The organism is Bradyrhizobium sp. 21 (genome assembly GCF_023073335.1).
GTDB lineage: Bacteria > Pseudomonadota > Alphaproteobacteria > Rhizobiales > Xanthobacteraceae > Bradyrhizobium.
The window spans coordinates 44,572-85,271 of record NZ_JADPJG010000014.1 but is presented as its reverse complement, the minus strand read 5'-3'; the positions used below and the strand labels follow the sequence as shown (position 1 = coordinate 85,271).

The 40,700-nt window shown below is 63.4% G+C and carries 38 protein-coding genes; 17 read left to right on the top strand and 21 right to left on the bottom strand.

Going from position 1 to position 40,700, the window contains the following annotated elements:
• Window positions 1–546 precede the first annotated feature (546 nt).
• The 4 genes from IVB31_RS16140 (at window position 547) to IVB31_RS16125 (ending at window position 4,924) form a co-directional block, all read left to right on the top strand.
• On the top strand, window positions 547–954 hold the full coding sequence (locus IVB31_RS16140; RefSeq protein ID WP_247323909.1) for a hypothetical protein: 408 nt from the start codon (window positions 547–549) through the stop codon (window positions 952–954).
• Window positions 951–1,712: a hypothetical protein gene (locus IVB31_RS16135; protein WP_247323907.1), complete on the top strand. Its 762-nt coding sequence runs from the start codon at window positions 951–953 to the stop codon at window positions 1,710–1,712. Before IVB31_RS16140 ends, IVB31_RS16135 begins: the two co-directional genes overlap by 4 nt.
• A gap of 571 nt (window positions 1,713–2,283) precedes the next feature.
• Window positions 2,284–3,357: a TauD/TfdA family dioxygenase gene (locus tag IVB31_RS16130; RefSeq protein WP_247323905.1), complete on the top strand. Its 1,074-nt coding sequence runs from the start codon at window positions 2,284–2,286 to the stop codon at window positions 3,355–3,357.
• A 436-nt stretch (window positions 3,358–3,793) separates the two neighbouring features.
• Entirely contained in the window at window positions 3,794–4,924 is a 1,131-nt protein-coding gene (locus IVB31_RS16125) for a LuxR C-terminal-related transcriptional regulator (RefSeq protein ID WP_247323903.1), read from the top strand.
• Window positions 4,925–5,162: 238 nt separating this feature from the next.
• Here the strand turns inward: IVB31_RS16125 and IVB31_RS16120 are convergent, their stop codons facing one another.
• The 6 genes from IVB31_RS16120 to IVB31_RS16095 form a co-directional block, all read right to left on the bottom strand.
• Window positions 5,163–5,372 carry a DUF2158 domain-containing protein gene (locus IVB31_RS16120; protein ID WP_247323901.1) on the bottom strand — a complete coding sequence of 70 codons (210 nt, stop codon included), beginning with the start codon at window positions 5,370–5,372 and terminating at the stop codon, window positions 5,163–5,165.
• A 354-nt stretch (window positions 5,373–5,726) separates the two neighbouring features.
• Window positions 5,727–6,470, bottom strand: a complete 744-nt coding sequence (locus IVB31_RS16115) for an HAD family hydrolase (protein ID WP_247323900.1) — start codon at window positions 6,468–6,470, stop codon at window positions 5,727–5,729.
• Entirely contained in the window at window positions 6,461–7,360 is a 900-nt protein-coding gene (gene hemF / locus IVB31_RS16110; RefSeq protein ID WP_247323896.1) for an oxygen-dependent coproporphyrinogen oxidase, read from the bottom strand. Before hemF ends, IVB31_RS16115 begins: the two co-directional genes overlap by 10 nt.
• A 16-nt stretch (window positions 7,361–7,376) precedes the next feature.
• Entirely contained in the window at window positions 7,377–7,742 is a 366-nt protein-coding gene (locus tag IVB31_RS16105; protein WP_247323913.1) for a 6-carboxytetrahydropterin synthase, read from the bottom strand.
• Window positions 7,743–7,759: 17 nt separating this feature from the next.
• Window positions 7,760–8,392, bottom strand: coding sequence for a 7-carboxy-7-deazaguanine synthase (queE, locus tag IVB31_RS16100; protein WP_247323893.1), 633 nt, complete (start codon window positions 8,390–8,392; stop codon window positions 7,760–7,762).
• 19 nt (window positions 8,393–8,411) lie between these two features.
• Entirely contained in the window at window positions 8,412–8,870 is a 459-nt protein-coding gene (locus IVB31_RS16095) for a tRNA (cytidine(34)-2'-O)-methyltransferase (protein WP_247323911.1), read from the bottom strand.
• Window positions 8,871–9,147: 277 nt separating this feature from the next.
• On the opposite strand from IVB31_RS16095, the gene petA reads away from it, so the two are divergent.
• The 6 genes from petA to IVB31_RS16065 all read left to right on the top strand — a co-directional run bounded on the left by petA (window position 9,148) and on the right by IVB31_RS16065 (window position 16,867).
• Window positions 9,148–9,678: a ubiquinol-cytochrome c reductase iron-sulfur subunit gene (petA, locus tag IVB31_RS16090; RefSeq protein WP_247323891.1), complete on the top strand. Its 531-nt coding sequence runs from the start codon at window positions 9,148–9,150 to the stop codon at window positions 9,676–9,678.
• A 61-nt stretch (window positions 9,679–9,739) separates the two neighbouring features.
• Window positions 9,740–11,812, top strand: a complete 2,073-nt coding sequence (fbcH, locus tag IVB31_RS16085) for a cytochrome b/c1 (protein WP_247323889.1) — start codon at window positions 9,740–9,742, stop codon at window positions 11,810–11,812.
• A 148-nt stretch (window positions 11,813–11,960) separates the two neighbouring features.
• Window positions 11,961–12,635 (top strand): dienelactone hydrolase family protein, encoded by a 675-nt coding sequence (locus IVB31_RS16080; RefSeq protein ID WP_015687965.1) that lies wholly within the window; start codon window positions 11,961–11,963, stop codon window positions 12,633–12,635.
• Window positions 12,636–12,750: 115 nt separating this feature from the next.
• Window positions 12,751–13,902, top strand: a complete 1,152-nt coding sequence (locus tag IVB31_RS16075) for a DUF4375 domain-containing protein (protein ID WP_247323887.1) — start codon at window positions 12,751–12,753, stop codon at window positions 13,900–13,902.
• Window positions 13,903–14,152: 250 nt separating this feature from the next.
• Window positions 14,153–16,318 (top strand): anthranilate synthase component I, encoded by a 2,166-nt coding sequence (locus tag IVB31_RS16070; RefSeq protein ID WP_247323885.1) that lies wholly within the window; start codon window positions 14,153–14,155, stop codon window positions 16,316–16,318.
• A gap of 9 nt (window positions 16,319–16,327) precedes the next feature.
• Window positions 16,328–16,867, top strand: coding sequence for an adenine phosphoribosyltransferase (locus IVB31_RS16065; protein WP_247323883.1), 540 nt, complete (start codon window positions 16,328–16,330; stop codon window positions 16,865–16,867).
• A gap of 38 nt (window positions 16,868–16,905) precedes the next feature.
• Here IVB31_RS16065 and IVB31_RS16060 read toward each other — a convergent pair whose 3' ends face one another.
• From IVB31_RS16060 to IVB31_RS16020, 9 genes are all read right to left on the bottom strand, one after another.
• Window positions 16,906–17,574: a hypothetical protein gene (locus tag IVB31_RS16060; protein ID WP_247323882.1), complete on the bottom strand. Its 669-nt coding sequence runs from the start codon at window positions 17,572–17,574 to the stop codon at window positions 16,906–16,908.
• A 62-nt stretch (window positions 17,575–17,636) separates the two neighbouring features.
• Window positions 17,637–18,389: a hypothetical protein gene (locus IVB31_RS16055; RefSeq protein ID WP_247323875.1), complete on the bottom strand. Its 753-nt coding sequence runs from the start codon at window positions 18,387–18,389 to the stop codon at window positions 17,637–17,639.
• Window positions 18,390–18,597: 208 nt separating this feature from the next.
• Window positions 18,598–19,833, bottom strand: coding sequence for a M48 family metallopeptidase (locus IVB31_RS16050; RefSeq protein ID WP_247323874.1), 1,236 nt, complete (start codon window positions 19,831–19,833; stop codon window positions 18,598–18,600).
• A gap of 32 nt (window positions 19,834–19,865) precedes the next feature.
• The gene (locus tag IVB31_RS16045; protein ID WP_247323873.1) at window positions 19,866–20,426 is read right to left on the bottom strand and encodes a LemA family protein; all 561 of its coding nucleotides are present in this window, start codon (window positions 20,424–20,426) and stop codon (window positions 19,866–19,868) included.
• 171 nt (window positions 20,427–20,597) lie between these two features.
• Complete coding sequence (locus tag IVB31_RS16040) at window positions 20,598–21,068, bottom strand: hypothetical protein (protein ID WP_247323871.1); 471 nt, start codon at window positions 21,066–21,068, stop codon at window positions 20,598–20,600.
• Between the two features lie 14 nt (window positions 21,069–21,082).
• A complete protein-coding gene (locus IVB31_RS16035) occupies window positions 21,083–22,054 on the bottom strand; it encodes a small ribosomal subunit Rsm22 family protein (protein WP_247323870.1) in 972 nt (323 codons plus the stop codon).
• Window positions 22,055–22,114: 60 nt separating this feature from the next.
• Complete coding sequence (smc, locus tag IVB31_RS16030; protein ID WP_247323869.1) at window positions 22,115–25,579, bottom strand: chromosome segregation protein SMC; 3,465 nt, start codon at window positions 25,577–25,579, stop codon at window positions 22,115–22,117.
• A 217-nt stretch (window positions 25,580–25,796) separates the two neighbouring features.
• The gene (locus IVB31_RS16025) at window positions 25,797–26,453 is read right to left on the bottom strand and encodes a DsbA family protein (protein ID WP_247323867.1); all 657 of its coding nucleotides are present in this window, start codon (window positions 26,451–26,453) and stop codon (window positions 25,797–25,799) included.
• Between the two features lie 138 nt (window positions 26,454–26,591).
• The gene (locus IVB31_RS16020; RefSeq protein ID WP_247323865.1) at window positions 26,592–27,083 is read right to left on the bottom strand and encodes a DciA family protein; all 492 of its coding nucleotides are present in this window, start codon (window positions 27,081–27,083) and stop codon (window positions 26,592–26,594) included.
• 122 nt (window positions 27,084–27,205) lie between these two features.
• Here IVB31_RS16020 and mutY point away from each other — a divergent pair, with 122 nt between their 5' ends.
• Window positions 27,206–28,345, top strand: coding sequence for an A/G-specific adenine glycosylase (gene mutY, locus IVB31_RS16015; RefSeq protein WP_247323864.1), 1,140 nt, complete (start codon window positions 27,206–27,208; stop codon window positions 28,343–28,345).
• Window positions 28,346–28,397: 52 nt separating this feature from the next.
• Window positions 28,398–28,817: a PaaI family thioesterase gene (locus IVB31_RS16010; protein ID WP_247323863.1), complete on the top strand. Its 420-nt coding sequence runs from the start codon at window positions 28,398–28,400 to the stop codon at window positions 28,815–28,817.
• Between the two features lie 78 nt (window positions 28,818–28,895).
• On the opposite strand, the gene IVB31_RS16005 is transcribed toward IVB31_RS16010, so the two are convergent.
• Window positions 28,896–30,176, bottom strand: coding sequence for a flavin-dependent oxidoreductase (locus IVB31_RS16005; RefSeq protein ID WP_247323862.1), 1,281 nt, complete (start codon window positions 30,174–30,176; stop codon window positions 28,896–28,898).
• Between the two features lie 138 nt (window positions 30,177–30,314).
• On the opposite strand from IVB31_RS16005, the gene IVB31_RS16000 reads away from it, so the two are divergent.
• Complete coding sequence (locus IVB31_RS16000) at window positions 30,315–30,935, top strand: glutathione S-transferase family protein (protein ID WP_247323861.1); 621 nt, start codon at window positions 30,315–30,317, stop codon at window positions 30,933–30,935.
• Window positions 30,936–31,096: 161 nt separating this feature from the next.
• Here the strand turns inward: IVB31_RS16000 and IVB31_RS15995 are convergent, their stop codons facing one another.
• Complete coding sequence (locus IVB31_RS15995; protein WP_247323860.1) at window positions 31,097–32,020, bottom strand: LysR family transcriptional regulator; 924 nt, start codon at window positions 32,018–32,020, stop codon at window positions 31,097–31,099.
• Window positions 32,021–32,111: 91 nt separating this feature from the next.
• Here IVB31_RS15995 and IVB31_RS15990 point away from each other — a divergent pair, with 91 nt between their 5' ends.
• Together IVB31_RS15990 and IVB31_RS15985 are read left to right on the top strand one after the other, a co-directional pair.
• Window positions 32,112–32,555, top strand: a complete 444-nt coding sequence (locus IVB31_RS15990) for a nuclear transport factor 2 family protein (RefSeq protein WP_247323859.1) — start codon at window positions 32,112–32,114, stop codon at window positions 32,553–32,555.
• A 352-nt stretch (window positions 32,556–32,907) separates the two neighbouring features.
• Window positions 32,908–34,917, top strand: coding sequence for a methyl-accepting chemotaxis protein (locus IVB31_RS15985; RefSeq protein WP_247323858.1), 2,010 nt, complete (start codon window positions 32,908–32,910; stop codon window positions 34,915–34,917).
• Between the two features lie 51 nt (window positions 34,918–34,968).
• Here IVB31_RS15985 and IVB31_RS15980 read toward each other — a convergent pair whose 3' ends face one another.
• From IVB31_RS15980 to IVB31_RS15970, 3 genes are all read right to left on the bottom strand, one after another.
• Window positions 34,969–35,655 (bottom strand): glutathione S-transferase family protein, encoded by a 687-nt coding sequence (locus tag IVB31_RS15980; protein ID WP_247323857.1) that lies wholly within the window; start codon window positions 35,653–35,655, stop codon window positions 34,969–34,971.
• A 142-nt stretch (window positions 35,656–35,797) separates the two neighbouring features.
• Window positions 35,798–36,124, bottom strand: coding sequence for a hypothetical protein (locus IVB31_RS15975; protein ID WP_247323854.1), 327 nt, complete (start codon window positions 36,122–36,124; stop codon window positions 35,798–35,800).
• 176 nt (window positions 36,125–36,300) lie between these two features.
• On the bottom strand, window positions 36,301–37,431 hold the full coding sequence (locus IVB31_RS15970; RefSeq protein WP_276576610.1) for a site-specific DNA-methyltransferase: 1,131 nt from the start codon (window positions 37,429–37,431) through the stop codon (window positions 36,301–36,303).
• 413 nt (window positions 37,432–37,844) lie between these two features.
• On the opposite strand from IVB31_RS15970, the gene IVB31_RS15965 reads away from it, so the two are divergent.
• Window positions 37,845–38,783 (top strand): neutral zinc metallopeptidase, encoded by a 939-nt coding sequence (locus IVB31_RS15965; protein ID WP_247323849.1) that lies wholly within the window; start codon window positions 37,845–37,847, stop codon window positions 38,781–38,783.
• A gap of 162 nt (window positions 38,784–38,945) precedes the next feature.
• Entirely contained in the window at window positions 38,946–39,509 is a 564-nt protein-coding gene (moaB, locus tag IVB31_RS15960; protein ID WP_247323847.1) for a molybdenum cofactor biosynthesis protein B, read from the top strand.
• Window positions 39,510–39,673: 164 nt separating this feature from the next.
• On the opposite strand, the gene IVB31_RS15955 is transcribed toward moaB, so the two are convergent.
• Entirely contained in the window at window positions 39,674–40,603 is a 930-nt protein-coding gene (locus tag IVB31_RS15955; RefSeq protein ID WP_247323845.1) for a helix-turn-helix domain-containing GNAT family N-acetyltransferase, read from the bottom strand.
• Window positions 40,604–40,700: the final 97 nt, after the last annotated feature.

The following is a 40,700-nucleotide window of genomic DNA, read 5'->3' as shown; positions in this document are numbered from 1 at the left end:
TGCGAACTCACTTTAGCTCCACCACCCCCGCGGTCGCGGAGGCCGGCTAGATGATCTTCAGTGCACATAATCATCACAGCCAGACAGCGCTTGCTTCGGTCCGCGCTCGCTGGGTTTGAAGCGGAGCGGGTTCAATTGAGTGCACCGTCACCGTAATCGCGGTGCGGGCGCGGCTCGTCGAACGAGGCCGCGACTGGCGCTGGTCTAGCGTCCGCGCCCATGTCGGCGGCCGCGGCGACGCTATCACCGCAAACGCGCCGATCCGCGAATGCTATCTGGACTTTTCGAGCTTTCTGTCCGAGGAGCGACCCCGGCATGATCGAGCGGCTACGCGGCGCCGAGACCCATAGGCCGCCCCCTCGGCAATCCAAAATTCTTCTCAAGCCGGCCAAGCGCCGGCCGAAGCCGAGCGGGGCGCGCGAGGAAAGTTGAGTGCAACAGTCACCGTAATCCCAGCCTATCCTAGCTTTAGGTTGCTCTTGTCTAACGAAAGTCCCTGTGTGAAGTTGGAATAACAACCTAAAGTTCAAGCAAGGGGTGGTGGGCATGTCACGTGAAATCAAAAAAACGGATAATAATCTAGATCGACTCTACAAGCTGTTACCGGCCGAAATTACGGGGGCATATATCGCGATTCGAACTCTCATAACTCCCGAAAACAATTCCCAAGATGGCTTTCTCCTTTTCTTTGCAATTGTAATTTTGGTGATCGCCCCTTTTTTCTATTACCGAGTCCTTGGCGTTAGAAACCTATTGCAGGTCGTCTTCTTGACCTTTTCTTATGTCGTTTGGGCAGCCAATATCGATATCGTGAAAATCGTCGCGCTCAAGGACACGACCGATAGCGCCGCATTGAAGTTCATTTTCGATCCAACCTTTATCAAAGGTATTCTCGTCATATGGGTCATGCTGCTTGTTCCGGCAGTCCTGAAATCGGGAGACAAAAATCCATGAGGCATATTTCCTTGTTTGTTTGCACCGTCATTGCAGCTTTGACGAATTGTTCTTCTGTGCAAGCCGACGATTGCCACAGCCCAACTGAAACGTCGTTCACTCCCGGTAAGCTCACGTCCAGTCTAGACTGGGCTGGTCAGCTTTACTGGCTTCCAAACGGTCTCGAAGGCGCGTCACTTCTTCCCCTCTATGGCTGCGTGCGAATCCCGTTTGACAGGTCAAGGCTAGTTTTCGCGATAGGCAATGCAATAGTCCCGATAACCGACTCTGAGCAAAGGACCTTTGTTTCTATACAGGTAGCGAAGTTGCAAGATAGTAAGCAAGACACACGCCTGAAAATCTCACGCTTCGGAGAGTGGATGCGGGGTAGCGATGTCCTTCCGACTATCGACGATCAAAAGATCAATATTTCCGTTTCAAGTTTCTTTTTGATTCATGAAGGAATGACTGTCGAAAAGCCTAGCGACGACGATATCAAGTACATTGGCAAACACTGGCATGGCCTCCCAACTAACGGGGTATATCCATCCTTTGGTTTTGGTCCACAATTTTCGTCGCAGGATATCAAGACGTTCGCAAACAATGAAAATGTAATTCTCTCAAATCGCCTCCAGGAAATGGTTACTAGTCCGAAGAATCGAAAGCTATTGTGGTTCAACGTTGGTACCGACGGAACCAAGGCCATACTCATCCGGACGTTTTCGCCGAACAGATCACCTTTCGAGCAAGCCGTTCGCGTCGTGCCCGCGCTTCCCTGATTGCGGGGTGTAGTCCGGCACTGTCGCTGCGATTCGGCCTGTCAGGACACTTGCTCTCAAGTCTCTTGGCGTAGCCCTGGGTGTGAAGCCACGCGATCTTGCGGTCACCGTTGATCCAGCCGTCGGCATCCGCCTTGCTGGCAAATGCGATAATTTCACGTTGCTCGCTGTCCAGATACTCGGCGAGTATCTTCCGGTCGCCCTCTGCGACACGTAGGATTCTGAATGTCACTTTTTAGCCATATCGCACTATGCACCGGTTGGCTCGCAATGGGAATTACGCGACAGGGCACTTAATCATCACCGTCAGACCGTGCTGGCCGGATTCGGTCCGCGCTTGCCGGGCTTAAAGCGGAACGAGGCAATTTAAGTGCACTGTCACCGTGATACGTAATATCGCGAGTCATCAGTTTGCGTTGCGGCGTAAGTTTCGATCTTCAACGTTACGTGCGACGGTTACCTCTCGTGATCAGGGCAGTTACCCTGGCCAAGTTGAAAACAAGCGGTCCGCACAATACCCTCGAGCCTCCGCCCCTTTTCTGACGACCAATCCTCTCCAGGAGCCAACACTATGAACGCGATCTCAGCGCCCGGCGGGATCAATCGCCCTCCAGGGAAGATCGACATCCCGTCCGCCTGGCAAGGCGCTGAGATGAAGGCCAATCCTGATCGATGGCTGATATCGCTTGGGGCCAGCGAGATCGCGGAACTCGAGAACGCGGCCGAATCCTATCTCGGCCGGAGCAAGACCATCGCTGAGATCACGAAGGAGAGCTTTTCGCTTCCTCGCTTCGGCGTGCACCTGGAGGAGCTCAAGAGAAATCTGCTGGTCGGCCTGGGCTTCGAAGTCATACGGGGCCTGCCGGTGGAAAAATACAGCCAGGAGTTTGCCGCTACGATATTTTGCGGAGTGGGCGCGCATCTGGGATCGGCGCGGTCGCAAAATGCAGCGGGGCACATTCTCGGTCACGTCCGTGACACAGGCGCCGATGCGAAGGATCCGAACACCCGGATTTACCAAACGTCGGAACGACAAACATTTCACACGGATTCCTCCGACGTGGTCGGACTGCTATGCATTCGCGAGGCGATGGAGGGAGGGGATTCTCTCCTTGTCAGTACGACGACCATCTACAACCAGATGTTTGACAGACGTCCCGACCTCGCCGCTCTCTTGTTTGATCCGATCGCGACGGACCGGCGCGGCGAGGTGCCGGAGAACGAAAAGCCATATCTTGAGATCCCGGTGCTGAATTGGCATGCGCGGTTCCTGACCGGGTTCTATCAGCGCCAGTATATCGATAGTGCGCAGCGCTTTCCCGATGCGCCAAGACTGACGCCGGCTCACGTCGAGGCGCTCGATCTCTTCGACGCGCTCGCAAATGATCCCGCTCTGCATTTCGGCATGCGGCTTCAGCCAGGTGACATGCAGTTCGTCTACAATCATGCCTTGTTGCATGATCGGACCGGGTTCCGCGATTGGCCCAATGCAGGTCAAAAACGTCATCTGCTGCGCCTTTGGCTCAGCATGGAAGGCGACCGGCCGCTGCCCAATTGTTTCAAGCAGCGCTATGGCTCGATTGAGATTGGCAATCGTGGCGGCATTGTCACCAAAGGGACCAGTTTGAACGTTCCCTTGGATTGACGTTTGAAGCATCCGGCGATGTCCGCTCCTGTGCCGATATTGGCAGAGAAGCGGACATCAGGGTTCGGCAGAGCCGAACGCTCCGATCCAACGAGGACGCGGTCTCAGGCGTGCCTACTCCTCGTCTTCGTCGTCCTCTTCATCCTGGTTGCAGAGCTGGAAAGCGCATGGGTTGACGCACTGTCACCGCCGTCCCTTCGACCAAATGCCTGTTCGTCGCGCCGTCAAGCAGTTTGCCATGATCATGGTGCATCAAATCTAAGCTGGCCTGCGATATCCCACGTCCTGTACAACGCTCGACCAAGGTGGGAGGCAATCAACTCGCGCCATACACACGCTGAAGGCCATAGGTCTTCGAGTGCACTGGTATCCCACAGATTGGTCGATGCGATAGTCCGCATCGATGTTGCAGTCCGTGGAATGAGCGGTGTCGGGAATGGTCGATCCGGAACTTTTGTCGCAGCTGATCGGCAATATCTACGACGCAGCACTCGACTCCAGCTTGTGGGTCGGCGTTCTCGATCAGGCGACGCAGTTCGTCGGCGGAACTGCAGCTGGAATCTATTGGAAGGACATCACCGTTCAGGGCGAACTTCACTTCGTCTACAATGTTGAACCGTCCAGTGTGGATGCGTACTTCAATAAGTATATCCGTTTCGATCCCAGCTTGACGGCTCAATTCTTTTTCAACGTTGAGGAGATCTACAGCACGACCAACGTTTTGCCTTATGATGAGTTCGTCGAGACGATTTTCTACAAGGAGTGGGTCAAGCCGAACGGGTGGGCCGATCATCTGGCTGCCACGCTCGACAAAACCGCAACGAGCTTCGCTCAGTTCGGAGTTTTTCGAAGCGAGCGCCAGGGGCTTGCCGACGACAATATGCGACAGCGCATGCAACTGCTGGTTCCCCACGTGCGCCGCGCGGTGCTGATCGGCAAGGTCATCGACCTTCACAAGGAAAAGGCTGGAAGTCTGTCGGATGCGCTCAACCGGCTCGACGTCGGCGTTTTTCTGCTGGACGAACATTGTCGTATCGCATTCGCCAACCTGGCGGCGCAAGCGCTGCTTGGTGAGGCGGCGGTCCTTCGAACCGCTAACAATAATCTGATTGCCGTGGAGCCGCATGCGGCGCAGGTCTTGCGCAATGTTGTCGCCGCCGCGAGCGGTGGCGATGCTGCGATCGGCGCGGACGGTGTTGCCATTCCGCTCTCCAGCAAGCCTGGCGACAATTGGGTCGCTGATATCCTTCCGCTGACGTCGGGCACGCGTCGTCAAGCCGGGGGCCATCACTCCGCGGTCGCTGCCGTCTTCGTCCGGAAGATATCAGTGGCGGCGTCTTATCCGACCGAAGTGGCGGCGCGACAATTCCAGCTCACGCCGAGCGAAGCGCGGGTCCTGGATGCGTTGCTGAGAGTCAGCGGAGTATCGGAGATGGCGGAGGCGCTTGGCGTCAGTGAGGCCACCGTGAAAACTCATCTCCAAAACATCTTTGGAAAGACTGGCGTGCGCCGTCAGGCTGACTTGATCAAGCTTGTCGCGGGACATGCCAGGGCATTTCCTGGGTAAGACTGCTTGCGCTGCCCGATGAGCACCGCAGCATGAAATGTGCTGCGAAGGTGCCCGTGCACGCGACTGCCTCGGGCGCATTTTGCAGGTTGATGTCACCGCGCGCCCATGAATTCATCGAAGAGACCACTTGTGGCAACAGCGATGTCCGCTAATGCGCCGCTATTGGCGGAGAAGCGGACATCGAGAGCGCCGGAGACGAGTGCTCCGATCAATTGGGCTGCGGCCTTAGCCGTGCCTACTCCTCGTCTTCGTCCTCATCATCTTCGTCCTCATCGTCGTCGAGCTCTTCCAGTTGCTCGAGCACGACGAGCGGCAGCGTCTCGCGAAACAGATCGCCTTCGACGCCCATCCAGAGGCAGAGCACGTCGTCGCCCTTCACTTCAGCAACGGTGAGCGGCTGCCCGCCGGATTTCAGCATTACGATGTCGCCGGCTTTCAGTTCCATGGATGGTCCTTTCAGGTTGATTGTCAGAGAGTTGATTGACGGAAGAGGCTAGCAAGCCGTCATGACATGCCGATCACGGCTGCGGGTCCGCGGATGCGCTACGGCTGCGCGTGTCCGCCGCGCAGACTGAAACGTCGATGACGGAGGTTCGAGTGGGGGGATCGCTCGAGGGCACGCAAGGACTCTTCGATCCTGGGCGCGGCGATGATACCACCATGCCCCTGTTTTGCCCGACGAGTCAAAGGTTTTCGTAAAATCCGCAAGAAAAGCGCGCCCGCCGTAAGTCCTTGGTTTTGCTGCAGCCGGCTACTGTGCATGGGGTTGTTTTCAACGTTTTTGTTTTCGAGGCCTTGATCACTCCGGCAAAAGTTCGCCAAGCGAACGAATGATGCGGTCGGGCTTGACGGTCGAGCCTTCGGGCAGGCCGTCGCCATGCACGTCGATCCAGATCGCGTAGATGCCGAGGCGCTGCGGCGTCACCACTTCCCATTCCAGATTGTCGCCGATCATCCAGGTGTCGGCGGCGGTGACGCCGAGCGCTTCCATCGCGTGCAGATAGGCGCGCTCCTCGGGCTTGCCGAAGCCGTGCTCGCCCTCGATCTGGATGTGGTGGAAGCGGTGCGCCAGCTCGAAGCGCTCGACCTTGGCGCGCTGGGTGTCGGCGGCGCCGTTGGTCACCAGCGCGAGCTTGACGCCGAGCGCCTTCAATTTGTCGATCGCCTCATGCGCGCCGGGGAAGACGAACATCTCCTCCTCGCGATAGGTGGTGAAGCGGTCGGCGAGGCGAATGGCGAGATCGTCTGATAGTGCGCGATGGCCGGCGGCCGCAAGCGCGGCAAAGCCGCCCTTGACCGTCAGGTGCCGGGCCTCGGCGAGCTTCAGCCGCCACGCGGCGTCCGCATTGGCCCAGAAGTTTCGTGCGAAGGCCAGCACCGCGGTTGCGACCTGCTGCGGCGGCAGGGGTGCGAACTCCTCGGCAAACTCGGTCGTGATCGTGTGCCAGGCGATCTCGGGCCGGCCATAGGCCGACAGGATGGTGTCGTCCATGTCGATCAACATGGCGCGCGGCAGCGGCGGCATCGCGGTGCTCATGGCCATTTCACCTCCGGCGGCAGCGACGACAGGATCGAATCCACATTGCCGCCGGTCTTGAGCCCGAAGATGGTGCCGCGGTCGTAAAGCAAATTGAACTCGACATAGCGGCCGCGCCGGATCAATTGCTCCTCACGATCTGCCGGCGTCCAGGCGGTCGCGAAATTGCGCCGCACGATGTCAGGATAGATCTTCAGGAAAGCGCGGCCGACATCCTGCGTGAAGGCGAGGTCGGCGTCCCAGTCGCCGCTGTCGTGCCAGTCGTAGAAGATGCCGCCGATGCCGCGGGCTTCTTTCCGGTGCGGCAGGTAGAAATATTCGTCGCACCATTTTTTGTACTTGTCGTAATCGGCGATTCCGTTCGGCTGCGCGCAGGCCTGTTTCATCGCGGCGTGGAAGGCGATGCTGTCGGCATCCTCTTGCGTGCGCCGGCGGTCGAGCACCGGCGTGAGGTCGGCGCCGCCGCCGAACCAGGCTTTTGTGGTGACGACGAAGCGCGTGTTCATGTGCACGGCGGGGACATGCGGATTGCGCAGATGCGCGATCAGCGAGATGCCGGAGGCCCAGAATTTCGGGTCGTCCGCGGCGCCGGGAATCTGCGCGCGAAACTCGGGCGCGAACTCGCCGTGCACGGTCGAGCAGTGCACGCCGACCTTTTCGAACAGGCGGCCTGACATCATCGACATCACGCCGCCGCCGCCGGCCGCGCCGGTATGATCGGTGCGCTGCCAGGGCGTGCGCTTGAAGCGGCCGGCCTCGCCCGGATGCAAGCCTTGCGGCGCGTCATCTTCCAGCCGCTCGAAGCTTGCGCAGATGTCGTCGCGCAAAGCTTCGAACCAGGCGCGGGCGCGGGTCTTGCGGTCTTCGATCAAGCTCGGGTCCAATGTGGATGTCATTCTATCAGCCTTGTCGTCAGCTTTGCGGACCGTAATAGGTGCAGCTCTCGCTGCAACTGTCGCGGTGGATGCTCACGCGGGTGAGCTTGCCAATGTGCTGTAGCCGCTCCCAGACGAAGCGCGACAGGTTTTCCAGCGTCGGGTTGCCCAGCGCCTCGATCTTGTTGAGGTACTTGTGGTCCAGCATCACGCGCACGTCCTCGATGGCGCGCTGGACCAGGCCGAGATCGACCACCATGCCGGTCTTGGGGTCCGGCGTGCCGCGCAACGTCACCTCGGCGCGAAAGGAGTGGCCGTGGATCTCTTCGCTGTCCGCACCGAACGTCGTTCCCGACAGAGAATGCGCCGCCTCGAAGCGGAACGATTTCGTCAATTCCCACATCTGTTCGAAAACCAATCCTATCTGATGCCCAGCGATTTATGCGTCTGCACGCTGAGCCGCCATTGCGGATGATGCAGGCAATAGTCGATCGCGCGGGCGGTGTTTTCGGCGGCTTCGGGCCCGTCCATCGGCTGCAGCGAGAAGCGCTCGAAGGCGAGGCCCTCGAAGGCCTCGGGCGCGGCGAGTGCCTGCGGATAGACCAGCTTCAGCTCGTGCCCGCGGCGCTGGACGAGCTCGCTGCCGCCCTTGGGGCTGACGCAGATCCAGTCGAGCCCTGCGGGCGCAGCGATCGTGCCGTTGGTCTCGACGCCGATCTCGAAGCCTTTCGCGTGGAGCGCATCGACCAGCGCGGCATCGACCTGCAGCAGCGGCTCGCCGCCGGTCAGCACCACGTAGCGGTTGGAGGCCGAGGCCGTCCATTGCGCGGCGATGGTGCCGGCGAGTTCCTCAGCCGAGGCATAGCGGCCGCCGAGCGTGCCGTCGGTGCCGACGAAATCCGTGTCGCAGAATTTGCAGGTCGCGCTTGCGCGATCGGCCTCGCGGCCGCTCCAGAGATTGCAGCCGGCAAAACGGCAAAACACGGACGCGCGCCCGGCATGGGCGCCTTCGCCTTGCAGGGTCAGGAAGATTTCCTTGACCGCGTAACTCAACCGTCTCTCCTCAACCTTATCAAACCTGCTGGTTCCGGATCTGCCGCAGCGCTTCGCCTGCGGCCATCGCCAAGCTCATCGCGACATTGAGCGAGCGCAGCCCCGGCGCGATCGGGATCAGCAGCCGCGCATCGGCGGCCTCGACCACCGCGTCGGTGACGCCGGCGCTCTCGCGCCCGAATAGCAGGATGTCCGGCGTCTGGTAATGGAAATCGCGGTAGTCGGTCGCCCCTTTGGTGGTGAACAGCAGCAGGCGGCAGCCCTGGGCCGCCCGCCATTGCTGGAATTTCGACCAGGAATCGTGCCTGACGATGCTGACCTGATCGAGGTAATCCATTCCCGCCCGGCGGAAATGCCGGTCGGAGACGGGGAAGCCTGCCGGTTCGATGATATGGGCGGCCACGTCCAGACAGGCGCAGAGCCTGAGAATTGTGCCGGTGTTCTGGGGGATGTCGGGTTGGAAAAGCGCGATCTGCATGGCGTGACGACCGGGGTGAAGAGGACAGAATTGTCTCAATAAAACATCGCTTGGCCGGGAAAGCGTGCATTGCACGCTCCCGCGCCGATAGCGGGCTTGCGCTCGCCCGGCAAGGGTGCGAATAGAACGATTCTGGACTGCTGTTTTCGACCTGTTTTGGTGGGGACATGCGAAGTTCTGCCGCCGCGGGGGGCCGCGGGCGCCGGCAGGCTGTTCTGGGGCCTTGGGGGCCTCTGGAGCGGTTCCGCTGGCAGCATAAGAAGAAAGGGTTGGAATCGTGACGACAGCGTCTTCGGCGGACCATCCGACACGCCGTGATTTCTTATTCGTTGCAACGGGGGCAGCTGCAGCAGTAGGGGGCGCAGCCGCGCTCTGGCCCTTCATCTCTCAAATGAATCCTGATGCGTCGACCATCGCGGCCGGTGCGCCGATCGAGGTCGATCTCAGCCCGGTCGCCGAGGGGCAGGACATCAAGGTGTTCTGGCGCGGCAAGCCGATCTACATCAGCCACCGCACCAAGAAGCAGATCGACGAGGCGCGCGCCGTCAACGTGGCGAGCCTGCCCGATCCGCAAGCCGACGAGGCCCGGGTCAAGTCCGGCCATGACCAGTGGCTGGTTGTGATCGGCATCTGCACCCATCTCGGCTGCATCCCGATCGCTCATGAGGGCAATTACGACGGGTTCTTCTGCCCCTGCCATGGTTCGCAGTACGATTCGTCCGGCCGCATCCGCCAAGGGCCCGCGCCCGCGAACCTGCCGGTGCCGCCGTACCAGTTCGTTTCCGACACCAAAATCCAGATCGGCTGAGCTTCGGACCCGCGTCCGAAGCTTCGCGCCGTCTCGTCGTCTTATTCCTCAGGATCGCATCATGAGCGGACCATCCGACTACCAGCCGAGCAATCCGGCCCTGCAATGGATCGAGCGACGTCTGCCGATCCTCGGTCTCGTCCATTCCTCCTTCGTCATTTATCCCACCCCGCGCAATTTGAACTATTGGTGGACCTTCGGCGCCATCCTCTCCTTCATGCTGGGGATGCAGATCCTGACCGGCGTCATCCTGGCGATGCACTACACGCCGCATGCCGATCTCGCCTTCAAGTCGGTCGAGCTTCTGGTCCGTGACGTCAATTACGGCTGGCTGCTGCGCAACATGCACGCCTGCGGCGCGTCGATGTTCTTCTTCGCGGTCTACGTCCACATGCTGCGCGGCCTCTATTACGGCTCCTACAAGGAGCCGCGCGAGGTGCTGTGGATCCTCGGCGTCATCATCTACCTCCTGATGATGGCGACCGGCTTCATGGGCTACGTGCTGCCGTGGGGCCAGATGAGCTTCTGGGGCGCCACCGTCATCACCAATCTGTTCTCCGCCATTCCCTATGTCGGCGAGAGCATCGTGACGCTGCTGTGGGGCGGCTATTCGGTCGGCAACCCGACGCTGAACCGCTTCTTCTCGCTGCACTACCTGCTGCCGTTCCTGATCGCGGGCGTCGTCGTGCTCCACGTCTGGGCGCTGCACGTCGCCGGCCAGAACAATCCCGACGGCGTCGAGCCGAAGACGGAAAAGGACACGGTTCCGTTCACGCCGCACGCGACCATCAAGGACGGCTTCGGCGTCGCCTGCTTCATGCTGCTCTACGCCTGGTTCATCTTCTACATGCCGAATTATCTCGGCGACGCCGACAACTACATTCCGGCGAATCCGGGCGTGACGCCGCCGCACATCGTGCCGGAATGGTATTACCTGCCGTTCTACGCGATCCTGCGCTCGATCCCGAACAAGCTCGCGGGCGTGATCGGGATGTTCTCGGCGATCATCATCCTGTGCTTCCTGCCCTGGCTTGACGCCGCCAGGACGAAGTCGTCGAAGTACCGTCCGCTGGCCAAGCAGTTCTTCTGGATCTTCGTCGCGGTCTGCATCCTGCTCGGCTATCTCGGCGCGCAGCCGCCGGAAGGCATCTATGTGATCGCCGGCCGGGTCCTGACGTTCTGCTACTTCGCCTACTTCCTGATCGTGCTGCCGCTGCTTGCGCGCATCGAGAAGCCGCGGCCGGTGCCGAACTCGATCTCGGATGCAGTGCTTGCCAAGACCGGCAGCAGATCGACGCCGATGGTCTCTACCGCCATCGTTCTGGCGCTCGCAGGCTCGTTATTCGCGAGTTCGATCGACAGTGCCCGCGCCAACGAAGGCAGCGACAAGCCGCCGGGCAACAAATGGTCGTTCGCCGGGCCTTTCGGCAAGTACGATCGCGGCGCGCTCCAGCGCGGCCTGAAGGTCTACAAGGAAGTCTGCGCGAACTGTCACGGCCTGTCCTACATCGCCTTCCGTAACCTCGCGGAAGCCGGCGGCCCCGGCTATTCCGTGGCGCAGGCGGCGGCGTTTGCCTCCGACTACAAGGTCAAGGACGGTCCGAACGACACGGGTGACATGTTCGAGCGTCCCGGCCGGCCGGCAGACTATTTCCCCTCGCCGTTCCCGAACGAGCAGGCGGCCCGTGCGGCGAACGGTGGCGCGGCGCCGCCCGATCTGTCGCTGATCACCAAGGCGCGTTCCTATGGCCGCGGCTTCCCGATGTTCATCGTCGACTTCTTCACCCAGTATCAAGAGCAGGGCCCGGACTACGTCGCGGCGGTGCTCCAGGGCTTTGAGGACAAGGCGCCGGAGGGGGTGACCATCCCGGAGGGCTCCTACTACAACAAGTACTTCCCGGGCCACGCCATCAAGATGCCGAAGCCGCTCAGCGACGGTCAGGTGACCTATGATGACGGCTCGCCGGCCACGGTCGCGCAATACGCCAAGGACGTCACCACGTTCCTGATGTGGACCGCCGAACCGCACATGGAATCGCGCAAGCGCCTCGGTGCGCAGGTGTTCGTGTTCCTGATCATCTTCGCGTTCCTGATGTACTTCACCAAGAAAAAGGTCTGGGCCGACTCGCACTGAGCGGCGCACACGAGACGAGAATGAAGAAGCCCCCGCGAGGGGGCTTTTTTGTTGCACACGCGCGTGTGTTGTCCGGCGCGATTGCCTATCGCGCTCGCAGCGGCCAAAATGCCGCCAACCATCCCCCAGAAACTCATCGGAGGACACCATGGGAACCGCCATCACCTTCAAGCGTCCGGACGGCAAGGACGCCTCGGGCTATCTCGCCAACGCCGCGCGCGGCAACGCGCCGGGCGTGGTGGTGATCCAGGAATGGTGGGGCCTGTCGGACCAGATCAAGGGCCTGTGTGACCGCTTTGCGCTGGCAGGCTTCGATGCGCTGGCGCCCGATCTCTACAAGGGCAAGGTGGTGCCGTACCACGACACGGACGCCGCGGGCAAAGAGATGAACTCGCTCGATTTCATGGACGCCACCACGCAGACGGTGCGCGGCGCCACGCAATATCTGTCGCGCAACGGCGCCAAGGTCGGGCTGACAGGCTTCTGCCTCGGCGGCGCCGTCACCATCATCGGCGCGACCAAAATCCCGGAGCTTGCGGCCGGCGTGGTCTTCTACGGCATTCCGCCGGAGCAGGCGGCCAAGCCCGCCGACGTCAAGATTCCGCTCCAGGCCCATTTCGCCAACAAGGACGATTGGTGCACGCCGGAGCTGGTCAATGGCTTCGAAAAGGCCATGAAGGCCGCCGGCAAGTCGCTGGAGCTGTTCCGCTATGACGCCGAGCACGCTTTCGTCAACGAGCAGCGCCAGGCCGTGCACGACCGCGAAGCCGCCGAGCTCGCCTGGGGCCGGGCGACGGAGTTTTTCCGGAAGCATCTGGGGTAGGCTGGGCGCCGGCAAGCCGCGATCAGCGCTACTGCCGCGTCACGATTGAAAATCGACCGCCGCAATCATAAGCTGCAGTCGCAAGGCATTCGCCATGCGACTGCGGGGGAGCACGATGATTGTGGATGGCCGCCTGACCAAGGTTGTGGTGCCCCGCGAGGAACTGGAAGCGGCCCGGGACCCCGAGAAGGCCGAGTATCTCACCGGCGCTGTGGTCCACTACGTCAACGAGATCCAGCGCGTCGGCGTCTACACGAGAGGTGAGCTCCCGGCCGCGGCTATGCAGGCCTATCACGCTGACTACTATCTCGCTCAGGTCAACAACGGCGGTCACAGTCAGTTTATCGGTAACACGGGAATCGCGATGCTCACAACGACGTCCGGCGATGCACTCGCTGGATTGGAAGCGATGGGAGCGAGCGCGCAACACCAGATCTTGCAAGAGATGATCGCCTGGGTGGAGGAACATCCGAGCGAGGCTGCACAGCAGAACGGCTTCGAAAATCGCCCCGCTGTGCTCAATGCGCTTGATAGTCGCTTCTATGAGGCAGAACGACAGCAACCAATGACACAACTCGCGGCCCGATGGATCGCAAGCTGGCCCGAATTGCACATCGTTGCGCAGGAGCAGTATTTTTCCGAAATCGAGCGGCTTGCGCAACTTCAGCCACATCTGTTGCAGCGGCGGATCTGGCAAAGCGTTCGCCACATCAGCTTTCAAATGACTGACGACTTGCAGATCACGGTCGCGGCGGCCTGCGGGGCCGTGATGCCTGAGCCAGAGCTCAAGCTCATGGTGCTGCCAGGATTCGACACAGATGTGGAGGGGCAGAAATGCAAGGCGTTCGGCGTAAAGACCAACAAGGGCTCGCGGCTATGCGCCTTTAACGAGGAGGGTGGACGACTTTACGAACTTGCCGCGCGCAGTCCGATGGTGGGCGCGTGGCTGTCGACTGTGGAGACTGACACCATCCAGAACTTCTCGAGAAATGCCAAACAAAACCTTGCGGCCGAAGCGATCGACCTGCTGTTGCGGAAGTTAAGTCTGGATTCCGTCGCGGTGATCACGGCCTTGAGCGTGAGCGAAGATCGGGCCACATGGTGTGCGGTCACAGGAAAGACCGGCGTCATGGTCGAAACCTTTGGCGACCGCGCCCAAGTCATCGGATCTGACGGAGAGCTCTTGCTCACGGCAGTGCGAGACGAAATCGAACGTCATGCCGCAGAGGCGGCCGTGGGGCGCGACAGCCTGCAAGACCGGCGATAACCTCGTTGCGATTTGCGCCATTTTGCCGGTCGAGGCAGCCTAGCCACCCTTGACGCCGTCCCCGCGCCATGGTGAGTATCCGCCCCATGAGCACCGCCGTCCGCCCAACCCGTCTTTGGTGGCGCACCTCCTGAAGAGGTGGCCGGTGCGATTTTCCTTTCCCAAATCGTCTGAGGTCGCCTGCACAGTGCGGCGGCCTGATCGTTTGTCCTGTGTGGCGTTCCCTCGGCAAGTTTCGTAAGAGGACCCCATGAACAGGACAGTCTTTGCCCTCCCTGCCAGAAGCGAGTACGTGACCCGCGGCGGTCTCGCGGTCACGCGCGTGGCCGAGCAGTTTACCGGCGGCGCCAACAGGCTCGACGATCTCGTCAGCCTGCTCGACCGTCGCCGCGGCGTGGTGTTGTCCTCGGGCACGACCGTGCCCGGCCGCTACGAGAGTTTCGACCTCGGCTTTTCCGATCCGCCGCTCAAGCTTGAAACCACTGGCATCAACTTCAAGCTGGAAGCGCTGAACGCGCGCGGTGAGGTGCTGATCGCCTTCCTCGCTGACGTGCTGCGCGAGCCCTGTGTGTTGGTCTCCGAGAAGTCCGCCACGCGCCTGTCCGGCCACATCATCCGCGGCGATGCCCCGATCGACGAAGACCAACGCACGCGGCGCGCCAGCGTGATGTCGCTGGTGCGCGATCTCGTCGCCGCCTTCTCGGCCAATGACGACGGGCTGCTCGGCCTGTTCGGCGCTTTCGCCTACGACCTCGTGTTCCAGATCGAGGACATCGTGCAGAAGCGCGCACGTGAGAGCGATCAGCGCGACATCGTGCTCTATGTCCCCGATCGCCTGCTGGCCTACGACCGCGCCACCGGTCGCGGCGTCGTGCTCACTTACGATTTCGCGTGGAAGGGCAAGTCGACCGCGGGCCTGCCGCACGAGACCGCGGAGAGCCCATACCTCAAGACACCGCGCCAGGGCTTTGCCGATCACGCGCCCGGCGAATATCAGGCCACCGTCGAGACCGCGCGCGCGGCTTTTGCGCGTGGCGATCTCTTCGAGGCAGTGCCGGGGCAGCTCTTCGCCGAACCCTGCGACCGCTCGCCGGCCGAAGTGTTCCAGCGACTCTGCGTCATCAACCCGTCGCCTTACGGCGCGCTGATGAATCTCGGCGAGGGCGAGTTTCTCGTCTCGGCTTCGCCGGAAATGTTCGTGCGCTCCGACGGACGCCGCGTCGAGACCTGCCCGATCTCGGGCACCATCGCGCGCGGCACCGATGCGATCGGCGATGCCGAGCAGATCCGTCAGCTCCTGAACTCGGAGAAGGACGAGTTCGAGCTCAACATGTGCACCGACGTCGACCGCAACGACAAGGCGCGCGTCTGCGTCCCCGGCACCATCAAGGTGCTGGCGCGGCGGCAGATCGAGACCTACTCAAAGCTCTTCCACACCGTCGACCATGTCGAGGGCATGCTGCGTCCCGGCTTCGATGCGCTCGATGCGTTCCTCACCCATGCCTGGGCCGTCACCGTGACAGGCGCGCCAAAGCTTTGGGCGATGCAGTTCGTCGAGGACCACGAGCGCTCGCCGCGGCGCTGGTATGCCGGCGCGATTGGCGCGGTGAATTTTGACGGCAGCATCAACACCGGCCTCACCATCCGCACTATCCGCATGAAGGACGGCCTCGCCGAAGTGCGCGTCGGCGCCACCTGCCTTTTCGATTCAGATCCCGCCGCCGAAGACCGCGAGTGCCAGGTCAAGGCCGCAGCCCTGTTCCAGGCGCTGCGCGGCGATCCGCCGAAGCCTTTGTCGACCTTCGCACCTGATGCCACCGGTTCGGGCAAGCGGGTGCTGTTGATCGATCATGACGACAGTTTTGTGCACATGCTGGCCGATTATTTCCGCCAGGTCGGCGCCGATGTCACCGTGGTCCGCCATGTGCATGCGCTCGACATGCTCAAGCGGAAGAGGTGGGATTTGCTGGTGCTGTCACCCGGGCCCGGCAGGCCTGAGGATTTCGGAATCAAGAAGACCATCGACGCGGCGCTGGAGAACAAGCTGCCGGTGTTCGGTGTCTGCCTCGGCGTGCAGGCCATCGGCGAATATTTTGGCGGCGAACTCGGTCAGCTCACGCATCCCGCCCACGGCCGGCCCTCGCGGGTGCAGGTGCGTGGCGGGCGCCTGATGCGCAATCTGCCGAACGAGATCGTGATCGGCCGCTATCATTCGCTGTTTGTCGAGCGCGACAGCATGCCCGAGGTGTTGTCCGTCACTGCCAGCACCGAGGACGGCGTCGCCATGGCGATCGAGCACAAGACCCTGCCGGTCGGTGGCGTGCAATTCCACCCGGAATCGCTGATGTCGCTCGGCAACGAGGTGGGCTTGAAGATTGTCGAGAATGCGTTCCGGCTGGATGCGCCGGTCAGTTGAGAGGAATCTATGACCTTTGACCACGACCTGAAGGCGAGTGTCCGCACCATTCCCGACTATCCCAAGCCGGGGATCATGTTCCGCGATATCACGACCTTGCTCGCGGATGCGCGCGCGTTCCGCCGCGCGGTGGACGAGCTCGTCAACCCCTGGGCCGGCAACAAGATCGACAAGGTCGCCGGCATGGAGGCGCGCGGCTTCATCATCGGCGGCGCAGTGGCGCATCAGCTCTCCGCGGGCTTCGTGCCGATCCGCAAGAAAGGCAAGCTGCCGCACACCACGGTGCGCATCGCCTACTCGCTGGAATACGGCCTCGACGAGATGGAGATGCATGTCGATGCCATCCAGCCCGGCGAGCGCGTGATCCTGGTCGACGACCTCATTGCCACCGGGGGCACCGCGGAAGGCGCCGTGAAGCTGCTGCGTCAGATCGGCGCCAACGTGGTCGCCGCCTGCTTCATCATCGACCTGCCCGAGCTTGGCGGCGCCGCCAAGCTGCGCGCCATGGACGTGCCGGTGCGCACGCTGATGACTTTCGAGGGGCACTGAGCCGGGACGGGAAGAATAACGCCCGGGTGAATTCTTACCTATGAGCGTTGCAGGATCAGGCTGAGCTCGAGCTCGCGGAAGGCGAGGTAATTGCGCCGGGTCCACTGGTGCAGCTCGGTCGAGGCGTCCTTCTCCTGGCGCAGATAGCCGGTGAAGGAGAAGTTCAGCCGGTTGACATAGGTCTTGAGGAAGCCGGGCAGCGCGGGCAGGCGGAACACCCGGCCGGCATTCATCGCGGCCGGCAGCTCGCCGCGCACGATGTGCTCGTTGTCCACCGTGATCAGGTTCATCCGCGGGATCTGGCCGCACAGCATCTCGTGGGCGCGGGCCGAGACGCGGTCGGTGTCGGCCACAAACAGGATCATCGGGGCGACGTGGCGGCGTGCCGCTTCCTTCAGCAGGCCGATCTCGTCGGCCATCTTGAAGAACTCGTCAAAGGCGTGGAAGCCGAGGTCGATCACCTTGGCAAGCCCGTCATCGACGATGACGCGGTCCATCAGCTGCATCTTGCCGTAGGTGTCGATCACGTCGGCGGTTTCGGTGATCTTGGGCAGATAGTCGAGCAGCGACGGCTCCTTCAGGTTGACGTCGAAGGCCGTGACGTTGCCGTTCTTGAGCAGCAGGAATTCGCTCAAAAGCCGCGCCAGCAAGGTCTTGCCGACCTGCGGGCGGGGCGAGCAGATGATGTAGAGGGGCGTTGCGGGCATCACGAACTATTATCTGAGCGAATTCACCGCCCAATCCAGCCGTATCCGCCCGGGCTCCGCAACTATTTTTCGCTGTTGCGGGTCGCGGATTTCGAGCCGACGATGTCGGTCAGCCGGATCCGGTCGAATTCGCTCCAGACATTCGCCAGCCAGTGCCGGACATAGCCGCGCAGCACGAACGAATAGTTCGCGGCTTCGTCGTTGATGCCCTTGTTGGCGACGAATTTCAGGAACGGGACGGAGGACACCTCGACCTGCTCATAGGCCATTTCGTTCAGCTTGGGGATGGTCAGCTCGGTCGCATCCTTGATGCGGTGGAAGTAGGAATTGTAGGTCGCCTGGTCCCACTGGAAGAACTGGGTGTCGTTGATGAAGTTCTTCACCAGGAAATACTTTGCGCCAGTCATGAAGCCGGCGGTCTCGGCGATCTCGTCCAGGGAGGCGATCGAGGGTCCGAGGATGTGGAACACCGCGAAGGTGATCTGGCCGGCCTTGGCGGCGTCGAGGAAACCGATGTCGCGCAGCGAGGCCAGCGCCGGCGAGAGCAGGCCGGCGCGGACGTCGATCACGGTCACCGACGGGCTCGTCGCGTTGAGCGTGTCGAAGATCTTCATCTGATCGGAGGTCGTCGTCATGTCGACGATCTCGGTGATGTCAGGGTGGAAGCGCTTCAGGGTTCCGCGCGGCGACTCCGTGTCGAAGGCGCGCGTCGGCACGTTGTTGGCGGAAAAATAATCGAGCAGGGTGCGCGAGACAGTGGTCTTGCCGACCCCGCCCTTGTCCGCGCCCACCACAACCACTGCCGGCTTTGCCATTGCTGTCCCCTAACGCGCGCCCCCGATCGCGAGGTCGCAATCGGCCGGGCCCCCAAATCGATGTCCCAAGAAGGTCCCAAGTCTGCTGTTGGGCGCGAACATGGCAGAAACAAGGGAGAATTCAATTCCTCGGCATGCAGTTACGGCAATTCCCGAGGTTTTTCCCAATCGCGGCGAAACCTGCCGCGCGTGGCGTCGAATCACGCGCTCAATGGCGGCCCCACGGACCCATGAGATTGCCTTTGGGCTTGCCTGTTGGATTGCTGCTTGCGGTTCCGGCGGGGCTGGGTGCGGGCACGGGCGGCGGACTGGCCGGGCCGCCGGCATCCTTCCAAGGGCCTTGGCGCAGCGGCGGCGGAGTGTGCTGCTGGCTGACCTGCGCTTCCGATTCTTCCGTCTCGTAGCCAGGTGGCGGCAGCGGGCCGGGATCACGGCCGCCGGCGAATTTGACCAGCGCGTCGACCCGGGACTGCACCGACGGGTGGGTCGCGAACAAATCGGCAAAGCCCTCGCGCGGATTGTCGACGCAAAGCTCCATCACCGCCGAGGTCGCGCCCGGCAGTTCGCCGCGGTTCTCGATCTTGCGCAGCGCCGAGATCATGGCGTCCGGGTTTTTCGTCAGCTCGACGGAGCCGGCATCGGCGAGATATTCGCGCGACCGTGACAGCGCGAGCTTCACCACCTGCGACAACAGCCAGGCCACCACGATCAGCACGACCGCGATGATGACGACGATCACCGCGCCGCCCCCGGAGCCCTTGCTGTCGCTCGACGAGGAGGACGATCGCGATGACGAGGAGGAACCCGACGACCACGATCCGCCGGAGCCGGAACTCCAACTGAAATTCGTGAACAGGCGGAAGAACAATTCGCCGAAGAACCCGACCACACCGGCGATGATGACGGCGACCACCATGAGCTGCACGTCGCCATTCTTGATGTGGGTCAGCTCGTGGCCCAGCACCGCCTCGATCTCCTTGTCGTTCAGCGCTTTGAGGAGACCGGTGGTGACGGTGATCGCATATTGCCGCGGGTTGAGGCCGGTCGCGAACGCGTTCCGCGCCGGGCTTTCCATGATCTTCAGCTTCGGCATCGCGATGCCGCGCGAGATGCAGAGGTTTTCGAGCAGATTATAGAGCCGCGGCTGTTCCTGCCTGGTGACGTCGTGGCCGCCGGTGACGGCATCGATCATCGACTGGTGGAAGAAATAGGCGATCACGATCCAGATCGCTGCCACGACGGTCGCAACCGGTGCGGCGACTTTCAGATCATAGAAGGCGCGGCTCAGATAATAGACGACGGTCTCATCGCTGTTGATGACGACTTCGGCGATCAGCGCGCCGGCATAGACCAGCACGTAGATCAGCGCGAACAGGCCGGCGAGCAGCAGCATCGAACGAAACTTGTTCGAGGCGATGTGCGTGTAGAGACCATACGCGGCCATGACGCGATGCCCTGCCGGCCTATCGGCTCATCTCAGAACTTCACCTGCGGCGTGGCCTCGACCTCGGTGCGGCTGGCGCCGAGATCGAAGAAGTCCTTTTTGGTGAAGCCGAACATGCCGGCGAACACGGCTGCGGGCATTTGCTGGATGCCGGTGTTGTATTCCTGGACCGCGCTGTTGAAGAAGCGGCGGCTGGCCGCGATCTTGTTCTCGAGGTCGGAGAGCTCGCTGGCGAGCTGCTGGAAATTGGCGTTGGCCTTGAGGTCGGGATAGGCCTCCGACAGCGCGATCAGCCGGCCGAGCGCGCCGGAGAGCTGGTTCTCGGCAGCGGACACCTGCGTCGGGCCCTGCGCCGACATCGCCGAATTGCGCGCCTTGATGACGTCGTCGAGCGTGCCGCGCTCATGCGAGGCATAGCCCTTCACCGTCTCGACCAGGTTCGGGATCAGATCGTGGCGCTGCTTGAGCTGCACGTCGATGTCGGCAAAGGCCTGGCCCACGCGCTGGCCCAGCGCCACCAGACGGTTGTAGGCGCTGAAGGCGAAGAACACGAGGACGACGATGACGCCGAGAACGATCCAGCCGGTCGACATGGAGAACTCCTGAGGGGGATTGAGGCGGGCGCAGCCTAGACCAAATTGGCGCAAGGCGAGAGCCCCGGCGCAGACGGAAGGTAAGACTTGGTCGGATCTGGAACCATCCAAGTTCAAGGCAAAAGCCCGGAACGAGGTTAACTTTCGGACAGGACGGCAAGGGGCTGCGCCTCAGTACCTCGCATCGAGCCTGGGTATGCCAGTGGCATCGGATAATTGGGCGGCGACCCTGCCAGCTTCCCGGACGGTCTTTTCTTTTATAGGAATGTCGTGCCGCCTCCCGCTGAGCAGTTCGACATAAACGCCATACGAGGCATGGCCGTCGCTCTCGTACTCGATACGACCGAGCTTGCGGCATTGGTCGAACGGGCAATCGACGATTGTCTTGCTCCATCGACCGAAGAAACGACGGATGATTCTTAGCCTCCTTGCACGAAGATCGACGTGAACGGTCGTTCGCTGAGATGCAATGGTGAAGAACATGCTCGCCAGCAGCAGCCATAGGATGGCGCTAGCTCCTGCTACGTCCGCCCCTGAGCTGGCTGCCACCACCGCAACCGCCACCAGGCCCGCTGGAATCAGCCAGATCGCCAGGGAGCGCTTCCGATCAAATACGAGGACTAGTGAGGAGCCTTCAGCCATAAGGCGATGCTACCTCAATTCGCGGTTGCACCCCAGCGCCAACGCCTTGCGTCCGCATAGGCGACCTTGTCTCGGCGCGGCACTTTGGTGATGGCGACGCCGTCCTCAGTGCAGAGCTTTGCCGTGATCTCGGCCTTGCTGGCATCCGGCGGCGCCAGCACGCGTGCGGCACGCGTCGCGGGCGGGCTGCGGGTCAGGGCGACGTAGATAAAGCGTTCGTCCTCGAACGGCACCTCGGCACCCTTGATCTGGCGGTGCGCTTGGGAGCGCGGCAGGCGCTGGGAGAAATGGCACCAGTCGGGCGCCGACAGCGGACAGGGTTTCTCGTGCGGGCAGGGCGCGGCGACATAGGCGCCCGCCGCGATCAATTGCTGGCGCAAAGCGAGGATCCGCGCGTAGCCGGCCGGCGTGCCGGGCTCGATCACGACCAGCGCGTGGCGCGCTTTCGTCCACATCGTTTCCGCGAGCTTGCGTTGATCGCCCTCACTGAGCTCGCCGATGACATAGCTCGCAACGACGAGATCGGATTGCGAGACCTCGGCGAGGTTCGCGCCGGCATCGCCCGGCAGATAGCGGCACTCCGCCAGTCGCGAGCTGTCGCGCGCCAGTTCGAGCGCGAGCCGGCTCAGCGTGGCGTTGGCGTCGAGCAGTGTAAAATCTTGCAGCGAGGAAAACGCTTCCGCGGCGGCCCAGCTCGCGGTGCCCGGGCCTGCGCCGACGTCGAGCAGGGTTTCCGGGGCGAAGCCCGGCGCGATCTCGGTCAGCGCGTTGAGGCTGGCGGCCACAGCCGCGTAGGTCGCCGGCATGCGCGCGAGCGCGTAGGCGAGCGCATCGGCGTCCGACTTGATCGTGCCCGAACCGCCGCCCGTGCGATAGGTATTGGAGATCCGCGACGACCGCTGCGCGGCATCGGTGCGGGAGAAGCCCTGGAGCTTGGCGTCCAGGGCGGCCTTCAGTTCGGCTGGGAGAGCAGGTGAGATCATCATCCGTGGTCATCATCCGCCTTGGCGGATGATGACGTCAATGGGTGTGAAACGACCGCAGTCTCACGCCACGTTCTGGTCGAGAATGTCCACTGCCTCTTGCAGGTTCACCGACACCAGTTGCGAGACGCCGCGCTCGGCCATGGTGACGCCGAACAGGCGGTTCATCCGCGCCATCGTGATCGGATTGTGCGTGATGATGATGAAGCGCGTGTCGGTCGAGCTGGTCATCTCGTGCAGGAGGTTGCAATAGCGCTCGACGTTGTGGTCGTCGAGCGGCGCGTCGACTTCGTCCAGCACGCAGATCGGCGAGGGGTTGGTGAGGAACACCGCGAAGATCAGTGCCATCGCGGTCAGCGCCTGCTCGCCACCCGAGAGCAGCGACAGCGTCTGCGGCTTCTTGCCCGGGGGTTTTGCGATGATCTCAAGACCGGCTTCCAGCGGATCGTCGCTCTCGATCAGATGCAGCGCCGCTTCGCCGCCGCCGAACAGCTCGACGAAGAGGCGCTTGAAGTGGCTGTTGACGACCTCGAACGAGGTCAGCAGCCGCTCGCGCGCCTCCTTGTTGAGGCTCTGGATGCCCTGACGCAGCCGCTTGATGGCTTCGACGAGGTCGTCGCGCTCGGTGACCAGACCGTTGTGCTGGGTCTCGACCTCACGCAGCTCTTCCTCGGCGCGCAAATTGACCGCGCCCAGGCGCTCACGGTCGCGGCGCATTTTTTCGAGGTCTTCCTCGATGTCGTGCAGCGGCGGCAGCTCCGCGCCGGGCTCGATCTCGGCCAGACCCGCGACGGCCTGCGGCTCGACTTCCAGCATGTCGCGGATCTCGCGCTCGATGTCTTCGAGCCGGCGCCGCGAACCTTCCATGCGCTCCTCGGCGCGGGCGGTGGCCTCGCGGGAGCTGGAGAGCGCCTCGAGCGTCAATTTGGCGACGCGATCGGTCTCGGCCATCGCGCTTTCCGCGCTGGCGAGCGCATCGGCGGCCATGCGGCGGTCGTTTTCGGCGTATTCGATCTCGGTGATCAGCGCGCTGCGCTTCTCGGCGAACACGGCGGGGGCATTCTCGAGCTCGCTGCGCTCGATTGTGAGCTCGGCGATGCGGGCCTGGATGGTGTCGATATGGGAGGCAGCGCTCTCCTTGCGGTTCTGCCATTCGCTGCGCTCGGCGAGGATCGCCTGCACGCGGCGGTCGGCGAGCTCGGCCTCGCGCGCCAGTGCCTGCGCCTCGGCGCGGACCTGGGCGGCCATGCGGCGATGGCCTTCGATGTCGCTGCGGACGGCGGCGAGACGGGTCTCGGTGTCCTCGCTCGACGGCAGCTCGGAGATCCCGGCTTCGGCGGTTTCGTAGGCGGCTTCGGCCTCGGCACGGTCGGCGGCGAGACGGCTGTGCGCTTCCGACAGCGTCGCCTTGCGCGCGGCGTGGCGGCTGATCTCGCGCTCGGCCGTGGCATGGCGCTCGCGGGCGACGTTGAGCTCGCGCTGCGCGGCGCGCCAGGCTTCGCGAGAGGCGCCTTCGGTGCTGGCGGCCATCTGCAGCTCGGACTCGGCGTCTTCGAGCGCCTGACGCTTGATCTGCGCGTCGATGCGGGCCTGCTCCAGTTCGTTCTCGATGTCGACGAGGCGGGCGCGCTCGGCAAGCCGCCGCGCGGCGCCGGTCGGCGCGTGGGCGGCGGCGACAAAACCGTCCCAGCGCCAGACGTCGCCCTCACGCGAGACCAGCCGCTGGCCGGTCTTGAGCTGCGAGACGAGCTCAGCGCCGCGCTCGCGCGGCACCACGCCGATCTGCGCCAGACGGCGCGCCAGTTCGGCCGGCGCCTGCACATGGCTCGCGAGCGGCACGACGCCCTCGGGCAGCTCCGGATCGCCGTCGGTGACGCCGGCATTGGTCCAGCGCATCGGCGCGGACGGATCGACCGGCGCGTCGAGATCGTCGCCGAGGGCGGCGCCGATCGCCTTTTCAAAACCCTTGTCGACGGTGATGCCGTCGATGATCGGCGGCCACAGATTCTTGGTCTCGCCGTTGACGATCTTGGAGATCGTGCGCGCCTCGGTGTCGAGCCGCTGCACGCGCTTGTCGGCTTCGACCAGCGGCGAGCGCGACGATTCCAGCGTCTGGCGAGCAGCGAGGTGCGCGGCTTCGCTCGCCTGAGCGGCGGCCTCCGAGGCCGCCAGCGTCTGCTCGGCGTTCTCGACCGTCGCGGTCAGCTCGTCGAGATCGCCGAAGCCGCCGGTCTGCTCAGCGAGCTTCTGCTCTTCCGCCGCGACGTTCGAAATCTCCTGGTCGAGCCGGGCGAGCTTGTCGCGATGGGTGCGGACGTTGGCTTCCAGTTGATTGCGCTTGGCGGTGAGGTCCGCGAGCGCGGTGGTGAGCTCGGCAAACTGCTGCTCGGTTTCGGTCAGCACCGCCTCGGCTTCGGCGACACGCTCATCGACGCCAGAGCGCTTCTCGACACGCGACTTGATCTCTTCCTTGAGCTCGGAATCTTCGGCGTCCAGGCGCTGCAGCGCGACGTCGGCGTCCATGGTTTGTTGCTGAGCACGGGAAATGTCGCCTTCGAACTGAGCAAGGCGACGCTCGAGCTCGGCAACGCGCTCCTTGGCGCGCTCTTCCTCGCGGTCGAGCAGCTCGCGGGCGTTGGTCAGGCGCTGAAGCCCGGCCGCCGCGCGCGCTTCGGCATCACGTAGCGCCGGCATTTCGGCGGCGCGGATCGCCTGGATGCGGGCGGCCTGGGCCTGGTGCTGGGTGCGTTCGGCCATCTCGCGGACCGCGAGATCATGGGTCTGGCCGGATTCGTTGACGTCGGCATGGGCGCCGATCCAGCGCAGATGGAACAGGGTGGCTTCGGCCTTGCGGACCTTGGCCGCAACTTCGCGATAGCGCACGGCCTGGCGGGCCTGCTTCTTCAGCCCCTCCATTTGCCCTGCGAGCTGGCCGATCACGTCCTCGACACGGGTGAGGTTGGTTTCGGCCGCCTTCAGCCGCAGTTCGGCTTCGTGGCGGCGGGCATGCAGGCCGGCGACGCCGGCGGCGTCTTCCAGCACGCGGCGGCGCTGCTCGGGCTTGGCCTGGATGATCTCGCCGATCTTGCCCTGGTGGACGAGAGCCGGCGAGCGCGCGCCGGTGGCGGCGTCGGCGAACAGGATCTGCACGTCGCGGGCGCGCACGTCGCGGCCGTTGATGCGGTAGACCGAACCGGCCTCGCGCTCGATGCGGCGGGAGATTTCCAGAAGCTGGCTGTCGTTCATCGCCGCAGGCGCGGTGCGATCGGTGTTGTCGATCGTCATCGTCACTTCGGCGTGGTTGCGCGCGGGGCGGTTGCCGGAGCCGGCGAAGATCACCGCGTCCATGTCGGCGGCGCGCAGCGATTTGTACGAGGTCTCGCCCATCGCCCAGCGCAGCGCCTCGACGAGATTCGACTTGCCGCAGCCGTTGGGTCCGACCACGCCGGTCAGGCCGGGCTCAATGACGAAGTCGGTGGCCTCAACGAAGGACTTGAAGCCGTGAAGGCGCAGGCGGGTGATTTTCATAAGCACGCATCTCTGTTGGCAGGCGCGAATCCCCCTGCCGGGACAATACCATGGAAGGCAATGTCGCTATCCGGGCGAGTCGCGCGAGGCGCCTCATGCGGCTGGACAATGGCCGCGGTGCGCCGCGAGGGCAACCGGCGAAAGCCGCTTTTCCCAAGGGATTTATGCCGGGAAAGATACGGCTTTCGAGATGCGAATCAGGCTTTCGGCGTGAAGATCAGCTCTTCAGCAGCGGATTGATCTTCTTGGCGAATTCCTCGAACGAGGTCTCGCCCTTGATCTTCTCGCCGTTGATGAAGAAGGTCGGCGTCGAATCCACCTTCAGCACGTCGCTGGCATATTTCTGGTCGGCGGCGATCTTGTCGAGCAGCGCTTGGTCCTTCAGGCAGGCTTCGACCTGCTGCTGGGTGAGGCCGGCCTGCTTGCCGATCCGCGTCAGCGTCTCGGTGGTGTTCTTCATCACCCAGTCGTTCTGCTGGCGGAACAGCATGTCGGTGACGGCGAAGTATTTCGGTGCGTCGCCATTGGCGATGCAGCGCGACAGCATCGAGCCGGCGGCGGCTTTGATGTCGAGCGGGAATTCACGGAAGATGTAACGAATCTTGCCGGTGTCGATGTATTCCGACTTGATCTTGGGGAACACCTGCTCGTTGAAGGCCGCGCAATGCGGGCAGGTCATCGAGGCGAATTCGGTGATGGTAACGGGCGCATCCTTCGGGCCGAGCACCATGTCGGGCAGCGACACCGGCTTGGCCACATCGCCGGCGGCCTGCGCCATTGCTTCGGAGATCAACCGCAGCGGCGAGAACCCGGCGACCGCGGCAAGCCCGGTCAGCGACAGCATCGTGGTGAAGGCGCGGCGGGTGATGATCAAGGTCGGCTCCCGAATTGATGTGGTCTCGCCCCAAGGGCTTTTTCGAGTTCCCGCCGGGCGGCCTGTCGCTAGCTTGAAACGTCGTTTGTGGCAATGGCGAGCGGCGAGGACGGGTCCAGATTAGCCGGGGAATGAGGCTCAATTTCGCTTGATGGCGGCCCCAAGCCGCGCCAGCGCGGTCTTCAATTGTTCATCTTCGATGTCGCCCAGGCTCTCCGCCACCTTGGCGACGCTCTTGGGGTCCGGCGGACCGGGCCGGGCCGGCTTGCGGACGCGCGACAGGGGGGCCTGGCGGAAGGCGAGCTTGCCGACCGCGCTCCAGCCGAAGAAGCGGTTCACCCGCTCCAGGATGACGTGGGCGGAGTGCTGGATCTCCAGCGCCATCGGGCCCTCGACCCGCAGCACCAGCGTCGCCGGTTCCTGCGGCTGACCCTCGACCGGCCGCGGCCATTGCATCTTCAGCGGCTCGGCATGGGCCGCGATCTCCGGCCCGGCGATCTGCGCCCACCGCGTCACCAGCTCGCGCGCGGCAAACCCCTGCTTGGCATAGGCCTCGGCAAAGACGTCGTTGAGCAGGAGCGACAGCGGTTTTGCGCTGATGGGACCGGGTTTGCCGGGGAATTTGGACATGGACCCTTATAGCACCCGGGAACGCGAGCTACAGGCTCTTCGCCGCGAAGAAAGGGGTGGATGCGCGTGACGAGCGCGAGCACGGCATGGAGAGATCGGCGCGACGCCGTTACAGTAGCCGCATGAGCCCCAAATCCGCCCTCAAGGACAAGTCGGAACCAGTTCTGCCGGAAACGTCGTCGCGACCCACGCTGCTCCTCCAATGGTACGACCGCCACCGTCGCCAGTTGCCCTGGCGGGCCGCACCCGGCGAGGCATCGGACCCTTTCCGCGTCTGGCTGTCGGAGATCATGCTGCAGCAGACCACGGTGAAGGCGGTCGGGCCCTATTTCGAAAAATTCGTCGCGCGCTGGCCGGATGTCACGGCGCTCGGGCGGGCCTCGCAGGATGACGTGCTGCGGATGTGGGCCGGGCTCGGCTATTATTCGCGTGCGCGCAATCTCTACGCCTGCGCGGTGGCGGTGACGCGCGACCATGGTGGCGTGTTTCCCGACACCGAGGAGGGCTTGCGCGCGTTGCCGGGCATCGGCCCCTATACGGCGGCAGCGATCGCGGCGATCGCCTTCGATCGTCGCACCATGCCGGTCGACGGCAATATCGAGCGTGTGGTGTCGCGCCTGTTCGCTGTCGAGGAGGAGCTGCCGCAGGCCAAGCCGCGGATCCAGCAATTGGCAACGACGCTGCTCGCCGATACCCGCGCCCGCGACGAGAAGTCTCGCGCCGGCGACAGCGCGCAGGCGCTGATGGATCTCGGCGCCTCGATCTGCACGCCGAAGAAGCCGGCCTGCTCGCTGTGTCCTTTGAACGAGGATTGCACGGCGCGCACGCAGGGAATGCAGGAAATGTTTCCGCGCAAGGCGCCGAAGAAGACCGGCACGCTGCGGCGCGGCGCGGCCTTCGTGGTCACGCGCGGCGGTGAGCTTCTCGTCCGCAGCCGGCCCGAAAAGGGCCTGCTCGGCGGCATGACCGAGGTGCCGGGTTCGGACTGGCTAGCCGGGCAAGACGAGGCGAGGGCGAAGCAGCAGGCGCCGGAGCTGAAGGGACTGTCGCGCTGGCATCGCAAGGTGGGCGTCGTTACACACGTCTTCACGCATTTTCCGCTGGAGCTCGTGGTCTACACGGCGAAGGCTGAAGCGCGCACGCACGCGCCAGAAGGCATGCGCTGGGTATCGATCGCCACCCTTGCCGGCGAGGCGCTGCCCAACGTCATGCGCAAGGTGATTGCGCACGCGCTGGACCGGTCATCGGACCCATCCTCCTGACAGCACGCTGGCAGCAGCGCTACGCTATCAAAGCGCGATACGGAGGCTCCCGATGGTCAAGACCGCGCTGGACAACTTTCCAAGGCCGCCCTGCGCCGAGCTGCTCGGATGGCGCCTGCTCGATGCCCGTCCCGGGGAAGGCTGGATCAAGCTCGCCTTCGACGGCAAGCCGGAGTTCTGCAATCCCGCCGGCTTCATCCAGGGCGGCATGCTCTCGGCCATGCTCGACGACACCATGGGCCCCGCCGTGCTGGTGATGAGCGAGGGCCGGCTCTACACCACCACCATCAGCATGACCGTGAACTTCCTGGCCCCCGCAAAGCCCGGACCGATCATCGGCGAGGCCAAGGTGACGCAGCTCGGCAAGACGATTGCGTTCGTCGAGGCCAGGCTGACGGCGAAAGACGGCACGGTGCTGGCGACGGCAAGCGCGAGCGAGCGGCTGCTCGAAGCGGCGAGGGTGGTGCGGTAAGGCGGTCACCCTCTCTCGCTCCCTCTCACCGCAAGCGGGGCGAGGTGAAGGGAGTTCGCGGCTCGTTCATTGTCTAACTCACGTCCCGGCGCGCTTCGCACCCGCGCTGACGATCGGCGGCTTCGCATTCAGCGCCTCCACCTGAAACCCCGCGACGCGCTTGTAGTTGGCGGCGATGTCTTCCAGTTCCTTTTGCGAGAGTACGTCGGTGACGACCTTGTAGCCGTCGGGCGCGCGCTCCTCGACGAGCTGCATCACTTGCTCGGGGCCGTTCTTGCGATTGAGCAGGACGAGGTCGGTGGTCGCGGGCCGCCGCTCCGCCTCATAGGCCAGCAGCGCCGCCTGCGTCGGGCCATGCGCCAAAATCTCGCGGGTGATGGTGCGGGCATCGAGGATCGCCTGCGAGGCGCCGTTGGAGCCGATCGGGTACATCGGATGCGCGGCGTCGCCCATCAGCGTGACGCGGCCGAAGGTCCATTGCGAGACCGGATCGCGGTCGACCAGCGGATATTCATAGGCGTGCGGGCAGTTCCTGATCAGGCCGGGCACGTCGAGCCAGTCGAACTGCCAGCTCTCGAACCAGGGCAAAAATTCTTCCAGCCGCGCGCTGCGGTTATAGTCCTCGCGCCGCCATTGATAGGTCGGCGGCATGTGGCGCTCGGCGACCCAGTTGATCAGATGATTGCCCGCCGCATCCGGCGCCTTCGAGATCGGATAGCAGACGAATTTCAGGATCTCATGCCCGGCCATGATCATGGTGCGGCCGGTGAGGAAGGCCTTTGCCGGCGTGACGCCGCGCCAGAGGATGCGGCCGTTCCAGATCGGCGGGCCTTCGTTGGGATAAAGTTTTTCTCGCGCGGCGGAATGGATGCCGTCGGCGGCGACCAGGATTGTGCCGTCGTACGTCCCCGCGGCCTTGCCGGTGGCCTTGTCGATGAAATCGGCGCGTATGCCGTCAGCGGTTTCGCTCCAGCCGGTGAGGTGATGGCTGGTGAGAATGTTGTCGCGGCCGAGGCGTTCGATCGCGGTGTCGAGCAGGAGTTGCTGGAGCGTGCCGCGATGGATCGAGAATTGCGGCCAATCATAACCGGCCTCCAGCCCGCGCGGCTCGCTCCAGATCGGCTTGCCGTGCTTGGAGAAATAGGCGAGCTCGCGGGTGCGCACGCCGCTGGCATCGAGCCTGTCCATCAGGCCGAGCTCGATCAGCTCGCGCACCGCATGCGGCAGCACGTTGATACCGACACCGAGCGGCCGCAGTTCGGCGACGCTCTCGAACACTTTTACGGGAACGCCGATTCCGTGCAGGCTGAGCGCAAGCGTCAGCCCGCCGATCCCCCCACCGGCGATGAGTACGGTCATGAGAAAACCCCTCCAATTGGAGGGTCTTGGCACAAGCGGGCGGCGGTGGGCAACTGCGAAGGGCAAAGCAGGAGGCCGTCGTGCTATGGACCTCGGGGCCGGCAGCCGTTAATTTCCATTTTTCCCATGAGGTCCGACATGCTCAAGCTCTACTACGCCACCGGCACCTGCGCGCTCGCCACCTACATCACCCTGGAAGAAGTGGGTGCCGACTACACGGCCGAGCGGCTGAGCTTCAAGACCAACCAGCAGACCAGCCCGGACTACCTCGCGATCAACCCGAAGGGGCGCGTGCCCGCGCTGGTGACCGATCGCGGCGTGCTGACCGAGACGCCGGCGATGCTGGCCTATCTCGCGCAAACCTTCCCCAAGGCGAGGCTCGCGCCGCTCGATGATCCCTTCGACTTTGCCCAGGTGCAGTCGTTCAACTCCTATCTCTGCTCGACCGTGCACATCAATCATGCCCACAAGATGCGCGGCGCGCGCTGGGCGAGCGAGGAGAGTTCTTTCGCCGACATGAAGGCGATGATCCCGAAGACGATGGGCGCCTGCTTCTCCCTGATCGAGCAGAAGATGTACCGGGGGCCCTGGGTGATGGGCGAGCAGTACACGGTCTGCGATCCCTATCTCTACACCCTGTCGACCTGGCTCGAAGGCGACAGCGTCGACATCAACGCCACGCCGAAGATCGCCGATCATTTCAAGCGCATGTCGGATCGTCCGGCCGTCCGTAAGGTGATGGACGCGCAGAAGGCGTAACTAACTCCGCCGTCGTCCCGGCGAAGGCCGGGACCCATACCGCGGATTCTATCGATGTCGTTCGGTAGCAATACTGAACGGCAGGTCTTCTCCAAACCCCTCCCTGGGGTTATGGGTCCCGGCCTTCGCCGGGACGACACCATTGTTGCCGAAGCTGTATCCTATCCCGCACGCCGTTCTTTCTTCTCCAGTTCCCGCCCCGTCTCCAGCATCAGCCGCCGCAGCCAGATCGAGCCCGGGTCCATCTGCGCCCGCGTTGGGTAGAACATGAACTGCTCGTCGATGCCGGGATCGAGTGGCGGCGTCACCGTGACGAGACCGAGCTGCCTCGACAGCGCCGCGATCAGCCGGCGCGGCACGAAGGCGACGAGGTCGGTGCGGGCGGCGACGTGCAGCGCTTCGAGATAGCCAGACACCACCAGCGAAATGTGCCGTTCGATGCCCTTGGCGCGTAGCCAGGTGTCGATCAAATCCTCGCTGGTGCCGCGAATGATCACGCCGACATGGCGCTCGGCGAGGAACGTCTCGCGCCGCTTCAGCTTCGCTCCCATGGGATGGCCGCGCCGCACCGCCAGTGCGTCGCTGTCGGTGTAGAGCAGTTGGCGATGAAAGCCTTTGAAGGCGTTTCCGATCGAGATCACGAGGTCGATGGTGCGGGCGAACTCGGCGTGGAAGATCGCCGGCCCCCGCCACGGCACGATTTCGATGCGGACATTGGGCGCGGCCTGCGTCACCTTCCCCATCAGGGGTGGCATCAGGAGCTCGACCGCGAGATCCGGCATCATCAGGCGGAATTGCCGCTCGCTGCGCGCGGCATCGAACTCCTCGGGCACGAACAGTCCGCGCACCTGGTCCAGCGCCTGCGCCAGCGGCGCACGCAAGACTTGCGCCCGCGGCGTCAGCTCCATCCGCGCGCCGGTGCGCACCAGGAGCGGATCGCCAAAGATGTCGCGCAGGCGCTGAAGCGCATGGCTCGCCGCCGGCTGCGACAGCCCGATCCGCAATGCGGCGCGGCTGACGCTGGCCTCGCGCAGCAGCGCGTCGAGCGCCGTCAGGAGATTGAGGTCAAGCGAATTCAAATTCATGAGGCGAATAGATATCATATTCGCTATCGATTTGAAGAATTCTCATCGCCCAGCGATCTTCTCCGTGTTGCCACCAAACGGAGATGCCGCCATGAGCGCGAGCGCCAACAAGAAACTGATGCAGGATATCTTTGCCGCCGCCGCCAGCCAGGATCCAGCCGCGCGCGACCGTGCGCTGTTCGCCGCAAGTCTAGCCGAGGACGCCAGATGGGTCGTGACCGGGCAATATTCCTGGTCGCGCACCTTTTCGGGCAAGCAGGCGATCCTCAACGATCTGCACGCCTATGTGCGGACCCGTCTTGTCGACCGAACCCGAACGGTTGCCCACCGCTTCATCGCCGACGACGATATCGTCGTCGTCGAAGCGAAGGGCGACAACGTCACGCCCGAGGGCGTGCGCTACGATAACGACTATTGTCTCGTGTTTCGTCTCGAGGACGGCAAGATCAAGGAGATCCGGGAATATTGCGATTCGGTGCTGACCGAGAAGGCGCTCGGCCCGTTTCCGCAGACGCCCGCCAGGGCCGCGAGCTGACCGACTCGAGCATCATCCGCCGAAAATAGCGAGCGGAGGGATGCAGGGCGGCAGATCGCAGCAGGCCACCGTCTGACAAGCATACATCCGGGGCACCCCCTGCAGAGATCTGCAAGGGGTTGCCCGCCTTGCCCCAGGACATGGCGCAACTGGCTATAAAATCAGCAGATTTTGTGTGCGCCACTTTGGCGCGCGCGAAAAATGGGAAGGTTCAATTAACGAGTGTCCCCCATTGTGTCGCGGTGCAGCGTGGGTCGCCAGGACGCGACGCGCGGCTGCCGGGGGTGGCCGGTGACGATCGCCGGATTAGGCCGGCCGCTCGAATTGACATGCATCTGGGTGGATAGTGGGAATGCCGAACTTTCGTTTGCGTATCAGGGGACGCCTGTACGCAGGTTTCTTGGCCTTGGTGGCGGTTGGTCTCGTGATGGCGGTGGTTGCCATCTGGAATTTGCGGTCCGTGCAGGACCAGGTCGGAAGACAATCGGCACTTTCGGACAGCACCGCGCGGGTTTTGGAGATCTCGACCCATCTCCAGGCGATCCAGCGGGCCAATCTGCGATACATCTATGACGCCAGCGAGCCCGCGATGAGGGAGGCCTCCGAGCGCGAGACCGCGGCGAGCGAGCTGTTGAAGGTGGGGGCGCAGGGCACGGCCTCCGAGGAGCGGCGCAAACTCTACAACGACCTGATCGCCGATATCGCGAAAATGAAGACCCTGCGTGACAATCTCGGCGACGCCGTCAACGAGGCGCGAACGGGCAAGGCGACGCTGCTGCCGAGCGGCGACGAACTCACCGTCAAGATGGGCAAGCTTGTCGATGTGGCACGCGCAGCTGTCGATGAAGACACCGCGTCCCTGGTCGGGGACCTCGAATCCAGGCTGCTCCTCGTTCAAATCGCAAACTGGCGGTTCCTGGCTCTGCGCGACACCAAGGGTCCCGCCAACTTCAGGACGAACGTCGACAGGGCCATGCAGCGGCTGACAGCGCTCGAAAAGAGCCCGCAGGCGACCGAATTGCGAACCACGCTCGCGCCGGTGAAGACCTCGCTCGGAATCTACAAATCCGCGTTCGAGACGACCTCGGCGGCGATGCTTCAGGCCGACGAGATCTACCACAAGAACCTCGCCCCCCTCATCGTCGACAGCATCGCCAAGCTCAAGGTCGCGGAGACCGCCTTGAAGAGGGACTACAAGGATTCGCGCAGCCAGGCCGAAGCCGTCATTGAGGGCACGACAAAAGTGCAGGAGATCGCGGGCGGCCTCGCCACCCTGTTCGGATTGATCATTGCCTTCCTGATCGCCCGCAGCATCGTCGGTCCGCTGACCTCGATGACGCGCGCAATGGGGCTGCTCGCCGGCGGCAATCTCGAAGTCGCGATTCCCGGCCGCGGCAAGCAAGACGAGATCGGCGACATGGCCAAGGCGATCGAGGTCTTCAAGACCAACATGATCGACACCGAGCGCCTGCGCCACGAGCAGGTGGAGGTCGAGGCACGGCAGGCCGAGGACCGCAAAAAAGACATGGTCAAGCTCGCCGACCAGTTCGAGCAGGCCGTTGGCGAGATCGTCAACACCGTGTCGTCGGCATCGAACGAGCTCGAGGCCTCGGCCGGCACGTTGACCGCGACAGCGACGCGCGCCCAGGACCTGTCCACGGAAGTCGCGTCCGCGTCGCAGGAAGCGACCGCCAACGTTCAGGCCGTTGCCTCCGCAACCGAGGAGCTGTCCTCCTCGGTCAGTGAGATCGCCCGCCAGGTGCAGGAATCCGCCCGCATCGCCAAGGACGCCGTCGGGCAGGCGAGCCGGACCAACGACCGGGTCGGCGAACTCTCCAAGGCGGCGGCTCGCATCGGCGACGTGGTCGAGCTGATCAGCACCATCGCAGGCCAGACCAATCTGCTCGCGCTGAACGCCACCATCGAGGCCGCACGCGCCGGCGAGGCCGGCCGCGGCTTTGCGGTCGTCGCCACCGAGGTGAAGGCGCTCGCAGAGCAGACCGCGAAGGCGACCGGCGAGATCGGCCAGCAGATTTCGAGCATCCAGGCCGCCACCGAGCAATCGGTCGGCGCGATCAGGGAGATCAGCGGCACCATCGAGCGGCTGTCCGAGATCTCGTCGACGGTTGCCGCTGCCGTGGAGCAACAGGGCGCGGCGACGCAAGAGATCTCCCGCAACGTCCAGCAGGCAGCTCACGGCACCCAGCGCGTCTCGACCAATATCGGCGACGTCCAGCGCGGGGCCTCCGAGACCGGTTCGGCCTCCTCGCAGGTGCTCTCGGCGGCACGATCGCTGTCGTCAGACAGCAACCGGCTGAAGCAGGAAGTCGCCAAATTCCTGAACTCGGTCCACGCCGCATAAAAGCAAAAGGCCACGCGCATGCGCGTGGCCTCGAACGGCAGCTTGTCGCGATCAGGCGACCTTGGTCGTCATGTGCTTGAACATGTTGGCTCTCGCCTCGTCGTCCATCTCGGCCTTGAAGGTGAACTTGTCCTTCAGCGCGATCGCGCGCGCCGCCGCCGGCCGCGCCGAGATCTCGTCCACCAGCCGCTTCACGTTCGGGTATCGCGCAAAGGCGTCGTCGCCGAGCTTGAACGGCACCATCCGCGCCCAGCCCCACAGTGCCATGTCGACGATCGAATAGCTGTCGCCGACCATGTAGCGGCGGCCTTTGAGGTGACCGTCGAGAATCGTGTAGTGGCGATCGGTCTCGAACTGGTAGCGGTTATGCGCGTAGTCGTGGTTCTGGTCCTTCGGTGCGAAATGCTTGAAGTGCACCGCCTGGCCCGAATACGGCCCGACGCCGGTGGCGATGAACATCAGCCATGACAGCGTCTCGCCGCGAACGGCGGGAGGGGGCAGGAATTTGCCGGTTGTCTCGGCGAGATAGAGCAGGATGGCGTTGCTGTCGAAAACAATGGTGCCGTTGTCGTCGATCGCCGGCACCTTGGCGTTCGGATTGATCTTGAGGAATTCCGGCGTGAACTGCTCGCCCTTGCGGGTGTCGATCTTGACCGGCTCGAAGGGCAGGCCGGCCTCTTCGAGATAAAGCGCGACCTTGGTCGGGTTCGGCGACCCGTTGAAATAGAATTTGAGCATCGTTTGTCTCCCCGATTTTCTCTAACCAGTTCGCTTGCTGAGCGACGCAGCGTCATTGCCGCAAGGCGGCCTTCTCTTGCCTGAACCTGGTCCGGGGGCGCAACCGGCGAGTTTGCCGGGCGGTACCTGCGCAGGGCGCAGGTCAGCCGGCGTAACAAAGCCCGATCGCCGCCGTAATGACCATCGCCGCGCCGACCGCCTCGAGGCGCAAGCCGAGCCGGGCTGCGATATGCATGTCGGAAGCCCGCGCCGCACGCTCGGACCCGCGCGCGTAGCCGTGGACGATGACATCGTGATTGAAATTGTCGTGAGCCTCGTTGCTGCTGGCGAGCCCGACGCAGATCACGAGCACGCCGAACAAGGCGAGGCCGAAAAATCCCAACAGCGCGATCAAAAACATCGGAAACATCCCGATCAGGAAGATCGGCAGCAGCGGCACCAGCAGCAATGTCTCGGGATGTCGTTGCATGGGAGCCAACCGGTCAGGACGGGGCTGATCGCGGAAATCTAATCCTGTCGGCTTCGGCATTCAAGACGCCGTAGGGTGGGCGAAGCGAAGCGTGCCCACCAACTTTGCGTCGCAGGAGAGAAGCGGTGGGCACGGGGCAAGAGCGCCTTTGCCCACCCTACCAGATCGAAGTCGGACTACCCCGCCGCCATCCCGGCACGGATTTCCGCGCGAAGCTCGTCGATCAGCTTGAGACCCTTCTTGGTCTCGATGTGCCAGAAGGTCCAGCCGTTGCAGGCTTGCGCGCCTTGCGCCACCGCGCCCATGCGGTGGATCGAGCCGACCTTGTCGCCGAACATGATGGCACCGTCGGCACGGACCAGCGCGCCGAGCTTCTTCTTGGCGTCGAACAGCTTGGTGCCGGGCATGATCATGCCGCGCTCGATCAGCTCGGCGAACGCCACGCGAGGCGCTTCGCGCGCGGTCATGAACGGGGCGAGGCTTGCTTCCGGCAGCGGCTCGACTGCGGCGATGCGCGCTTCGGCCGCTTTCGCATAGGTCTTGTCGCGCTCGAAGCCGATATAGGAGCGGCCAAGGCGCTTTGCGACTGCGCCGGTGGTGCCGGTGCCGTTGAACGGATCGATCACAAGGTCGCCGGGCTTCGACGACGACAGCAGCACGCGCGCGAGCAGGCCTTCCGGCTTCTGCGTCGGATGCACTTTCTTGCCGTCGGCGCCCTTGAGGCGCTCCTCGCCGGTGCAGAGTGGGATCAGCCAGTCGGACCGTGCCTGCACGTCCTCGTTGGCCGCCTTCAGCGCCTCGTAGTTGAACGTGTAGCCCTTGGCCTTCTCGTCGCGCGCGGCCCATATCATGGTCTCGTGCGCGTTGGTGAAACGGCGGCCGCGGAAATTCGGCATCGGGTTGGTCTTGCGCCAGACGATGTCGTTCAGGAGCCAGAAGCCGAGGTCCTGCATGATCGCGCCGACGCGGAAGATGTTGTGATAGGAGCCGATCACCCAGATCGTCGCCGACGGTTTCATCGCACGGCGGGCGGCAAGTAGCCAGGCGCGGGTGAAATCGTCATAGGCGGAAAACGAATCGAACTTGTCCCAGTCGTCGTTGACGGCATCGACATGGGATTCGTCGGGGCGTTTGAGATCGCCCTTGAGCTGGAGATTGTAAGGCGGATCGGCGAACACGAGGTCGACCGAACCAGCCTGAAGCTTCGACATCTCGGCGACGCAATCGCCGAGGACGATGCTGTGCGAAGCAGACTCAAAATTTGTGCGGGGCGCCCTTGCAGACGCCCCGCGACGCGACTCTACCATGACTCAAGAACTCTGACTCAGGCGACGCTGTCGGCGACGCGGGACCAAACAACCGACTGATCAGTACATTGAAGCGGCAAAGTAAAAATCGACTTAACCCGCTGCTTTCGTGAGCAGGCCTCGCACGGCGCGTTATGTACGGTTCGTTGCGCGCAATCGCCGTGTTTTGCCGTGTATTTCGTATCTCTTCGCGTTGCGGGAGCGATGGGAGCGCAAAAAGACTCCAAATTTCTCTCGGAAAAAATTGCTTGCCCCCGGAAAAAATTGCTGGCTTCGCCATGCTGTCGCACTAGGCAATTTTTGCCGGCCAAGATATTGATAAGTGCAACGGAAATTTTACGTGTGTGGCGCGTTGAGCTTTTCGCGCTCTTGCGCGCCACGATTTGCAATCCGGGATCTTGAGGGAAGCCGCCATGCGCTACGATGATTTCCGCCGCAGCGACGATATCGAGGATCGTCGCGACGATGGCGGCGGCGGTGGTGGAGGAGGCGGGTTCGGCCTGCCCATGGGCGGCGGCGGGCTCGGCATCGGCACCATCATCGTGCTCGGCCTGGTCGGCTATGCCTTCGGCATCGATCCGCGCATCCTGATCGGCGGCGCCGAGATCCTCACCGGTGGCGGCCAGGCGCCGTCCTACCAGACCGATCGTCAGTCGTCCTCGACCGCCAAGCGCGGCGCGCCGACCGACGAGATGGGCAGCATGATCTCCGGCATTCTCGGCGAGATCGACGATCGCTGGAGCGAAATCTTCCAGGCCTCGGGCCAGTCCTACACCGGTCCGAAGGTCGTGCTGTTCCGCAACGTCACCAATGGCGGCCGCTGCGGCCGGGCAGAGTCGGCGATGGGACCGTTCTATTGTCCGCCCGATCGTACCATCTTCCTCGACACCGCATTCTTCCGCGAGGTCGAGACGCGCTTTCGCGGCTGCTCCGGCAAGTCCGCCTGTAACTTCACCACTGCCTACATCATCGCGCATGAAGCCGGCCATCACATCCAGAACCTGCTCGGCATCATTCCGCGCGTGACGCGGCTGCAGCAGCAGGCTGGCAGCAAGGCCGAGTCCAATGCGCTCCAGGTCAAGGTCGAATTGCAGGCCGATTGCCTGTCCGGCGTTTGGGTCAATCGCGAGTCGAAAAAGCGGCCGAACTTCCTCGAGCCCGGCGACATCGACGCCGCGCTGACCACGGCGAGCGCGATCGGCGACGACACGCTGCAGCGCCAGGCTACGGGACGCGTCGTGCCGGATTCGTTCACTCACGGCTCGGCGGCGCAACGCAAGCAGTGGTTCATGACCGGCTACCAGCAGGGCACGGTCCAGGCCTGCAACACGTTCGGCGGCGGGCAGCAGTAGCGACAAGTGCTCGTGCCCCGGACGCAGCGCAGCGCTTCTTCAGCGGTGCACTGCAGAGCGGGGGCCCACAACGCGGGTCTCCCAAGCCACTGAAATGGGTCCCGGCTCTGCGGAGCAGCGCTGACGCGCTGCACCGCGTCCGGGACACGAGAGGAAAGAGCGATGGCGTCCGTCGACGAAACCAAACAATTCATCCCGCTCAACATCGCGGTGCTCACGGTGTCCGACACGCGCGCGCTTGCGGATGACAAATCCGGCCAGACGCTCGCCGACCGCCTCCTTGCTGCCGGCCATCATCTCGCCGCGCGCGAGATCGTCACCGACGACGTCGAGGCGATCCGCGCCGTCATCCGCCGCTGGATCGCGGACGTCGGCGTCGACGTCGTCATCACCACCGGCGGCACCGGCTTTACGGGACGCGACGTCACGCCGGAGGCGATCGAGCCTTTGTTCGAGAAGCGCATGGACGGCTTCTCGATCGCGTTCCACATGCTGAGCCATTCCAAGATCGGCACCTCGACGATCCAGAGCCGCGCCACCGCGGGCGTGACCGGTGCGACCTATATCTTCTGCCTCCCAGGTTCGCCCGGCGCCTGCCGCGACGGCTGGGACGGCATTCTCGCCCCCCAGCTCGACTACCGTACGCGTCCGTGCAATTTCGTCGAGATCATGCCGCGGCTGGACGAGCATCTGCGCCGACCGAAGGCCCAGGGCGCGACGGCGTAGATGCGAACGCAGGTGCTCTTCTTCCTTCTCCCCTCGTTGTGGGAGAAGCTGGTGTAGGCGGCCTTTGGCCGCCGTTCTCGAGAGGACGCCGAAGCGAAGCTTCGGCTATGGCGCCGGATGAGAAGTTCTCTCCAAACGGAATGCGCGCATCTCGCTTCGTGCAGCTACAGATCGCGCTCCCAGGTCTCACCGACCAGATCGGCACCGAAGCTGTGGTGCTTCTCTTCCTTCACGAGCTTGAAGCCGGCGGCCTGATAGATGCCGCGTGCCGCGACCAGGATGCTCTGCGTCCACAGCGTCATCCTGCTGTAGCCCCTCTCGCGTGCGCCCTGGAGACATTGCTCGACCAGCGCGCGACCGACACCGAGCCCCCGTGCTTGCTTCTCCACCTGCAACAGGCGCAGCTTGGCGATCTCGTCCGTGGCCTTGACCAGAAAGATGGAGCCGACCGGCTCGCCACCCAATTCCGCGATCCAGCAATGTTCGCGTGCGGCGTCGTAATTCTTGATGAATTGCGCGCAGATATCGGCGACCAGCGCCTCATAGCTGATATCCCAGCCGTAGTCCGCGGCATAGGCGGCGGCCTGCTTGGAGACGACCCAGCCAATGTCGCCGACGCGATGGCAGCGCAGGACGACAGAAGCTGGCTGGCTTCGACGTTGCTCCAGCACGGCCTCGATCGTCGCCATGGCCCGCGTGAGCCGCGTTGCATCGCCGGACGAAAGCTGAGCCAGCATGGCGCCGACCTCGTTTTGCGACGCCAGGTTCAGCTTGGCGAAGCTCTGGCGGCCCTTGGCGGTGAGGCTGAGCTGGTATTGCCTGCGATCTGCGGGCAGGGGCTTTCGCGTGATCAGCCCCCTCTCGTCGAAGTTCTGGACGATGCGGCTGAGATAGCCGGGGTCGAGACCAAGCTCATGTCCGATCTCTTTTGCCGCAAGGTCGTCGTGATGCGCGAGTTCATAGAGCACGCGCGCCTCGCTGAGCGAAAACGGGCTCCTTCCGAGATGCTGGTCGAGCACGCCGAGCTTGCGGGTATAGAAGCGGTTGAAGGCGCGAACCGCAGCGATCTGGTCGTCGGTACCGTCAACTGGCATGGGTCACCTCGATAATTGCCATTGTCAAACAATTATTTGACTCTGGCAAGTATCTGGCGGCTTCACCCCACCATGACGATCCGGCTGCGCAGCATGA

Coding starts and splice junctions, on each gene's coding strand:
- IVB31_RS16140 (WP_247323909.1), top strand. CDS start 547: ATGTCACGTGAAATCAAAAAAACGGATAATAATCTAGATCGACTCTAC.
- IVB31_RS16135 (WP_247323907.1), top strand. CDS start 951: ATGAGGCATATTTCCTTGTTTGTTTGCACCGTCATTGCAGCTTTGACG.
- IVB31_RS16130 (WP_247323905.1), top strand. CDS start 2,284: ATGAACGCGATCTCAGCGCCCGGCGGGATCAATCGCCCTCCAGGGAAG.
- IVB31_RS16125 (WP_247323903.1), top strand. CDS start 3,794: ATGGTCGATCCGGAACTTTTGTCGCAGCTGATCGGCAATATCTACGAC.
- IVB31_RS16120 (WP_247323901.1), bottom strand. CDS start 5,372: ATGGAACTGAAAGCCGGCGACATCGTAATGCTGAAATCCGGCGGGCAG.
- IVB31_RS16115 (WP_247323900.1), bottom strand. CDS start 6,470: ATGGCCATGAGCACCGCGATGCCGCCGCTGCCGCGCGCCATGTTGATC.
- hemF (WP_247323896.1), bottom strand. CDS start 7,360: ATGACATCCACATTGGACCCGAGCTTGATCGAAGACCGCAAGACCCGC.
- IVB31_RS16105 (WP_247323913.1), bottom strand. CDS start 7,742: ATGTGGGAATTGACGAAATCGTTCCGCTTCGAGGCGGCGCATTCTCTG.
- IVB31_RS16095 (WP_247323911.1), bottom strand. CDS start 8,870: ATGCAGATCGCGCTTTTCCAACCCGACATCCCCCAGAACACCGGCACA.
- fbcH (WP_247323889.1), top strand. CDS start 9,740: ATGAGCGGACCATCCGACTACCAGCCGAGCAATCCGGCCCTGCAATGG.
- IVB31_RS16080 (WP_015687965.1), top strand. CDS start 11,961: ATGGGAACCGCCATCACCTTCAAGCGTCCGGACGGCAAGGACGCCTCG.
- IVB31_RS16075 (WP_247323887.1), top strand. CDS start 12,751: ATGATTGTGGATGGCCGCCTGACCAAGGTTGTGGTGCCCCGCGAGGAA.
- IVB31_RS16070 (WP_247323885.1), top strand. CDS start 14,153: ATGAACAGGACAGTCTTTGCCCTCCCTGCCAGAAGCGAGTACGTGACC.
- IVB31_RS16065 (WP_247323883.1), top strand. CDS start 16,328: ATGACCTTTGACCACGACCTGAAGGCGAGTGTCCGCACCATTCCCGAC.
- IVB31_RS16060 (WP_247323882.1), bottom strand. CDS start 17,574: ATGCCCGCAACGCCCCTCTACATCATCTGCTCGCCCCGCCCGCAGGTC.
- IVB31_RS16055 (WP_247323875.1), bottom strand. CDS start 18,389: ATGGCAAAGCCGGCAGTGGTTGTGGTGGGCGCGGACAAGGGCGGGGTC.
- IVB31_RS16050 (WP_247323874.1), bottom strand. CDS start 19,833: ATGGCCGCGTATGGTCTCTACACGCACATCGCCTCGAACAAGTTTCGT.
- IVB31_RS16045 (WP_247323873.1), bottom strand. CDS start 20,426: ATGTCGACCGGCTGGATCGTTCTCGGCGTCATCGTCGTCCTCGTGTTC.
- IVB31_RS16040 (WP_247323871.1), bottom strand. CDS start 21,068: ATGGCTGAAGGCTCCTCACTAGTCCTCGTATTTGATCGGAAGCGCTCC.
- IVB31_RS16035 (WP_247323870.1), bottom strand. CDS start 22,054: ATGATGATCTCACCTGCTCTCCCAGCCGAACTGAAGGCCGCCCTGGAC.
- smc (WP_247323869.1), bottom strand. CDS start 25,579: ATGAAAATCACCCGCCTGCGCCTTCACGGCTTCAAGTCCTTCGTTGAG.
- IVB31_RS16020 (WP_247323865.1), bottom strand. CDS start 27,083: ATGTCCAAATTCCCCGGCAAACCCGGTCCCATCAGCGCAAAACCGCTG.
- mutY (WP_247323864.1), top strand. CDS start 27,206: ATGAGCCCCAAATCCGCCCTCAAGGACAAGTCGGAACCAGTTCTGCCG.
- IVB31_RS16010 (WP_247323863.1), top strand. CDS start 28,398: ATGGTCAAGACCGCGCTGGACAACTTTCCAAGGCCGCCCTGCGCCGAG.
- IVB31_RS16005 (WP_247323862.1), bottom strand. CDS start 30,176: ATGACCGTACTCATCGCCGGTGGGGGGATCGGCGGGCTGACGCTTGCG.
- IVB31_RS16000 (WP_247323861.1), top strand. CDS start 30,315: ATGCTCAAGCTCTACTACGCCACCGGCACCTGCGCGCTCGCCACCTAC.
- IVB31_RS15995 (WP_247323860.1), bottom strand. CDS start 32,020: ATGAATTTGAATTCGCTTGACCTCAATCTCCTGACGGCGCTCGACGCG.
- IVB31_RS15990 (WP_247323859.1), top strand. CDS start 32,112: ATGAGCGCGAGCGCCAACAAGAAACTGATGCAGGATATCTTTGCCGCC.
- IVB31_RS15985 (WP_247323858.1), top strand. CDS start 32,908: ATGCCGAACTTTCGTTTGCGTATCAGGGGACGCCTGTACGCAGGTTTC.
- IVB31_RS15980 (WP_247323857.1), bottom strand. CDS start 35,655: ATGCTCAAATTCTATTTCAACGGGTCGCCGAACCCGACCAAGGTCGCG.
- IVB31_RS15975 (WP_247323854.1), bottom strand. CDS start 36,124: ATGCAACGACATCCCGAGACATTGCTGCTGGTGCCGCTGCTGCCGATC.
- IVB31_RS15970 (WP_276576610.1), bottom strand. CDS start 37,431: ATGGTAGAGTCGCGTCGCGGGGCGTCTGCAAGGGCGCCCCGCACAAAT.
- IVB31_RS15965 (WP_247323849.1), top strand. CDS start 37,845: ATGCGCTACGATGATTTCCGCCGCAGCGACGATATCGAGGATCGTCGC.
- moaB (WP_247323847.1), top strand. CDS start 38,946: ATGGCGTCCGTCGACGAAACCAAACAATTCATCCCGCTCAACATCGCG.
- IVB31_RS15955 (WP_247323845.1), bottom strand. CDS start 40,603: ATGCCAGTTGACGGTACCGACGACCAGATCGCTGCGGTTCGCGCCTTC.